The sequence below is a fragment of the Agathobacter sp. genome (genome assembly GCF_977054825.1).
In genome coordinates this window covers 1-57671 of record NZ_CDRTEH010000009.1, presented here as the reverse complement: position 1 = coordinate 57671, position 57671 = coordinate 1, and the positions used below count along the sequence as shown (strand labels likewise).

Here is a 57671-nt window from a genome sequence, read left to right as displayed (position 1 = left end):
TTATGTGACCAGATTCCCCTAAAGGACAATCTAATATTTTCAAGCATCTTTAATCCTCCCTGCTAAACTAATTCATACCATCTTCGGACACCTTGGTTTTCTCGCCCTCCCTGACTCCATACGGGAATGCAATATAGTCATCATTTGTCAGACCTGACTTAATCTCCACATATGAGCCCCAGAGTGACTTGCCTGTTTTGACAGTCTGCTTTTTGAGCTTTCCGTTGTCATCCTTGTATATATATGACTGTCCGTTCTCTGTTCTGATATATGACTTGTCGATATAAAGTCCACTGTCAGAGCCCTCTGATGATGTATCTATAGTCAGCTCCAGCGAATCACCCTTTTTGAGATTCTGCGGATTCTCAATGTATGCAGTGTACTCATAGAATGATGAGTTCGGATTGCTGTCCCCATAGTAATTGACACTGTCTGACGGCACATTGCTTATCTCAGATATTGTACCCTCATAGGTATCACCTGTCATGTAGTTGACTGCTGATACGCTCTGTCCTACCTTTACCGTATCCAAATCCAGCTCACCGATTGTTCCGCTGATATATAGGCCTGCCGCTCCTGAAAGCTGTAAGAAAGGTGTGCCGTCCTGTGGTGGGTTTGCAGGATCGCAAACTGTTGTCACGATTCCGTCCTTCTTTGCATATACCACGCCATCCTCAAGCTCACTCTGCAGCTCCTTTAAATCAGCCTGTGCAATTCTCTTTTGTAAATCAACATCGGCAACACTTCTGGTCTGCTCCTTTATGGCATCCTTAAGCTCATCTGCTGTGTATGTCTTTTCTTCTGAAGCGGTATCAGCATCAGGCTGTGTGGTCTGTTCTGTGGCACTGTCTGACGGCTCATTTCCTGCTGTATCATCAGAAGCAGCTCCTGCTGTAATTGTGCCTGCAAGGAAAAGCTTTATCTCATCGCTGTCATCATAGCTGCCAAGCTTATCTCCTCTTACGGTAAGCTCCATATCAGGTGCGTTAGCATCTCCAATCACAAACCGTGCTACAGCGCTCTTATCAGCGAGTGTATTCAAAAGCGCTCCCGATACATATGAAGCCTCTGTGCATGTAAATACATAAGGATCGTCCTCTGTACCGCTTCCTTCAGCCACTGACAGATCAGATATCACATCATGCTCTTCATCAGGCTTTTGCTCAGATGCAGCCGGCTGTGTGTCAGGCTGTGGCTCAGGTGTAACAGGACTCTCAGGCTGCTTTGCAACCGGCTTAGTGTTCTTTAGCTTGTCAAGCTTCTGCTTTTCCGATGTAAGCTGATTCTCAAGACTCTGTATCTCAAGCTGCTTCATCTCAACCGAGAGGGAAAGGCTCGTCACATCATATGCAAGGAGCTTATCTCCGGCCTTTACCTGCTGATCCTTTGTGACATAAACCTCTGTCACCTTCTGTCCATCCTTTAAATTGATTGTCTGACATGCATCATCGCACACCATTCCCTCACTGGTCATGGATGTGTAGTCGTTTGTCGTGCTGATCATTGAAACGCTCATAACGGAAGCAAGCCCCTTGGAATTCTTATAATAAACAACTCCTGTGATGCTTCCCGCTGCAACCGCAACTACAAGGACAGCTATTATAATGATCTTAATTTTCTTTTTCTTTTTCATTACCTGCCTCCTGTCCTTCCTCTGTTATCTCACCATCTATGATGTGAACAATGCGCTTTGCCTGCTCTGCGACCTTTCTGTCGTGTGTGATCATGACAACCGTCACACCGGACTCATTAAGGCTCTCAAAGAGCTCAAGCACCTGCTTGCCGGACTTTGAATCGAGTGCTCCCGTAGGCTCATCCGCAAGCAGAAGCTTTGGATGATTGACCATTGCTCTCGCTATCGCCACTCTCTGCTTCTGTCCTCCCGAAAGCTGCGTAGGCTTGAAATCAGCCCTGTCTGAAAGTCCAACACGCTCTAAGGCCTCCATACCCATCTGCCTTCTGTCCTTTTTGCTCACACCTGCGTATATGAGTGGCAGGCATACATTGTCAAGTGCACTCTCACGTGGCATGAGCTGGAAATTCTGGAATACAAATCCAATTGTATCGCGCCTTACCCTCGTAAGCTCCTTTTCCTTCAGCTCACTGACAGGTCTGCCGTCAAGTATATATGTGCCCGAGGTTGGCAGATCAAGACATCCCACTATATTCATGAGAGTGGTCTTGCCGGAGCCAGACGGACCCATGATTGCCACGTACTCTCCCTCCTCAATCTGGAGTGAGACATCCTTTAAAACCGGCACCACGAGCTTATCCTGGTCATAGTTTTTGTAAATATGCTGGAGTTCTAGAATCATCTACTGTACCTCCGCGTCACCTGAACCGGTGGCATCTGCACCGTCAGTGGCAGCACCTTCGTCCATTGTGCCCTCATCCATCATTCCATCATCAACAGGACCGCCCTCAGTGCCCTCGAGCATCTGCTCATCAATGGCTTCTGTACCCATATCGTCATAGACTGAATCTTCACCGCCGCCATTTTCAATGTACTCTTCCCAGGTCTGTGCCGGCTCGCCCTCATAAAGGTCATCAGATGCCCATACTATGTAGTCATCCTTCTTAAGTCCTGATTTAATTTCATACATCATGAGGTTCTCATCATAGTCTCCAAGCTCAACCTTTGTCTTCTCAAGCTTATCCTTTTTATTGAGTGTCCAGACATATGCATCATCGCCATCCTTTACGACATAGCTCTCATCAATCCATATGCCCTCCTTCACCTGCGTCTGTCCGAAATCCGGCTCTACATATACATGCTGTCCTAAAAGCATATCACCTGTGCCTGTAAGCTGCACATAAAAGTTGTACTTTGAAGCCTTCTGCTCGCTGCTTCCATCGTCATACATGCCTGAATTGCTGTTATCCGTCTGTGTATTTTCTGTATCAACCTTGCTGATGGTACCCTGCCAGGTCTTTGACTCATCAACTCTTGAGCGCACGATAACCGCCTGTCCCTCTGACAGTCCACTGTTTAAAAAGCTCTGCTCATCGATTGTGCCCTTTACCCTGTAATCACCGGTGGCAACGATTGTCATAAATGCAGAATCTGCTGTGTCTGCACTCTGATTCTCATTGATTTTCTTAACAACACCGACCATTGTGCTGTTTACAGTCGCATTTTTGATGCTCTCATCGTACTTTTCTATCTCTGCCTTCTTCGTTGCAACATCGTACTGAGTCTGCTTCTGCTGTGTCTGTGCCTGCTGAATCTGCAGTGTATAGTCAAGCTGCTGATCCTTTGACGCTTCCTTCTTTTCCTTGGTGAGCTGCTCTATCTGTGCGTCATAGCCTGAAAGCGTATTGTTTAAGCTCTCAAGCTCAAGAGTGGCGCTTTCCTTTTTTGCGGCAAGCTCCTTTGTATCATAGGTAAAAAGAGGTGTACCCACCTGTACCTCATCACCCTCCGATACGAGAATATCCTTTACTGTTTTCTCACTGTCAGCCTTGATATCCATGGTATCAGCTGCTTCCACGACACCGCTGTACTTGTCAGTGCTTCCCGCCTGATACATGACATCAGAAACCTTGTTTGCATACACGCCCGATGCCTTTGCTGCGTTCTTTCCCTTTGTCATTGCAATGACAACAGCTGACACAATAACTGCTATGATAAGCACAGCTGCAATCACTGAAATGATAATCTTTTTCTTTTTACTCATTTCGACCTCCCGGTTTTTATAATATATTGATTATAAGTAACTATTCAGAACCACTGAGAACAAAAAAGCTGATGCGTCATGCTTGCATGTAAGCAGCAGGTTTTCTTGTTCTCAAGGTGGCTCGAATAGAGCCACCCCCCCCACACATATGAGTAAAATTAGCTGCGTAGCAGCGGGAAAGCACGAGTATCGTGCGATTTTGCGAATGTGCGTGGGGTGGTCATGAATAATTACGATTATAACCTAATCATACCAAATGTATATTGCTTTTGTCTTTTAAGATTTTTTTAATATTTTACTAATAAAAAATGGAGGTTATCATGGAAATAACTTTTAGTGAGAAAATTTCTCCACAGCTGTCCGCCGCCCTGCTTTCCACCCCTTATGAGCTCGGGAAGGAGGGTGGGCTTTCAAGCGGCTATCTGCCTGAGAGTGACAGCTGGGAAGTGATAGTGAAATATGTCGGTGACATCGAAAAAATTAAAGAAAAATTTCCCTCTGTCCTTATCACGAGGCTGCTCGGAAACTATGCGGTGCTTGTAATTGAGAAATCCCTCGTAAATACCGTCGCACTGTGCGATGAAATCATATATATGGAAAAGCCAAAGCAATTTAACTACGATGTATACGAGGGCTCGCAGGCCTCATGCATCACTCCCGTACACACCAATCCATACAATCTGACCGGAAAAGGCGTGCTCGTAGGCATTATCGACTCCGGCATTTACTATGCCCATCCGGCTTTTATACAGGATGGCATAAGCAGAATCGCCTATCTGTGGGACCAGACTGTTTCTGATGATTCCTCAAACACTGATGCCATCCCTTTTGGCACCTTATATGACCGCGACACAATCACAAAAGCCATAAATGCAGGAAACAGCTTAGAGATGCAGCGCATCTGTCCAAGCATCGACCTATCCGGTCACGGCACGCATGTGGCAGGAATTGCTGCCGGAAACGGAAATGATAATAGTAATGAACAAAATACGAAGTATCGCGGTGTCGCTTATGAGAGCACTCTTATAGTCGTAAAGCTTAAAACCTCAGGTGGTGCCAGCTTTCCCACAACCACACAGATCATGCTGGCAGTGGACTTTTGCATAAGAAAATCTATCGATATGAATATGCCTATCGCCATAAACCTAAGCTTTGGCACAAGTAACGGCTCACACAGCGGCACCTCACTGCTTGAAGCATACCTGGACTATATAGCAGGAAACTACCGCTGCGCTGTCTCAGTCGGCTCAGGTAATGATGGAGCCGGCTTTGGCCATGCAAACGGCAGCTCATACCCTGCCGATGCGGAGCTTGCAATAGGCTACCCTGAGCCGTCTCTTTCTATAGATTTATGGAAAAAATACTGGGATGAAATACAAATACGCATTACCGCACCAAATAATGATATGCTGCAGATTCCCGATACAATTACCAATCAGGCAAAAGGCTTTACCTACAGATACCGGCTCGATGGGACAGACATATATACAACAGGCGGCGGTCCCTCTCCCTACTCTCCATTTCAGGAAATATTCATTGAACTCATGGGATCAGAATATATATCCTCAGGCATCTGGAAAATATCACTTGCGCCCATATCTGTAAAGGACGGCTCATGGGATATATGGCTGCCATCAGGTGCTCTGCGCAATGCACAGACCTCATTTATCCACGCATCCCCCGATATCACCCTGACCATCCCCTCAACCGCCCAAAATGTCATCTCCGTCGGAGCCTATGACAGCCGCACAAACCGCGCAGCCGCCTTTTCCGGCCGCGGCTATACATGGGCCTTTAACAGCATAAAGCCTGATATCATAGCGCCCGGCGTGGACATTATCTCTTGCTCAAACACCGGAGGCTACACTTCAAAAACAGGCACCTCCATGGCTGCGCCGTTTGTGACCGGTGCGGCTGCGCTTCTGATGGAATGGGGTGTTGTGCGTGGAAATGACCCCTATATGTATGGCGACAAGCTAAAGGCCTCTCTGATAAAAGGTGCGGGAGAAAATGTATTTACATCTGCCTCAGGAAAAGTCTCTGAAAATACTGCCAAAAACGCAAAATACCCCAACCCTGTAACGGGCTGGGGTACATTGTGCTTACTGGATAGTATTCCTTAACGGAAGCTGCTATTCGTATACATGCTTCTGATGCTTCTTTGCATCTGCCTTATTCTTTTTCTTCAATGGATGCTTTGGGTTTTTATCCATTATAATCGCTTCCTTCCGTTCGTTCTGACTACGTTATACACCTGCAATTAGCACTTGTCAAGTGAGAGTGCTATTTTTAATCAATTGTTTATATTTATTGCAAAATCACTATCATTTTGATATTAAATCACTAATTTGTATGCACAATTATTGACTGTTTGCTAGATTTAAATATTGTCTCTTCATCCCACTCTTTTTTTACTACAGTCATCACAATTCCGAAAAATACATCATTACATAACTGCCAAATATACAAAATACGCCGCATAGCAAAGCAGCATCACCACTCCGCATGGCTTTCTAAGCTCTTTGTATCTTATCGTGCCGCCCCACAGGAGCACACCACACAGGATTGCCACAACTGTATCAATCACAAACCTGCTCTCAAACGGTACCGGACAAATGAGAGCTACCGTTCCGATTACAAATAGTATATTGAAAATATTGCTGCCGACTATATTTCCTATTGCAATTCCTGCATTTCCCTTGCGTGCTGCTGAAACAGATGTCACAAGCTCCGGCAGCGATGTACCGAATGCTACGATTGTCAGTCCGATAAAGCGCTCACTCATGCCACAGGCTCTCGCTATAGTCGTGGCACCGTTTACGACAAGCTGGCTTCCAATCACGACGCACACACCGCCCAGCACAATAAAGAGCAGGCATTTCCATACAGGATATAACTTTACAGACTGCTCATCGCCGCTGTCATTGCCTTTTTTGGCAAGGAGATACAGATAAAACAGATATGCAATAAATAAAATCCACAGTATAACTCCCTCCATGAATGTGATTTCATTACCTGTCATTCCCATCACGAGAAGCACTGCTGTGATAAGAAGCATGTACGGTATCTCGTATTTGAAGGTGGTTTTTTGTATGGCTACATTTGTGATAAGTGCCGTCACTCCCAGGATTATAAGGATATTTAGTATATTGCTGCCGACTATATTACCGACTGTGATACCCGCATTACCCTTTATTCCTGCTGTGATGCTGACTGCCGCCTCCGGCAGCGACGTGCCCATCGCCACAATCGTAAGTCCAATCACAAGCTGCGGAATACCAAATTTCCCGGCGAGCGCCGCAGCTCCATCCACAAACACATCCGCGCCCTTCACCAGTGCTACAAAGCCTGCTACAAGCAGTAAAATTGCTACAAAAATCATAATTTTCCTCCTTCTGCTGTCCTTTTTAAGGATGCCTGATTAATTGATAGTTACAGCTATGTCCTATCAGCAGAAGGCTTTTATATACAAAAAAGGCGACACTTCTGCTGTATAAAACAACAAAAGTCTCGCCATTTAATCACTCTCCGGATTGCTGTCATATATATGATATGTATGAGCAATCGTACTGACGGATAAGTAAGCACTTTCGCGCCGGCTACTCCCTTTCACTTATATATTATGATATGCCAACGCAGGATATTCGTCAATAGGGAAATGTGCTTATTTTTCATATTCCTCTATGACGCAGGTATGATGCTTTTTCTGCCCATTTTGACTATCATAATTGATTCCAACCAAAAGAAGCTTTCCCTTATAGCCTGCCAGGGCTCCCTCATAGTGCCTGTCCTTAATCTGTTTAACTGCAGCCTCGGCAGTCTTATCACACTTTAATTCAATTATAATTGCCGGGCGTTTTCCGGCATTTTTTCTTGGTATAAATACCATATCTGCATATCCTTTGCCCGCCGGCATTTCTCTGACAATATTGTAATATGCCGGTGCCGTAAAATAGGCCATTGTAAGAACGCAGCTTAATGAGTTTTCATCATTATATCTCAAAACAGATGTATATGATTCATGTGCAAGCTCAATTATTTCTGCCACTTTATCACTTTCACAATTAATTGTAGCCCTTAACAATTCATCACATCTGGCAATTGATTTTCCAATTTTTCCCCAATCTCCTGTGCAAAGAGCTGCCTGATATGCCTTTTTCACTTCATAATTTGGAATAAATGCACTTTCTTCCTCTCTGTCATATCCCAGATATCCCAAATGAATCAGAGCTGTCAAAGCTTCATCCTTTGAAGAAACAGTAGAAAAATCATTCTGAAAAGTTTCGGTGTTTACATATAATTTTTTTCCTGACAGCATATTGACAATATCATCCCTCAAGCCCTCATAATTCATGTTTATAAATGTATTGATTGACTCAAATGATGATGTGTTTTTCCAATAAGAATCAAAATCCCTGTAATTAAGTGCCATCGACACAGAATTCGGATTATACATATGCATACCATCTAGCAGATAGCCATTGTACCAGGCTTTCATGCTCTCATAATCCATGTTGTATCGCCTGCACAGCATCATGACTTCTTCTTCTGTAAAACCATAATATTGTGTAATCGGCCTGGATTTAAGCATTGTAAACTCCTGAAAATTATTCAATGCCGATTCGTCCTTTATTTTTTTAATCGGAAGTATCCCGGTTATATATGCCAAAGCAAGGAAATACTTTGATTCCTCTGATTTAAACAATGAATGAAGAAACTGTAAATAATTATGAATCAGATTCTGGTCATCACTATTTCTGATTAAACAATCCCATTCATCTATAATAATTACAAACTGTATCCCGGTAAGCTTATAAACAGACATCAGTATAACACTGAATTTCTTTGAGAAATCAACCTTTTCTTCAAATTCATCCCTCAAATCCGACACAACGTATTCCTTGATTTTTTCAATGATATTTGCCTTATAATCATCCCAAAATGATGAAATATCAAGATGTATGACATTGTATTTGTTCATATGTTTTTTATATGCCGGATTTGTTGCAAGCTTAGTGTCTTCAAACAACTCTGCTGAATCACAGCCCCTACTATAATATGCATCTATCATTCCGGCAGCATGAGATTTTCCAAATCTCCTTGCATGGCTTACTGCAATACATTTATCATCTGTCGACAATCTGCTATTTAACTCATTGAGCAGTTCTGTCTTATCCACATATATTCTACTGTTTTTTGACTGTAAAAAACTCTCATTTCCAGGATTAAAGTATATTCCCATCCCGTCTTCACCCCTTTGACATATAAAAATCAGCTATACTTTTTTATAGTATAGCTGATTATCTATACAATTACAAATATTAAATGAATCTCAAGATAAGTTTAAATACACATATAATAATTTCCTAACGGTTGCCTTTTATCTCCGGCTGGAATTTCTTTATATCACTTGCTATCTCACCACTTAAAAGAAGCATACAGATGAGGTTTGGAATAGCCATAAGTGCGTTTGCGATATCTGAGAAGTTCCACACCAGGCTCAGAGTCTGTGTACAGCCTATGTATGCCACGAGTGAGAAAATCACCCTGTAAATCATGTTGAACCTGTGTGTGCCGAGCAGATACTCAAAGGCCTTCTCTCCGTGATACTCCCAGCCAAGTATTGTTGAAAAAGCAAACAGAGTGATACCAATTGTCACAAGCCAGCCACCGCCTGTTCCAAGCACTGTCTTAAAGGCCGCTATGGTGATATCAGAGCCTGTCAGGTAGTCTCCGGCAGCATCTGTCATGCCAAGCACTCCTGATGATGCGATTGCAAGTCCTGTGATTGTACAAACAACTATTGTATCCCAGAAGGTTCCTGTCATATTGATATAGCCCTGGCGTACCGGATTGTCGGTTGTGGCTGCCGCTGCTGTGATTGCAGCTGAGCCCATGCCTGCCTCATTTGAGAATACGCCTCTTGCTACACCATAACGCATAGCATTCATCATTGACGCCACGATTGTTCCACACATTCCGCCGCCCACTGCCTTGATAGAAAATGCCATCTTGAAAATCATTGCAAGACCAGCCGGAAGGTTAGAGATATTTCCTATTATTACTATAAGTCCGCAGATTACATAGAAGATAGCCATGACAGGCACAACAACCGATGAAACCTTTGATATTGACTTGATACCACCTACGATGATAAGAAGTGCAAGCACTGTAATAATTATTCCGGACAGCCAGGTTGGCACATTGAAGGTAGCCTTTAATGCACCTGATATAGAGTTGCCCTGTGTACTGTTTCCGATGCCAAACGAAGCTACCACTGCAAAAAATGCAAAAAGCCATGCTAAAACAGCTCCAAGCTTCTTATTCTTTATTCCCTTTTTCATCGTATACATCGGGCCACCGCTCATCTCGCCCTTTTCGTTTACCTCACGGTATTTGATGGCAAGCATACACTCGGAAAATTTTGATGTAAGTCCAAATGCTGCTGAAATCCACATCCACACCAATGCTCCCGGTCCTCCGGAAACCATAGCTGTAGCGACACCTACTATATTGCCTGTGCCGATTGTAGCCGCAAGCGCCGTGGTCAGTGCCGAGAACGGTGATACATCGCCCTCGCCTCTGCTCTTTGTGCGCGCCTCCTTGCTGAGTGTGCTCTTTAGCGCATATCCCAGGTTCCTCCATGTCAGAAATCGCGTCCGAAATGTCAGATAAATTCCTGTTCCAACCAAGAGCACCAACATAACCGGTCCCCAGACGAAGTCATCAATTGCTGAAATAACATTACTCAATTCTTTCATAATACATCCTCGCTTTCCTCCAACCATGCATAAAAATGCAAAAAGAGCGATGTATGAACAACATCGCTCTTTTGTTGGATTAGTTATTAAATTAAGCCCTATTTTAAACTTTTTTCAGGATATGTCAAGAGAAAGTTTTTCTTAACTGTAAACTAAATCATTTACCTATATTATTTACGGTTTGGCTTTTTCGCAAAAAGTGCTGCTCCCACCAGACTGATTGATGCAAACGCCAAAGCGAGCATGCCCATAAGAGGATTTGTATCACCTGTCTTTGAAGCCTTCTTTACTGTTGCTTTTTTAGCTGCACTACCTGTTGTGTTAATAGTAGTAGAATTTGACTTATTTCCTGTTGCTACAGTTGTATTCGTACCGGCACCATTAGAGCTTCCTGCAGCTCCTGATATCGCACCTGTGCTTCCTGTACCGGTTCCAGATGTTCCCGGATTTACAGCTTCCTTCTTCTTTAAGCCTTCAATAGCCTTATTGAGTGACGCAACTGCATTGTCAACCTTTGTCTGGTCATCCTTCTGCTCAAGTACTGCTTTTGCACTTGAAAGCATCTGTGAGAATGTTTTCCAGCTGTCTGCTGTATAATCAGCCTCTTTGAGTGTATCTGCTTTTGCAATTGCACTCTCAAGTGCTTTAGTATCAATGACTACAGGCTTCTCATATGTAAACGAAAGCACATCCTTATATCCTGTTGCTGATACCTTGATTTCAAAGCTTGAGCCCTCAGCAAACGGAGCCTGAGTAGTATCAATTGTACCATCTTCCTTGATAAGCTTTACAGCGCCCTTGCCTGTTGCCGGATAATCCTTACCATTTACATTTACAGACTTGATTTTTCCAATAAAATCTGCAAACTGTGCTGCTGTTGCGCCATCTGCCATTTCAAGCTTCGGTGCTGTTGCATCATTATTGTATGCTGCAGAAACTGCCTCTGCATAGAGCTCGAATGTGGTAGTGATTGGTGCATATTTTTTGCTCTTATCGGATACTGTCAGCGTATACTCTGTATTCTCTGCATCCTTAGGATATGTAATTACAAGCTTATTAGTCTGAGTATAGCTTGCTGCATATGTTGACACTGCTGATGCTAATTTTTCCTCTGTAACGTTAAATCCCGTTACTTTATTTCCTTTTGCATCTGTAACTGCATATTCTGCGTTAAAATCATCCGGAAGTGCAACGTCAAGATTAGTCTGTCCTGCTGATACAGCTGCATTTTCTGCTTCAACAGCTGCATCCTTAGCGTGCTCAAGCACCTTGTAATATACAGGTAAAGTGAAGATTCCCTTACTTGTATAGTATGTCACATTTTTAATCGTCTTTCCAACCATAGACTTGTAGTGCTCAGATGAAAGTGTACATCCGTGTGAATCTGTAACAATTCCCACACTCCATGCAAGCTCCTCTGTTTTCCAGATATTTTCCACATGACGCATAGCATAATCTGTGTTGTCATCGGTGCTAACAATAACACCGTAAACCACATCATCAGCTTCAAAGCCCATAGCGTCCTTTATGCCATCAAGATTGAGCTGATAGTCTCCATACTTTGTTTTTGTCTTGAACTTTGTAGTTACCTTGTCAGAAGCTATCTGCGTCTTAGTTCCATTTACAGCGCCAAATGACAGCTTTTCATCTGTGCCTACTGTTGCAGTCTTGTAATATGAAGGCACCTCACTAAGTACATAGTATGAATAGTCAGCACTCTCAAAAAGAGCCTTCTTTCCCTCATATGTTGTTGTAGAAGTCTTGCCCTTCATATTGGTTGTGATATCTACCTTACTGTCATCTGTAATCTTTGTATAACCCTTATTGTTATCATAGAAATCATCTGAGACCTTTACCGGGAAGGTTACACCGTTTATGTGCTCTCCTTCTGCATCCGCATGATATGAGCCGGCTGCCAGAGTATTTCTGGTCTTCTGCTTTGTGGCAGATGTTGTGGCATCTACTGCGACTGAATTGTTATTAAGATCAGCCTTGTAAAACTCATCATATGGGATATTCATGAGTACATACTGTGATTTCAGATTATTTACAGCGTCTGTGAGGTGTGATAATGCTTCCTCTGCTTCCGATTGCATGAGGTCAGTCTTTGCTAAAGCCTCCTTTGCTTCCTTAAGCTCGGTCTGCATATTTGACCATGTTTTATCAGTATAGAGCTCATTGTTCAGCTTATCAGCCTCCGAAACCTTATCGGAAAGTGCCTTCTTTGAAGTCTCATCTGCCGGCACCTGTGGTGTAACTATATTTGCAGCTGTTGCCTCAAAATTATATGTATAGTCCTCATATCCCAATGCATAGATTGTTACAGACCAGTATCCTGTTCCATCATATCCACTTGGCAGGCTGCATCTGAGTGAATCTGTAAGACCAAGCTGGATTCCCATAGACTTATGCATCCAGTTGTCTGATGCAAACTTTGTGCCATATGTGGCAAGTGCTTTGGTTCTTGTGCTGTCATTGCCATAATATGTCCACTTAACTGCCTGCATATTGGCTCCAAGATCACCATAGTTACCGTTAAAATCAACTCTTAAAAACTCTCCGTATGATCCGCTTGCAGCCTTAACTGTACCTGTAACATCGGCTTTTTTAAGAGAAGTAGCTTTCACACCGGAGTCAGTTCCCGTTGCTCTGGCAGAAAAGCTGAAGCTTCCGTCTGCGTTCTTCGTAACAGTCTTAAGACCGTTTGTGTTTTCTGTAACGTCTGCTGTCTCGTCTATTGTTTTAAGATTGCCCTCTCCGAAACCGCCTTTTAAATCAGAACCGTTCTCGTAAACTGTATATTTTGCCTTAAATGCCTCGTAATCTGACACTTTTACCTTTACAGGTACAAACTTAAGTCCTGTTACTTTGTAGTCCTTTAGCTTAAGAGTTGTTCCATCTTTGGTAAATACACCCCTATTGTAATTATATTCAGTACCATCTGTCATGACAGCAATTTGCTGATTGTTTTCGCCTGTCTTCCAATATGAAAGATTGAGTGTCGTACCTTCTTTAGTCTCGACAATAGCATTACACTGGAAGCTTCCTCTGTGAAGACCGTGATTTGCAGTAGCACGGGTTACTGTATCAAAAGCTCCTTTATCTGATTCATCATGTGAATCCATTTCACTTGAAGCCGCTGTACTTCCCGCAGCCTGAACTCCCTCAGCAGCCCAGTACTCAGCCCATGTAAGCCCTGCATAGCAGTATACATATTTTTCTTCTGCCGGCTTTGACTCCTCCTTAGCTGATGCCGACTGGATTGCTTTAAGAGCTGCTTTTTTTACCGCGCTTGATGTACGTGTTGCTCCTGAAACAGTATCCCAGCTGCTTATTGTCTCTTCTGTTGCAGCCTGACCTATCAATGACTCATATCCTGGCTGATTTTTCTTTTTGTTGCCTGTTTTAGCCTTATTAAAATATGAATCGCTTTCTTTATCATATGTACTTCCAGGTGTTACAGATATGCTGCTTATCTTTCCATCCTGTACTCCTACCGATACTGAAATGTCATATTCATTCCATTCGTTGTCATCATCTTCTGCTGCTTTGACGATTCCTGCACCAGTATACGTTCCGTCAGCCGCCACCTGGCTGCCTGTCACTGCAAATGCACTTGTCGGAAACATAGTGGCTGTCACCGATGCTGTCAGTGCAAATGTAAGAAATTTCTGTGCTAAAATCTTTCTCTTCATTTTTTCCTCCTTAAGATTTTAATGCTTTATAGTTATATTTAAAAAATTTTTCCCGCTTATTCCTACTGCGGGGAAAACCTTTTGTGCGATAATTCCTATCAAAAGTCCTGTCACCGTGCCAGCCACAAGAAGCGGTGGCAGATAATACACCACCGCAGTGCTTTTAAGCACTATCGCGGCGGCCAAAAGCTGTCCTATATTGTGGCTTATTCCACCGGCCACACTCACACTGACCATCGAAAACCTGTCAGTTTTCCTTATAATAAGCATCACCGTAAGACTTAACAGACCACCTGCCAGACTGTATATGATGGAAACACCGTTTCCAAACATAAAGCCCACGAGAAATATCCTCATTATCACTACAGCAAGCACCTCACAAGGCCCAAGGAAAAATATTCCAAGAACCGTGACCAGATTTGCCACACCAAGCTTAATACCCGGAATACCTATACTTATAGGAATAAGGCTCTCCACATAGCTGAATATCATCGCAAGCGCCACAAGCATGGCGCCGTATGCTATTTTTCCTGATTTAGTCATATTTCTTTTCATTTAGTTTAGTTCTCCATAATACCTGCACGCTACACACCAAGCCATACACATATAGCTATAAGTATCGCAGCTCTTATGCCTGTAAACCACAGCTCATTTCCACGAAGCTGCTTTATACCTGTATGAATATTGCTCTTTGGACATATTCCATTGCATTTCTGACACTGGAAGCAGTCACCTGATATCCTGCCTGAGCTATCATCCGGTAAACCTATGTCACACGGACATATCTTCTCACAGGCTCCACAGCCCTTTATGCAGCCTGCCCTGTCTCTGTGCAGGGTAAAAGTAGATGCTATAGGGAGTATTGAAAAAACAGCTCCCATCGGACACATAAAGCGACAGAAAAACCTCTCCTGAACACACATACCGATGATTATAAGCACAAGCAATACTGCACCTATAATATATGAACCAAGACCTAAATTTCCTGCCCGAAGCATTGAGAAAACATCCCACGGACTTGTACCCTTCAATGAGCTGTATGCTCCCGGATAACATAGAAACAATATAATTGCAAGTATCACATATTTCATATAGGTTAGCTTTTCTGCAGCCTTCGCCGGTATACTCACCGGCTTTTTCTTAAGCTTACGGCAGCATGATACATATATTGCATGCACCGCGTCGCCAAAGCTGCCGAATGCACAGGCAAAGCCACAGAAGAATCTGCCGAATATCATTGTGTACACGCAAAGCATCAGAAGCACAGCTACAAATGCTGTAAGCTCAATTCTGTTTCCTGAGCCAATCTGTGTAAAAATATACTTGACGCCATTGAACGCTGCCGTGAACATTGACGGAAAAAGTATGAAAAATAAAAGCTGTACCCCTGCACGAAACCAGGTCTGTATCTTTCTCTTTCTAAGCTTTGAATTCATGGCTTTAAATTTCATCTAATTCACCGCCTTTTCAAGTGCCTGCTTAGTGGCATTTTTTATTGCGGTTGAGCTGAATGTCGCACCGCTTACCGTGTCCACATCCGCAGACTGTGCCGAAACGATGGACGGTATGATATTCTCTGCCATCGCCAGATATGCACCATCTTCCTTCTCTGCCGATGTGATGTCAACCGATGATATTTTTCCTGCCTCGATTGTCACCTTAACATCTACATTTCCACCAAAGCCCTCTGCACTGCCTGTGTATGTACCATCCTTATACGCACCCTGACTGTCTGCTCCTTCAGTTTCTGCAGCAATACGCTGTGTATTTTTATTCTCCATTTCTCTTTTATCTATTGTCATGTTGTATCCCCAGAGAGACGATACAACTATAAACAGGCTTGCCAGTCTGATCCAAAATTCCTGCATATTATCTCCATCCTGTAAACGTCCTTACGGTTTTATTTCTTTTTAGCAGCTTCAAGCGCGCTCTTACAGCCATCAATTATAGCCTTTGATGTGCATGTGGCATGAGAAACAGTATCAATGCTGCTAAAGTCGATGCTGTCTGCATTTGCCTGTGATGTAAGCATAGAAACCATACCCTGCTGATTTTTTGTGCCATCTGCAGCCTTCTTTATATAAGAAGCATTTTGTGAATCTCCGTCTCCCTTTACATCTGTAATGGAAACTATCCTGTCGTTTGCTATAGTCACCTTCATGCTCAGGTTATATGCACTAAAGTCCATGTCATCATCCGGTATGCACAGTGTAGATACTTCATATGTGCCATCCTCGTATACATTTGTGGATGTATCATTTTTTTGAAGTGCATTTATTGCAGCCTGAAGCTTTTCCTGTGCACGGCTTACATCCTTCTTAGTAGACTCTGCCGATTCCAAAACCTCCTGTGCGTCACCCAGACGTATCTGAAGCAGATACCAGCTAAGCTGTGTATACTGTGTGCCATCAAGCGATGCTTGCGACTGCACAAGCTTAGACAGGACTGCCTTGTCCTCATCTAGCGCAATATTGCTGTCAGCCGCATTATTACTGTTGTTATTATTACCACCTGAATTACCGTTACCGGTATTCTCACCTGCTGTTGTTTTTCGTGCTTCCTCAAATGCCTCCTTTACAGCTCCTATGAGTCCCTTAGAGCTGTAGGTTGCTCCTGATACCGTATCCACATCTGCACTCTGCTTTTTCATCATATTTTTTAACACATCCATGGCATTAGTGATAAAAGGCTCATCATCTTGTTTTTCCGTAACAAGAATCGCTTTAAGAGTCTTATCCTGTATGACGACAGCCACCTTTATGTCACCCTTGTAGCCCTCTGACGTGCCGTAGTATATACCGTCAACATATGGAAGTGTACCCTCTGTGCCATGTTCAGATGCACTGCCTGAAGAATTTTCATCAGTCTGTCCATTTCCCGATGTCTCTGCAGCACCCTGTTTATCTGTATTATTGCCAGCTGTATTTTCGCTCACAGCTGCCTGGCTTAATGCGTTTCTTACAGCAGCTATGATTCCACGCGAGCTGAATGTCGCACCTGAAACTGTATCCACGTTGGTGCTCTGCTTTTCGACTATTGTATCAAGCAGCGATGATGCACTCTTCACATAGCTGTCACCATCCTTTGTGCTGACTATACTTATAGCAGATATCTTTCCGCCTGCTATATCAACCTTTACTTTTATATTGCCGGCAAAGCCTTTTCCTGTGCCGTAATATGTGCCATCCTTATATGCTGATGCGTCCTGCACTGCAGCTATCTCTGCCGAAGAGCTGTCAGATTCTGACTCTGATGTGCTTTCCTGTTTTGATTTTCCTGTAACACCATTATCCTTCTCACCTGTCAGAGCATTTTTCACTGCTCCGATTATGCCGTTTGAGCTGTATGTAGCTCCTGATACAACATCCACATCCAAGGACTGTGACGATATAATCCTGTCTATCACACCCTTTGCCCTGTTGAAAAATGCCTCATCATCCGATGCTGAAAGTATATCTATAGAAACTATTTTTTTATCAAGAATGGTGACTGCTACTGTTACCGACCCTCTATAACCTGTCGCACTGCCCTTATATACACCATCTGCAAGGTCGAACGAGCCTGTAGCGGTCTGCGTGTCCTCAGTGGCGTTCTCTGTTTCTGTTTCGGTATCTGCCATACTCTCTGAAACCTGCTGCTTTTTATCCTTTGAAGGCTCACTCGCCTTTGCCTGATATGTGCTCAGCGAAATCACTACACATGCGGCAACCACAAGTGACACTCCCAGAGGAGCGTATACCTTTATCTTTTCCAAAATTTCCTTGAATTTCATATATACCTCTTATATTTCCGATAGCACCGCTATCTGTACATATACTTTTACTCTGTATTATTCTGCACTGATTACTTCATACTCATGGTCAGATGAATAGTCGGCTGCTATACCGGCTGAAATATACATATTGTCATCATCCGTAAGCAGTACAAAATCAAATTCATCACTGTGAGCCTTCCAGAACTCACACGCCTTGTCCTTTCCCATGATAAACAAGGATGTAGACAGTCCATCTGCGAGTGTTCCGTCATCACTCACAATAGTAACTGATTTAAGTCCGCTCTCTGCCGGATAACCTGTAGCAGGATCTATGATATGATGATAAATTTTTCCATCCTGTTCAAAATATCTCTCATATCCCCCGGATGTGATAACCGCCTTGTCGCTCACATCAATCACTCCGATATACTGACTTTCATCCTCAGGACTTTGCACAGCTACTCTCCACTTGCTGCCATCAGTCTTTGTCCGATAAGTCTGGACATTGCCTCCAAGATTCACAAGACCGCTATCCACGTCATACTCCTTGAAAATATCCATGATTCTCGATGAGGTATAGCCCTTTGCTATACCACCAAGGTCTATCTCCATACCGGCATCCTCAAAGGAAATCTCTCTGCTTTCACTGTCGTAATTTATTTTTGAAACATCTGCAAGCTTAAGCAGCTCTTTAAGAGCCGCATCATCCGGCACCTTAAAGTCCTTTGTCGGAAATCCCCACTCTTTCATAACAGGATATATCGCTATATCAAAGGCTCCATCAGTCATGGTACTAAGCTCAATTCCTCTCTGCACGAGATATCCCCCATCCTCCGACAGTGTGGCTGACTTATTCACATTCAGCTTTGCTATTTCACTGTCTTCATCTCCTGTCGAAAGCAATGCATCAAGTCTCTTTATCTCTGCTATAGATGCATCCACAGCTTTTTTTGCATTCTTACCGTATGCAGTCACTGTCATATATGTATCCATTGCAAACACTTCCTGTGAGGACTCATTTACAGACTTTGATTCAGTGTTTATTCCTTCCTGCGAAGCTGTCGTATTCTCTGTCACATCGCTGCCACCCGAGCTACAACCGGTCACTGCCAATGCGACTGTCAGTAATATCGCAGCTACTGTCTTATTTTTCACCTTATTACCTCTTATCTAAAAATATATATTGTCAGCTTACGCACATTAAACTAACTCATGTATTATCTTCCTATCTATGATTAGTTTTTGCTAACTTTGACATTTTATTTTATATCTCGTTTTATGTCAATAACAGTTCACGCAAAAAATGCCTATCGAGTTTTTTTATCATTAAAATTTTCTTGCCTTTATCGCGCTAACGTGGTAGCATGGTTACTAAATAAACTATTAAAGAGGTACTACAAATGAAAACATCAGAAATTATTGTATTTATCGTCTATCTGCTGTGCATGCTGGGTATCGGTATCTTTTTCTTCGTGAAAACCAGAAACGGTGGAGAAAAGACCTACTTCCTCGGCGGACGTGAGATGGGACCATGGGTTGCGGCGCTGTCAGCCGGAGCCTCAGACATGAGTGCATGGGTGCTCATGGGACTTCCTACTTCTATCTATGCACTGGGCTTAGGTCAGGTATGGATTCCTGTTGGACTTGCAATCGGCTACACTATAAGCTGGCTGCTTGAAGCACCGAGACTGAGAAAATTCTCGATTGTAGCCAATGACTCAATCACCATTCCACAGTATCTGACCAACAGATTCCTGTCAAAATCACTTGCACTGCAGGTGATTTGTGCGATTGTATTTTTGGTTGCATACACTATTTATGCAGCATCAAGCGTAAAGGCCTGCGGTACTCTTTTCCACACTGTAATAGGAATGGATCCACAGATTGCCATGTATCTTGCAGCGGTTGTCATCGTAGGCTATACCTTCCTCGGCGGCTTCTCGGCTGTATGCTGGACAGATTTCTTCCAGGGCATGCTCGTGCTCGGCTCTATGTTTATAGCACCGATTTTTGCGGCATTTATGCTTGATACATCATCCATGTCAACTCTCCCGGGCGGTTACTTAAACCCATTCTCAAGCTGGCAGGATATCGTCTCAGGACTGGCATGGGGACTTGGTTACTTTGGTATGCCACATATCATCATCAGATTCATGTCCATCAAATCACAGAAGGATTTAAAGAAATCAGCAAAAATCGGAATCACATGGACCTTGCTTATTGTATTTTTTGCAACCTTAATCGGAGTAATCGGAAGACTTTTCCTTGGCTTTGACGAATCAATCAATGAAAACTCTCTTGTTTTCATCCAGATTGTAAGAAAGATTTTCCCGGGTGTTATCTCAGGTATATTGCTCTCAGCAGTGCTTGCCGCTTCCATGAGTACCGCAGACAGCCAGCTTCTTGCTGCTTCATCTGCTTTCTCGAGTGATGTGTATAAGCCTGTCATCAGAAAAGGTAAGGCAAGTGACAAAGAGATGATGTGGACCGGCCGTATTGTCGTTCTTGGAATCGCTGTTGCAGCACTCATCATCGCATCAAACCCTAATGCCGGCTCTATCATGGCGCTTGTTTCAAATGCATGGGGTATCTTTGGTGCTGCCTTTGGACCAGCCATCATGCTCAGCCTCTTCTGGAAGCGCTTTAACTTCAAGGGTGCTGTTGCAGGAATCGTAACAGGTGCTGCAGTTGATATATTGTGGTATGCATTCCTCACATCAACCGGAATCTACGAGCTGCTGCCGGGATTTGTTTTCGGACTTATCGCAGCCGTTGTTGTGACTCTTTGCACAAAGGAGCCTTCAAAAGAGGTTTATGAGCTTTTCGATAAGGCTCAAAAATTTGATGAGTAATTAAAATAATTAATCAGTTAAGCACATAAGTAAAACCGTCGTACCCTGCCATTTACGGCCCGGTACGACGGTTTTATTTTTAATTTGTCTTATGCGTTATGTTGTTCTTTTAAAACACTTGCTATGCCTGCTCCTTTTTACGGTTCATAAGAGCTGCGATTGATACGCCAAGACCTGACATTGCGATAACAAGCCACATATACATATTGCTGTCATCTGAAGTCTTTGCTGCACTTGCAGGAGCTGCTTTAGTACCTGCATTGGCATTTACCTTTACAAAGGCAAATGTACTGAAATGATCTGTCTCAAATACGAGCTTACCATCTGCTATCCTTGATGTGCATGCTGTGAGCTTGTCTCCATCTACACGGAACACCTTGATTGCCTCATTGTCAGCTAATGCAAACGGCATATCCATAGTTACCTGAACCTTGTCTGCAAGCTGATGAAGCTGTGTGGTGCCATCTGTCAGATTAAGCTCATATATTGAAACATCCTTTACTCCTACAATTTTATCCTTTACTACATCTGCAACCTTTGCCACTTCCTTCTCATCAGTTACCTTCTTTGACTCGAATTTTACTGTATCCGGAAGGATTCCCTTAGTGTCCTTTACAGTTGTTTTGGTGTCGGATGTGCTTGATACAACCGCTCCCGGTGTAAGAGCCTTTGCAGGCTGTGTAGCCGGTGCTGTTGTTGGTGCTGTTGTGCTGCCTTTGTTGGCATCGTCCTTGTCTGCGCCATTATCCTTGTCAGTGGTGGTATCACCGCTACCTGCATTGTCCTTGTTGTTATCGTCAGTAGATGGGGTATCCGGCTTCTTATTTTCATCATCACCGGTATTACCATTGTCGGCATCACTCTTATCTGCTGACTTTGTCTGATATAAGTATAGGTCATCAACTGTTCCCCAGCCACCTTTTGCACTCACGATTCCGACAACAAGAGTAACCTCGGTTTCCTTTTCAAGCTTAAACGAAACACTTGGAGTCTTCCAGTTTTTCCAGCCTGTAAGTGTTACATTGTCCCCCTTTGCAATGACATTACCTTTGGAATCAACAACCTTAGCATAAAGCTGATCTCCGTCGAATCCCTGTCCTACATACTCGAAAGTATACTCTCCTGAATCAAGTGTAATTGCTTTCTTGTATGTAATTTCTGCCTCGGCTAAATCTGTACCGGCATTGTACCAGTGAGCACATGCTGCTCCTGACTTTTTATCATCCTTGGTAGAAGAAACTGAATCAACAATCTTGTTATTGGCTGTAAAATTATCAGCCTTTTCAAAGCCTGCATCATCTGCATCTGTAATAAGATTTTTCTGCTTTATAACTACTGTACATTTTGTTGTACCTGTTGTCTTATCTTTATAAGCACCACGCTCGATTTTTCTGCTGAATTTGACAGTTCCCTCTACAGTGTATGTTCCTGCCTTTGAAAAATCAATCCCCTCTGTATTCCAAACAACGTTCTCTTCAACTTTTTCGGTATTGTATGTCACATTGACTGTTTTTGGAAGCTCTATCTCTTTTCCTGCCTCTGCTGTGACATTTGCTGTTTCTATATCCTCAACTCCGATTTTGGTTACCTTTGCGCCTGTCTTTACGTAATTCCATACCTTAAGACCTGCTGTTGCTGTTCCATCCGGATAAAACATTGCCTGGTTGTCTACAGCGGAACCGCCATACCATTTTCCTGCATCCTTTGGATCATACTCACCGCCGTAGCTTGCTGCCCAGCCTGAGCCTTTTTCTTCCCATATCTTTTTATTTGCTTCATATCTAGCTGTTGCGTCTGTCTCTGAAAGACCTGTGGTATCTCCCACGGTAATCCATGCCGGCTCCCAGTAATATACACCGAGTCCGCCCGCCTCATTTACAGCATTGATGAGGTTTCTGATATATGTAGCCTGTCCCTGCACTGTGAAAGGCTCTGTAGCATCTGCCGAGTCATCATTATTTCCCTCACGGACAGTATTTCCATGACCATCTGAATCATCAAGCGTATATGCATAGCTTGTCTCTACAACCATTGCATCCTTGTTGTGCTTAGTCTGAACATAGCTTATTTCTTTCTTTAAATTGCTCAGTGTTCCATGCCAGTATGGATAATAGCTTGTTCCAAGAATATCATAATTTACATTATTTTTTTCAAGATTATCTGACCATTTAGTAAGTGTATTCTTCTGTGGACTTTCCACGTGGATCACAACCTTTACATCACTGTTGTAATCCTTAACACCTTTTGAGCCTGCGGAAAAGAGCTCGCACATGGCATCTGTTTTTGTTTCTCCTATAAAACCGCCTGTTGTCTCATTTCCAACCTGAACCATATCTACAACATCCTTTGATGCATCAATTGTGTTTAATGATTCATTGATAAACTTTTCTACAGCTACGGCTTTCTCATCAACTGTATAGCCCTTCCATGCCTTAGGCACCATCTGTTTACTCGGATCTGTCCAGAAATCTGAGCAATGGAAATCCACAAGCATTTTTATTCCGGCACTGCGGCATGCATCAGCAATTTTCTTTGCGGTTGCCACATCGTTATTTCCACCGCCATATCCATTTCCGTTTGAATCATATGGATCATTCCATACTCTGACACGGATATGGTTTATGCCGTTTTCTGCCAGGAATTTGCAGAAAGCTGTCACATTGTTGATTTCTTTTCCGCTATAATCCTTGTATACAACACCACTGTTGAACTCTGTTATAACAGATGAAATGTCCATTCCCATTATGAAATCAGAGGACAAATCCTTTACCTTTGCAACAACAATATCGTCATTATCTACTGCAGTATCGATTTCAGGCGCCTTTGATGTAATGGTTGTACATGCAGAACCAAGCTCCTTGCCATCAGCATCTTTAAGCTGGGCTACAACATAATACTTGCCGGCTGACTTTGTAGTGTAAGCTGCCTTAAGAGTTTTTCCGGAATCTTTATCGTTTTCTAATGTTCCGTCCCTCAATCCATCTGTGTGGTCGTTCCATGTGTCAACCCACCACCATAAATTTACTCCCTCAGGAAGTTCACTTACTTCTTTTCCATCATATGTAATCTTAGCTTCAAGATTGACTGTATCACCATTTTCTACTGATACTTCTGTCTGGTTTACTGAGATTGTGTAGCCTTTCTGGTTTTCTTCTGAAGAGTCAGTATCATCCGATTTTGTTTCATTAAGCTTTTGAAGCTTGATATTGTCAATATCGCCCCAATAGCCATTCGTAACCTCTCCTCCAATACATATATCAACATCTTGTACAGCTTCAATTGTAAATTCATCAGTCGTAACTGTTTCCCAATTATCCCAGTCTGTTGTAGCCGGAAGTTCTTTAGCCTGTTCCAAATATTTCACATACAGACCTGATTTAACATCTTTTTGTCCATCCTGATCAATTGAAATCCTATAGGTTCCCGGCTCAACGTTCTTGATTGTTTGAGATAACGAATTGTCCCCAGTTATGTTATTTATCTTTGTAAACTGAGTTGTATTATTTTTCGCATACTGATCTTTTGTAACAAAAAGTCCACTTCCCGTTGACTTAGTCCAACCTGTTATACTTCCATCCTCATTTATAGACGACTCAAAATCTCCATTCACCACATACTCTGTGTCTACCCACTTTGCGGTTTCCTCTGCTGCCTTAACCTGCTCTGTGCCCAAATCCGCCACAGCGCTCTGGCTTAGAAGCATTGCAAACACCAGTCCGGCACTTGTTATAGATGCCATTTTTCTCTTCCTGCTCATATTTTCCTCCTTGTTTTTATGCAGTGATAAATGACTATCGAATTTGTAAATATTAAAGCCATTAAGCCACTGACATGCACATTCACAAATTGCATGTCACACATGATTTCATCTGTTTCATGCGCAACAGCGCAATCGGTTGCAATAACTATATTTACAGTTTATACATTAATCGTTTACGTTTCAATAGACATAAACGCCAACTTATTCCTGCGATATTTGGCAAAAATACATTAATTTAATATTTGTAAATATGGGAAAATATACAAAGATTAGTATGTTCAAACGGTTATTCAAGAAATGATATTCACATTGATTTTGTGGAAATTTCACAATAATTTTTACGCGTTTAGAAGTATAATAATTTTTTATGCAAGCTAAATATATTAATATGCATCAGAATTTTCATTTTTTGCATGGGCAATTTGTCAGAGTCCACGGTACTATATAAAAAAGCCGTACCGCAACTTATGAACTATTTTCAAAAGCTGCCATACGGCATATTTTTATTTTACCTCTACAGATGAAGCACTCTCTCTTTAATCTCCTGGGTCCTTCCCTGATTCCAGAACTGTGTGCCGATATATCCGCATGTACGGCGGGCTACACTCATCTTATTCTGGTCACGGTTGCCACAGTGCGGGCACTCCCAGATGAGCTTTCCTGAGCCCTCTTCCTCCACGATTTTGATTTCTCCGTCGTAGCCGCATACCTGGCAATAATCGCTCTTTGTATTCAGCTCTGCGTACATGATATTGTCGTAGATGTACTGCATAACTGAAAGCACTGCAGGGATATTGTCCTGCATGTTTGGTACCTCAACGTAGCTGATAGCACCACCCGGAGACAGCTTCTGGAACTGTGACTCAAACTTGAGCTTGTCAAATGCATTGATCTGCTCTGTTACGTGCACATGATAGCTGTTTGTGATGTAGTTCTTGTCGGTAACACCCTCGATGATACCAAAGCGCTTCTGTAAGCACTTTGCAAACTTGTAGGTGGTAGACTCAAGCGGTGTGCCATATATACTGAAATCGATGTTTGACTCCTTTTTCCACTGCTCACATGCATCGTTTAAGCGCTGCATTACCTTAAGCGCAAACGGTGTGCCCTCTTTTGGCTCTGTGTGTGATACATCCTTCATGTAGCGCACACACTCACACAGTCCCGCATAGCCGAGTGAGATTGTTGAGTATCCGTTGAATAATAACGGGTCTATAACCTCTCCCTTTTTCAGGCGTGCAAGCGCTCCGTTCTGCCAGAGAATCGGTGCCACATCGGATTTGGTACCAAGAAGCCTCTTATGTCTGCACATAAGCGCTCTGTGACAGAGCTCAAGTCTCTCATCAAGAATCTTCCAGAATTTTTCCTCATTCTTTTCTGATGAGCATGCCACATCAACTAGATTTAATGTGACTACACCCTGGTTGAAACGTCCATAGTATTTACGCTTGTTTGGATCAAAGTTCTTTGCTTTTGCCACATTGCCCGCTGTCTGTGAGCATCTGTCCACTGTGAGGAAGGAACGGCAGCCCATGCATGTATACACATCTCCGTCCTTAAGCTCCTTCATGACCTTCTCTGAAATATAGTCAGGCACCATTCTCTTTGCAGAGCACTGTGCGGCAAGCACTGTGAGATCCCAGTACTTTGAATCCTCTGTGATATTGTCATCCTCAAGCACATATATGAGCTTCGGGAATGCCGGTGTGATATATACACCCTTTTCGTTCTTTACGCCCTTTATCCTCTGGTGCAGCATCTCCTCAATGATTGCAGCAAGATCTGCCTTTGTCTGAGGGTCTGATACCTCATTCAGGTACATGAATACTGTGATAAACGGTGCCTGTCCGTTTGTAGTCATGAGTGTGATGACCTGATACTGAATCATCTGCACACCGCGGTTGATTTCTTCCTTGACACGAAGCTCTGCGACCTCGTTGATTTTTTCCTCATCCAAATCAAGTCCAACGCTCTCGAACTCCTTTAGTACCTGCTTTCTGAACTTCTCACGGCTGACCTGTACAAATGGTGCCAGATGTGCAAGCGAGATACTCTGTCCACCATACTGTGAGCTGGCAATCTGTGCGATAGCCTGGGTAGCAATGTTGCAGGCTGTAGAAAAGCTCTTTGGTGTATCAATCATAGTCTCACTGATTACCGTGCCGTTCTGAAGCATGTCCTCAAGGTTTACCAGACAGCAGTTGTGCATATGCTGTGCAAAATAATCCGCATCATGGAAATGGATAAGTCCCTTCTCATGTGCCTCAACTATATCCTCCGGAAGCAGGAAACGGCGTGTGATATCCTTGCTCACCTCACCTGCCATGTAGTCACGCTGTACACTGTTTACAGTAGGATTCTTGTTGGAATTCTCCTGCTTTACCTCCTCGTTATTGCACTCAAGAAGGCTAAGAATCTGCTGGTCCGTAGAGTTTGACTTACGCACGATTGCTCTCTTGTATCTGTAAGTGATGTAGTTTCTTGCTACGGTAAAGGCACGCTTGTTCATAAGCTGGTTCTCTACCATATCCTGTATCTCCTCAACGCTTGGAGAACGCTTCATGTTCTCACATGCAGTCTCCACATTGCTTGCTATTTCCTCAATCTGATCAGCAGTAAGCTTCTCATAGTCCAGCACCGAATCGTTTGCCTTTCTAATGGCAGCTACAATTTTAGCTGCATCAAATATGTCCTCACTGCCGCTTCGCTTGATGATTTTCATGTAAATTTCTCCTCTCTGTATATTATATGCCATAAAATCTGTCATCCTATATATAGTGCTGCCACTTAACCCGCATACTATATATATGTATTTTATCATGTGTAATGGCACAAAATATGCAGCTATAAATGAGATGTAATCATTAATTAATGTCACAGCCCGTCAATGTAAAGCAGGCGTTTCATCAAACAATTACGATATAGCTACATATAAAATGCCATATTATTTAATACAAATCTGTGCATCTGTCTTTTGATGACAATCTAAATTATACAAGATATTGTTGCTATGTCAATACGCTCAACAATATTTTGTAGCATTTTGGCTTATTGCACAAAAAAAGCCACAATATTTATGCTACTTTTTCAACTCTATAGTCATTTTGTTCCCGGTAGTTTCGAATAGTTACTCACCGGTTACATGTTGAGCTCTTCCATATTGTCAATCACCCTGTCCAAAAAACCAAGCATCGTGTCAAACTCTTCCTTAGAAAAGCCTTTGTGCATGGCTTCCTCTATTACCCTTATATTTTCTCTCACCCTGTTTTCGTGGTCAAGCGCTTTTTGCGTCAGCTCAATCCTCTTAAGTCTGGCATCATTTTCCATAGGTGTGCGCACGATATAGCCGTTTTTTTCAAGACTTTTAAGCATATTGGTCACGGTTGCCCCCGACAGGTGAAACTTAGCCTCGATATCCTTTTGAAATATATTTTGGCCCGGATTGTCCATAATATATCCAATCATCATGCCCTGGCTTCGCGGTATACATTCGGTTTTGCTGCACCTTTTTCTGTCAAAATATCTGTCTATGCTCCTGCTGATACGCCCTATCTTGTGTCCTAAATATTTATCCGGTGTAAACTCCTTCATAACTGAAATCCTTTCATAAATTTTTCTTGACAATAAAAAATGTATATCTATAATATAGTTAGCACACTAACTAATTAAATGCAAGCATTTTTTTTTAGTCTGTTTTAATCAAATTAAAATATAATAAGAAAGGACAAAACATATGTTAAAAACATTAGGTGCCCAAATAAAGGAATACAAATGGGCTTCAATTGCGACACCTGTTTTCATGCTGCTTGAGGTGGCTGTGGATACCATAATCCCCCTTCTAATGGCATCAATCATAGACAATGGTGTCAATAAGGGCGACACAAGGCATATCTATATCATGGGTGTGTGGATGATTGTCGCAGCACTGTTTGGTCTTTTGACAGGATGTCTCGGTGCAAAATATGGTGCAAAGGCCGCCATGGGCTTTGGAAAGAATCTGCGTGCTGCAATGTTTCGCAATATCCAGACCTTTTCCTTTGCAAATATCGACAGATTCTCATCTGCGAGCCTTGTCACACGTATGACAACCGATGTGACCAACATCCAGAATGCTTACATGATGATGCTTCGCATGGCTATGAGAGCCCCTGCATCCATAATATGTGCGATGGCTATGTCATTTTTCATCAGCCCTCGCCTTGCGACAATATACTTAATCGCCGTCATCGTGCTCGGAGCTTTGCTGCTTTTCATCAGTAAAGCAGCCATGAAATACTTTGACAGAGCCTTCAAGCGCTATGATGACCTGAATGAAAGCGTACAGGAAAATGTATCCGCTATCCGTGTTGTAAAGGCATACGTCCGTGAGGATTATGAGAAGAAACGTTTTTCAAAGGCAGCAGAAAATATTTACGATGTATTTGTGAAGGCTGAGAGCCTTGTGGTATACAACTCTCCGCTCATGCAGTTTACAGTGTATGCCTGCATCCTGCTAATCAGCTGGCTCGGAGCTCATATGGTGGTAAGCAGCACTCTCACTACAGGTGATCTGATGGCGCTTCTTACCTATTGTATGAATATTCTGATGAATCTCATGATGCTCTCCATGGTTTTTGTAATGATTTCTCTCTCGCTCGCATCCGCAAGACGAATCAGCGAGGTATTAAATGAGCAGAGCACACTGCACAATCCAAAGGAACCGCTTTACGACGTGCCTGACGGAAGCATAAGCTTTAAGCATGTGACCTTCAGATATTCAGACACCGCTGAGACTCCGGTTCTGTCAGATATAAATCTCGACATAAAATCCGGTGAAACCATCGGCATCATCGGAGGCACGGGAAGCTCGAAATCCTCCCTCGTAAACCTGATAAGCCGTCTCTATGACACAGACACAGGCTCCGTAACCGTCGGAGGCCACGATGTGCGTGAGTACGACATGGACACTCTCCGAAACAAGGTAGCCGTTGTGCTCCAGCAGAATGTGCTTTTCTCAGGAACCATACTCGAAAATCTGCGCTGGGGTGACAAAAATGCTACCACGGATGAGTGTATCAATGCCTGCAAAATGGCATGCGCCGATGACTTTATCGAGTCATTCCCTGACAAGTACAACACCTACATAGAGCAGGGCGGAACCAACGTGTCCGGAGGTCAGAAGCAGCGTCTGTGTATCGCAAGAGCTCTGCTTAAAAAGCCAAGGATACTCATACTCGACGACAGCACATCCGCTGTAGATACAGCAACAGATTCAAAAATCCGTGCTGCCCTTGCAAAAACAATTCCGGGAACCACTAAGCTCATCATCGCACAGCGTATCTCATCTGTCATGGATGCTGACCGTATCATCGTGATGAATGACGGAAAAGTGGACGGCTTTGACACTCACGAAAATCTGCTGAAAAATAATGAAATCTACCGCGATGTCTACGATTCACAGACAAACGGCGGAGGAGACTTTGATGAAGGAGGTGCTGCCTGATGCCAGGACCAGGAGGACCAAGGGGTCCAAAACCCAAAATCAAAAATCCCGGTAAGCTTTTTGCACGCCTCATGGGATTTATTTTCAAGAAATATTTACCAGCCTGCATAATTGTTGTGATATGTATCTTTGTAAGTGTACTTGCAAATGTGCAGGGAACCATGTTTACCAAGAACCTGATTGATGACTATATAGTACCGCTGCTTAAGACAGGAACTCCCGACTATGGACCGCTCCTTGCAGCAATGGGAAGGGTTGCCGTATTCTACGGCATCGGAGTCATCAGCACGTTTGCCTACAGCAAAATAATGATCTACGTATCACAGGGTACGATTAAGAACCTGCGTGTTGAGCTCTTTTCCCACATGCAGGATCTGCCAATCCGATACTTTGACTCACATGCGCACGGCGATATCATGTCGATTTATACAAACGATATCGATACACTCCGCCAGCTAATCAGCCAGAGTCTTCCGCAGATACTTAACAGTGCAATCACTGTTGTGAGCGTTTTTGTTTCAATGGTCATATTAAATATTCCGCTCACCGTGCTCACTATTGTGATGGTAATAGTAACAACAGTCGTGACAAAGAAATTTGCAGGCTTCTCGAGCCGCTATTTCCTTGCACAGCAGCGCGACCTCGGAAAGGTTAACGGCTTCATCGAGGAGATGCTCAACGGCCAGAAGGTGGTCAAGGTATTTACCCACGAGCAGGAAAATATCGAGGCCTTCGACAAGATAAACGATGAGCTCTTTGAAAGCGCCTACAATGCCAACATGTACTCCAACATGCTCGGTCCTGTAAACGCACAGATTGGAAATCTTAGCTACGTGCTCTGCGCTCTTGCCGGCGGTGTCATGGCTCTTTCAGTCTTTGGTGGTCTGACACTTGGTAAGCTTGCGAGCTTTCTGACCTTTAACAAGAGCTTTAACATGCCTATCTCGCAGGTCAGCCAGCAGTTCAACAGTATCATCATGGCGCTTGCCGGATGTGACCGTATCTTCTCACTGCTCGACGAATCGCCTGAAACTGACGAGGGCTATGTCACACTGGTAAATGCTAAGGAGGAAAACGGAAAACTTACTGAAACACCTGAGCGTACCGGCTTATGGGCATGGAAGCACACCCATCAGGCAGACGGCTCTGTGGACTACAAAAAGCTCGAGGGCGATGTGGTATTTGACGATGTGGATTTCGGATATGTGCCTGAGAAAATTGTGCTGCATGATGTGGACCTTTTTGCAACACCCGGTCAGAAAATTGCCTTTGTAGGCACCACCGGAGCAGGAAAGACTACTATCACCAACCTTATCAACCGCTTCTACGATATAGCAGACGGCAAGATAAGATATGACGGCATCAATATAAACAAGATTAAAAAGGCTGATCTGCGCCACTCTCTTGGCATTGTTTTGCAGGATACACACCTTTTCACGGCTACTGTCATGGAAAACATCCGCTACGGCAAGCTCGATGCCACAGATGACGAGGTATACGCTGCTGCCCGCCTGGCAAATGCTGACACGTTTATCCGCCAGCTTCCTGACGGCTACAATACCGTGCTGACAGGTGACGGTGCAAACCTAAGCCAGGGCCAGCGCCAGCTTCTTGCCATCGCACGTGCCGCTATCGCCGATCCGCCTGTGCTCATCCTCGATGAGGCTACAAGCTCAATTGATACACGTACCGAGCGTATTGTTCAGGACGGCATGGATAAGCTCATGCATGGCCGTACTACATTTGTTATTGCACACAGGCTTTCTACTGTCAGAAACAGCGACTGCATTATGGTTTTGGAGCAGGGACGCATTATTGAAAGGGGAAGTCATGATGAGCTGATTGCAAAGAAGGGAAAGTATTATCAGCTTTATACCGGAAAGACTGCTTAATTCAGTGTCATGGCATGACTACGAAAACCGGGAGACCGGGAATGCAGTAAGGGGCACACCCTCATGTGCGCTAACGCTTTGCTGTTAAGATTCTGTACGAATTATGCTTTATAGTGTTTCTATGCTTGACGAAACCGGCTTTTATGCGCCGTCCATGGCGCATAACACCTTGCCCAGCCATCCATGGCTGGGCATTTCTGTGTTTCATGTGCATAATTCTACAGTATCTAACCAGCTTCGCTAGTCGCTTACATGAGGGTGTGCCCCCCTGCCGCATTCCCGGTCTCCCGGTTTTCTTACGCTGTGACTGAATTTTCACCTGGCCAGTTTTTAGTAATTCAAAAGATTACATTTTTGATACAAATTCTGCAATTTGACCATCAACATATAGGATGTGATTAACTAACCACTCTGTGAGATACTTTAAAATACCCATAATCTGTTCATCCTGATCTTTTATTTCATCATTGTGATGTTCAATAAATTCATCAAGTTTGTGTATAAATTCCTGATGCTGAATTTTTTGAGTAAATAATTTTTTATAATTGATAGACTCCATATACTGCTCTTCATCAGTAAAATGTTTCGCTGTATAATCACGAAGGTCTTCCAGTATCATATCAATTCTATCATATTTATCAGGTGTATTCTCGTCATGAAGCAGTTCATATGCCTCATCTGCATATTTAAACAACTGCTTATGCTCTTCGTCTATCATATCTATGCCGATATAATATTCTGGTTTCATTTCATACATATATTCATCCTTCTTTCATTATTATTTTGCTTTGAAAATCCATGCCCTTCCAGTATATAACTGAAAATGCTATTGTCTGAAACATCTCCTGTTTTCATATATGGCATCAGGTTTTTCCAAAACATTCTCTAATCGTTTTTGAAATATCTGAATCAATAAAATCTTTACTTGCCATGTCATCAAGGATATCACATGTTTTTTCATGGGATAATCCTTTTTTATAAGGTCTATCTTCCGTAAGAGCCTGATAAATATCAACACATGCCATCATACGTTCCGGCTCATTTAATTCATCAGCGGTTTTTCCAAAAGGATACCCTTTTCCATTTAATTTTTCATGATGGAAAGCTGCCCAGTCTCGTATTTCTTCAAAATCATTAACCTCTGATAATATAAGATATGTATAACCGGCATGATTTTTCATTTTAGAAAATTCATCATCCGTAAGCTTATCCGGTTTTTCCAGAATTTCATTGCCTACCGCCATTTTTCCTATATCATGCAGTGCACCTGCTAAATACATTTTCTGTACAGTGATTGAATCATATCCCATATATTTTGCAAGCTGGGAGGCTTTTTCAGCTACTCCTATAGAATGCCTGCTTGTAAAAGAGGATTTATAATCTACAATCTTTGCAAAGAAATCCGCAACATCTTTACACATTTCCCAATCAAAAAACAGCTTTTCTCTTGGGATAGCTTCCCATAGCTTCGTTTCAAAAGAATCATCGCTTAAACACATAAAGGATTCTTTTGTGAATACATGATAAAAAGCATTAACACATTCCGAATCAAATAGACTATCCTTATTTTTGGAAAGATATTGACATATAAAATCCCAGCTATTATCATCAAAATCAATACTATTTCTTATAATATCAATGATATCCGCAAGGTGAATAATCCTTGCGAACAATGGAATTTCATTCCACTTTTTTTGAAAAGGGCCGGTTCCATCGGCATGTTCATGATGATACAAAATCACATTTGAAACATCTGTTTTAAAAGGAAGTTTAGTAACATTCTTTTCACCATATATACAATGGAGATTTGTTTTTTCCTCGGATAAATCTTTTTTAAGGTCAATAACAGAATCCTTTTTAAGCTCCTCAGAAATATATTGTGTCAGAGCATTGTCATGCAGTAAAGCACACATGGCTAAATCTTGTAACGCATCACCTTGAATTGCCCAATATTCAGCCATGCATACGCTTATATAAGCCACTCTTTTTCCATGTTTGTTTGTGATATTTACCAGCTCTGCTTCTATGCAGTCCAAAGCATAGGAACAGGCTCCTATAAGTCCAACAATATCTATACTTAGCATTTCCATAATCCATGCAGATTGCAATATGCATATATTGCTTTCCTATCCATATTTTCCTCCCTTTAGCTTCTCCATGTATTTGAATGGTATTCTCCAAATAGCCATTAATTCATATTATTTAGGATTAATTGACTATAAATATTATATAGTATTATAGTACTTTAGTCAATACAAAACAGTAATAATTCCTATTTTTAATAATTTAATATTATCCTTTATGTTCTAAGAACCGCCAAAAAATCAGTTTTAAAATTCATTAATTATCTAGTATTTATGTATCATAAAAAGTACAGCCGATTTATTGAGACTGCTTATTTTATCTGATACAATAAGGAAAATTGAGATTTTATTTTATAAGGAGGAATCAATAATGAGAGGTGTCGAAACCCGAATTCAGGAAATCAGACATAAAATCTTTACAGAGGTTGCACGTATGGCTTATCATACAGAATGGCCTGTTAAAGAACGTATGGAAGCTCTTCCATATAAGATTATTCCCGGTGAAAAAGGGAATTTCAGAAACGATGTATTTTTGGAGCGTGCTATAGTTGGAGAGAGACTTCGTCTGGCAATGGGACTGCCTAACCGCAGTGCGGCAGAGCATTCACCTATATCAGATGGCATCGAGGCTGCCGATAAAGATGAAACCTACTATACGCCGCCTCTTATCAATGTTATAAAATTTGCCTGTAATGCATGTCCGGAAAAAAGAGTACATGTGACAGACGGCTGTCAGGGATGTCTGGCTCATCCATGCATGGAGGTATGTCCAAAAGATGCTATATCTTTGGACCGCACAACCGGAAAATCTGTAATTGACCAGGAAAAATGCATCAAGTGCGGACGCTGTGCAAGCGTATGTTCATATAATGCAATTATTGTTCAGGAACGTCCATGTGCAAAGGCCTGTGGCATGGATGCCATTTCTTCTGACGAAAACGGCAAAGCAAATATCGATTATGATAAGTGTGTTTCGTGCGGACAATGCCTTGTCAACTGTCCTTTTGGTGCGATTGCTGATAAATCCCAGATTTTCCAGACTATCAGAGCAATACAGTCCGGTGAAAAGGTATATGCTGCAGTTGCTCCTGCATTTGTTGGACAGTTTGGTCCAAAGGTTACTCCCGGAAAGCTACGTGCTGCCATGAAAGCTCTTGGTTTTGCAGATGTATTTGAAGTAGCTATAGGAGCAGACCTATGTGCCAAGCAGGAGGCCGAGGACTTCCTAAAAGAAGTACCGGATGAGCTTCCTTTCATGGCAACCTCATGCTGTCCGGCATGGTCAGTCATGGCTAAAAAGCTCTTCCCTGAGCATGCAAAATGTATCTCAATGGCACTTACACCTATGACACTCACTGCACGTCTTATAAAGCAGCATAATCCAGATGCACGCGTGGTATTTATCGGACCATGTGCTGCCAAAAAGCTCGAGGCTATGCGACGCAGTGTACGAAGCGAAGTGGACTTTGTACTCACCTTTGAAGAGATGACCGGTATTTTTTCCGCAAAGCATGTGGACCTTGAAAATATCGAGGAAGACCCTGCAGGTGTCAGCGATGCTTCAACAGACGGAAGAAACTTCGCAGTCGCAGGAGGTGTGGCACAGGCTGTTGTTAATGTCATAAAGCGTGATCATCCGGATCATGAAGTAAAGGTAGCAAATGCAGAAGGTTTAAAAGAATGCCGTCAGCTTCTTAAACTTGCAACTTTAGGCAAGTATCCCGGATATCTTCTTGAGGGTATGGCATGTCCCGGAGGCTGTGTTGCCGGTGCTGGAACCATGCAGGCAATTAAGAAATCACAGACTTCTGTCGGATTGTATGCAAAACAGTCTACTCATAAAACATCAAGCGAAACTGAGTATATCAAGGAACTTGACAAGCTTGTAGATTAATATCAATAAAAAAGAGGATATATGGATATGTATAAATCCATATGTCCTCTTTTTATTACCGGTTATCATATAATATTAAATTAGTAATAGTTATTATTTTTGATTAATAATAATAACTATTATTGTTATTAAAATTATATTCTCTTGATAACTTAAAATAATTATGTTTTTTTGCGTTCAAAAATATATTTACTATCTGATGATAAATCAGACCTGAATATATAACCAAGCCTATTAAACTTTTTTATATCATCAGGATTTTCAATATCATTTTCCGCCATGAATCGAACCATCTCACCGCGAGCCATCTTAGCATAAGTTCCTTTTGTTACCAGTTTATTGCCTGCTTGCTCGCAGAATGAAATTGTAATATATTTATCCTGCGGTGTAAGATACTTTTCTATGCACTTAGAATACTCCTTTGATGCAAGATTAATTATAATTCTGCTTTTATCAATTATTGAACGATACAAAATATCATGCCAGTACTCATACAGATTTTTTGCATCTTCTATTTCGACCTTTGCCTGCATTTACAAGCGGTATGGTGTTACTCCATCCATGGGTTTTAAAACACCATAAAAAGCGGATAGTATTCTCAAGTGATTTTGTACATACTCAAACTGGCTATTTTCAAACACAGATGGTGCCATATATTGAAATGCAATTCCTTCGTATGATAAAACAGCCGGTGTAAGCATATGGTATATATCCATATTTTGCAATCTGTTAAAGTTCAGTTCTGCAATTTTTTCATTACATTTCCAGATAGTCTTCAGTTCTTCTTTTGACTTACCCTTCAGCCATCTTTGTATCTCTGATGTTTTATCAATAAATTCTGGCAATCCATCCGGTGCTATGCTGTCAGTATCTGTAATCATCTTTTTAGCAGGTGATAATATTATCTTCATTAATCTAATTCCTTAAGCATATTTTCAGGATCATTTGCTGCTTTGACCTTATCATTGGCTTTAATGATAACTCCCTGTTCATTGATAAGATACGTGGTTCTTACAACACCCATAGAGACTTTTCCATAGTTTTTCTTTTCTTTCCATACATCATATGCTTCAATGACTTTGCGCTCCGGATCTGCTAAAAGAGTAAATGCCAGTCCGTATTTTTCCTCAAATTTCTTGTGAGAGGCTACAGAATCCTTGCTTACCCCAAGAATAACTGCTCCTTTTTCTGTAAATTGAGGATATCTCTCTGAAAAGCCACATGCCTGCTTAGTGCATCCGGCTGTATTATCTTTGGGATAAAAATATAAAATTACTTTTTTTCCTGCATAATCACTTAACTTATGCATTTCTCCATTCTGATCCGGTAATTCAAAATCCGGTGCCTTTGTTCCTGCCTCTAACATCGATTATTCCTCCACTTCCGTAAAATCAGTTTGTTTTATTGTCTTTTTATTTCCAGCACTTTCTATATAATATTGACCTGAATCATCTTCATTGCTTCAATTGCTGTCTTATGGCTTTCAGGTGTTACGCAGGCGCAGGCATTTTCTATTACAAACACCTCTGCGTCGTTACAGAACGTCTTTGCAATCGCTACGTTGCTTATTACGCATATTCCTGTGCAGAATCCGCAGAAATAAATCTCTGTATCGCTGTTGTCATATCTCGCAAGCAGTTCGCCAAGCTCTTTGCTGCCAAAAGTCGGCTTGTCAATATAAGTCATATCGTCACAATTAACTCCACGCTCATTCATTGCATCTTTAAGACGGCTGTCTACTTCCCATCCGTTTGTCCCTTTAATGCAATGCGCTACCGGAAGCTTCTTTCCTTCCTGAGTATTCAGATAGTTTTCATCATGTGTATCTCTTGTGAATATCACGTCATCATATTTGCCTGACCTGATTTCCTCTGCAATAGCATTTGTTGCCACGTCGCACTCTTTGTTTCCAAGAACTCCTGTAATAAAATCATTCTGTGCGTCCACTACTACTAAAATTTTCTTTGCCATAATTATTTTCTCCTACATATATATCACTATAATATTTTTAGTCGAAATATTCAATTTTGTCTTGTTTTCAGAACATATGTTTGTTATAATATATTTGGTGCTACCCAACACGGTAGGCGGTTGGCCTCCACCAGAGAGTTATAGCTCTGTTTACATTGAAATCCTATATGGAAATCTATCAAGGAGGTTTGTGCTTATGCTGACCATTAGTGACCTTATTGCAGTGCTTGCATTGTGTGCGACTTTTTACAGTCTTGGTTACATGCATGGAAAGCATGATTCCAAGACACAAAAATAACCGCCCTGGTCTGGTAAACTGTGGCGGTTATTTTTAATCAATACATATATCAGGCTAACCGTCTATCGGTAGCACTTCTTTTATACTATATTAACATCTAATCGCCTTTGTGTCAAACATATATTCTATTTATCCAAAATCCCGTCAAACACAAATTGAGCAAAATGCCAAATCAATATTACTTCATTTATTCTTCCTCTTTAATCACCTTTAGGAAACGCTTGACCTCCGCCCATGCACGCTTGGACTCCGGGAAATTGAGGTATCCCATCTGGAACACATGAAACATGCCCTCGTACACTGACAGGCGTACCTTAACGCCCTGGTTTCTTGCCTTTGCAGCGGCATCGACTGAGTCAGATAAGAGCATCTCTATTGAACCAGCCTGTATGAGCATTGGTGGAAAGCCTCTGAAGTCACCAAACAGCGGCGATATGTATGGATCCATTTTATCGTGGTCACCGGGATAGTCATTCACGTAGATGAGACTGTCCCTTGTGTTTCCAAACAGAGGGTCCTTTTCATAGTTTGTCTCGTAGGATTCTCCGCCCGCTGTGAGGTCGGTCCATGGTGACATAGCTACTATTCCTGCCGGAAGCGGCATGTCGTGGTCGCGAAGATACATGGTAAGGCACATTGCAAGGCCTCCGCCTGCTGAGTCTCCTGCCAGCACAATCTGTGAGCCAAACCAGCCCTGTGACAAAAGCCATTTATAGCAGGCTATGGCATCCTCCAGTGCTGCCGGATACGGATGCTCCGGTGCCACGCGATAGTCAGGCGTGAGCACTGAGCAGCCATCACTTACCTCATTATAAAGGCCTGCAAACACATAGTATGCATTGCGCACCGCACCCATGTAACCACCACCGTGCAGCTGCAGTATCACACGCTCTGTATTTGGATTTTCCTTTGAGGATAAGAGCTTCATAGTGAAACCGCCCATGTCTATATCCTCTGTCACAAAGCAGTCCGGAACAAGCCATGCAGGTTCCCTCATTCGCTTCCTGAGCTCTCCGGATTTTATTTTTTTGCCGATTGCAAGGTCATTTGTGATATGACCCATCAGATTAGCAAGGATTTTGCCCTGTATACTGACTTCTTCATCTGCCACGGCTGCATCGCTATGAGCTTTTTCCTCGTGCTCATTTTTCATGGCAGATAAGGGATTCTTAAACGTCTTTTCAAGCTTATTTCCTAATGTTTCTATTAATCCAGCTTCATTATCACCATTTCTGTCAGCGTTTTCAATTTCCGGATGGTAGCTTCCCATCTCCTCATCCTCAAACATATGCGAATTTCCTATTCCATGAAAGCCTATCATATATGAAATCTCCGTTTCAGCTCTGTTCTGGCTCTTTTGTCACCGATAATCAGTGTTCCGAGGAACAAAAACAGCGATGCTCCCATCGCTCCCATTGCCAGATATGGGAACCAGATGACCTTGACTGCCACAAGTATCATCGCAATCATGCTCATCAGCACAAGAAAAAGCTGCATCATCATGTAGCTCTGCCAGTTTCTTATGTTTACTATCATAAGTATTATTGTGGCAAGAACCATCGCCAGTATGGCACTTGGGAACACAAATGTAAGTGCCCAGCCCCTGGCTCCTGTGAGCAGGTCTATGCCCTCGAGAAACAGCACCGTGAATACAAATGTGCTTACAATTTTAAATATATATCCATTTCTTCCGACTATTGCCAGGCGAAGTGTCACATTCGCATAGATTACAACAAGAAGAACTATAATGCTCCAGTTTATCTCCCGGTCTGTCATGTAATCAGCGGTTGTCATCACAATCTGTCCTACTATAGACACAAACAATATGATATTTTCCAGTAATCTGTACTTTCTTGATGCACCCTTGACGTCCGGGTATCTCGTACCGTTGTCATGACTTGCTGTACTTTTTTCAAATTTCGCCGTGCCATCTGTCGGTTTTTCTGCGCTGTCAGTGTCGTTAGTGCCATTTATCAGCTTTGCTGCACTATCTGTATCGCCGGTGCTCTCATCCGACACATTATTATGCTGTCCAAAAGCTCCTGCTATGTTCTTATGGTCCGATGACATGTCAACCGGTGCCACAACCTGCTGGCAGAGCGGGCATTTATCGGTATTATCGGTTATATAAACACCGCATTTCATGCATTTAGTCATAATACTCTCCATTTGTTTCAATTGTCACATCCACTCCGTCATTTACAAGCTTCCTGAAAAAGCTTCTCTGAATCATCGTATCTGCCAGAATAGATGAAAAAGTAAACACCAGTGTGTCCTTGTAGGAGCAGATGGTGCCCTTCATCGGCTGTCCCTTTGACATAGGTATAAAGGAATAAAAGCCTGTTATATACGGCTCGTATTCCGGCTCCACCTTTATATTTCCAATATTAGTGATAGTGGTGGTGTTTGCCAGTGCCGACTGCGTATAGACCGCCTTCATTGCCAGATTTTTTATAAAAAGAGGCACCGGTCTCATCAGGATATTTTTCTGATTTGATACACTGTATGAGAAAAGGTCCTCCAGATGCTCCTTTGAAATCTGTGAATTGATGGAATCCGTTACTATTTTAAGCACCTCCTCAAATGTGTAGGTGCTGTTTTGCGGCCTGAACTCAGCTGATATCATGACGAAAAAGTTCTTTGTGGTCACTGAGTCAAAATAAGGACGAAGATTCACCGGAACCGCAACCCTGACAGGCATATCGTTTGGCATGCCGTGAAAACACTCCTGATACACACTCCACACAAAGCATGCCACCAGGTAATCATTTATGGAAACTCCATACCTGTGGCAGACCTGCTTCAGCTGCGATACAGGCATCATGCCATGTATCAGTCCAAACTCTCCATCCGGTACCTTTTCCAGCTTTAAAAGATAAGCCTTCTGCCTGTTAAAGCCGCTTGGCTTACTTGATTTATAGTTCTTTACAAAGCTGTCCTCTCTATTTAGGGATGTGCCCTGCGTCAGCGAATCGCCCTTTAGCTTTGCAAGCGTGGGATGTGTGAGACGCAGATACTGGTAGGTTAGCTCCCTAAGGAAATTGATGCCGCCCATGCCGTCTGTAAGCACATGGAATACCTCAAGATTTATTCTGTTCTTATAATATGTCACTCTGAAAAGATAACTGTGATTCTTGTTCGGTCTTATGAATCTGCACGGAAATGTATTTTCCTCATGCACCTTTGGTGCCTTTTTTCCATTTTCCTCAAAATAGTTCCAGAACACTCCCATCCTGAGTCTTACATTAAACAGACCAAACTTCGGAAGCACTATATCCAGCGCCTCCTGCAGCTTTTCACTGTCAATATCATCACTTAATGTGACTGAAATCCTATATACATTTGTCATGCTCTCCCCCGCTATACTAGGGAACAGATTTGCTGTGTTGTCCAGCTTGTCCCAGCGGATTGAACGCGTTTTCGACATTTTAAATTCCTCGCTTATTATAATGATATAGCGAAGCAGTGCTCTAATCGAGCCTGCCGTACACCTCCATCGGCACATATGCCTTTATCTGTATCCCATCGGTCACATATTCCTCAGTCACAAGCTCGCCCTGTTTTCTGATGAGCTGTATCACGCCTGCCTTATCATATGGGATAATTCTCTCGATATATATCTTGTTTTCTCTTAGTATCTCCTCTAAAAGAGATTTTACCTCATCTAATCCCAGATCCTTTGCTGCTGAAATATTAAGAGTATAGTCCGCCCTGAAATCATGCAGTGGTTCGCTGTCTATGCGGGCATCCTGCTTATTAAAAAGTGTGACAAATTTCTTGTCTTTTACACCTAAATCGTCCAATGTCTGATAGGTTATGAACATCTGCTTTTCGCGCTGCATGTTTGATGCGTCCACCACATGGAAAATGATGTCAGCGTACTTTGCCTCCTCGAGCGTACTCTTGAAGGCTTCTATCAGATGATGCGGCAGCTTCCTGATAAAACCGACCGTATCAGTTAAAAGCACCTGCTGCTTTCCATCAAGCGCAAGAATACGCGTTGTAGGGTCAAGCGTTGCAAAGAGCTTATCCTCCTCAAGCACATCTGCCTCTGTCAGGTGATTTAACAGCGTAGACTTACCTGCGTTAGTATATCCTACTATCGCAACAACCGGTACCTTGTTTTTCTCACGCTTTGCCCTCGTGATATCTCTGTGCTTCTGCACCTCTTTCAGCTCTCTTCGAAGCTGTGCTATCCTGTCATTTATGAGACGGCGGTCCACCTCGAGCTTTTTCTCTCCGGGACCTCTTGTTCCTATTCCACCGCCAAGCCTCGACATGGACTTTCCAAGCCCAGACAAACGGCTTAATCTGTACTTGAGCTGAGCCAGCTCAACCTGTATCTTGCCCTCACTTGTTGTGGCTCTTGATGCGAAAATATCAAGGATGACAAGTGTCCTGTCCATGACCTTTGTGTCAAGGTACGTCTCCAGATTTTTCTGCTGTGCCGGACTCAGCTCATCATCGCACACAATGCCTGTTGCCCCTGTACTCTCCACAAGCTCTGCTATCTCTGCCACCTTGCCGGTGCCGACATACGTGCCCGGATGAATTTTTTCTCTTCTTTGGATAAGTGTGCCTACAACTGTCGCGCCGGCTGTCTTTACCAGCTCCGCAAGCTCTGAAAGTGAATCATCCGCATCATCACCATCCTGCTCGCTCACTCCGACGAGCACTACTCTCTCCTCAATATCCTCTATCTTAATAGTATCTGCCATAATCTATCTGGTCTCCAAAAACTGATATTCTCTTGCTGCATCCTCATCATCAGGATAATCCTTCATGTATTCCTCCATCTGGCTCTTTGCAGTGGCAAAATCACCGGAATACTCATACGCTATGATCATAGCCTTTGTTATCTGCTGCTTGTTCGGCACACTTTCAAGTTCAAGTGCGTTCTGAAAATAAGTAATCGCAGTGTCATAATTGCCATTGTCCATCTGCGCCTGCCCCATGTTCATCAGATCATACGAATCAGCCTCGCCGCTGTCTAAGTATTTCTTAAAATACTTCTGTGAGCTGTCATTGTCGCCCTGCTTCTGATATGCCTCACCCATATAGTAGTTTGCCTTGACAAGCTTCTCATCAATAGCCTTTTGCAGACTCTTTATTGCTGAATCATAATCTCCAAGCATGGTGTATATACGGCCTCTCTGCATATAGTCGTCAGCAGTTTTTGCCTTAAGCTTTAAGGCCTTATCCAGGTATTCCTTTCCCTGGTCGTTCATGCCATACTTTGACAGCGTCTCATAAACACCAAGATAGAGCTCATAATTATCATCATTCTCACTGAGCGCCGTCTTAAAATCCTTCATGCCCTTGTCTGAATCATTCTTGGCAAAATATATACAGCCCCTCAGATAGTATGCATCAGAATCCTTATTATAATCGATGATGGCCGTATATGTATCAATCGCTCCATCGACGTCACCGCTTAAATACTGTGCCTTGGCCTTATAATAGCATATGTCAAGCTCCTCTGCGCCTACTGAGCCAACCGACTGGTCCAGTGCCTTCTGAAATGCATCGACCGCATCATCATAGCTGCCGTTTTCTATACAGTTGATGCCATACTGTCTGTACGCATCCTTGTCCTTTGCCTTGTCGCCGGAGCCACAGCCGGAAAGCATGCCTGCTGTGAGCGCCACGGTGAGCGTAAGTGCCATAAATTTATTCTTTATCATAATAGTTCTCCATGTGTATAGTCTTCCCCTTATTATATATGTATTTGCCAAACTTGTAAATCCCGCCCTTACATTTCTACCAATGTGGGTTCACGGTGGGACAGGGCCGGTGACGTATACACTCTTGTGATTGCTACGCTACGCTGCCAAGATACTGTAAGAATTATGCCTTATAGGCTTTCTATACTCGACGAAACCGTCGAAACTCGCCTTCCATGGCTCGATTTCTCCTTGCCCCGGCGTCCATGCCGGGCCATTTCTGTGTTTCATGGGCATAATTCAACAATATCTAGACAGCTTCGCTATTCGCTCTCACAAGAGTGTATACGTCACCGGCCCTGCCCCACCGCGAACCGCGGATTATAAGATTGTAGGCTGAGATAGTACGATTTATGTGCGTGGTGGGTGATACACACCCACAAACCTCACCTTCCCATAAAAAATATAAGTATCGGTAAGTAGTGCAACACATCATCTCACATCTCTTCACAACATAGTAAGACGTAAGCACCGGCCACCGGTGCGCACACGTCACCCACACATTTTGCCACAGCGTAAGGGACGTAAGCGCCGGGGACGGCGTGCACATGTACTCCTGTGGGAGCGCATAGCGAAGCTGCTTAGTATCTGTAGGATTATGCTTAGAATAGCAGAAATGCACCGCCATGGACGGCGGGGCAAGGCGTTATGCGCCACGGACGGCGCATAAAAGCCGGTTTCGTCAGCCTGCGAAACACTCCGGGCATAATCCGTACAGACACTTGGCAGCGTAGCGTAGCGAACACAAGAGTATGTGTGCACGCCGTCCCCGGCGCTTACGTCCCGACCTACAAAAAAGAACCCCCGCGGGATGCACCCGCAGGAGTTCTTAAGCCCAATTTGTATTTAAAGGAGGAAGAAAAATTCTATGCCTCTAAATGCCAGATTTCATCATTGTACTGCTTGATTGTTCTGTCAGAAGAGAAGAAACCAGCCTTGCTGATGTTAACAAGCATCTTCTTAGCCCAAGCCTTCTTATCATCATAATCAGCGTAAGCCTTCTCTTTTGTCTTGCAGTAATCCTCAAAGTCTGGGAATGTCATGAACCAGTCTTTGTTGAGGAGCTCGTTGTAAAGTCTCTCTAAGTTCTCCTTAGAACCAACCTTCATCATCTCATCACTTACAAGGAAGTCAACAGCCTTCTTTAAGTCTGCATCCTTGTCATAGTAATCCTTAGAGCAGTAGTCGCCTCTCTCGTATCTGTCGATAACAGTCTGTGAATCCTCACCGAATACATAGATGTTCTCATCACCGACAAGCTCTGCTATCTCTACGTTTGCTCCGTCACTTGTTCCAAGTGTAACAGCACCGTTGAGCATGAACTTCATGTTTCCTGTTCCTGATGCCTCCTTAGAAGCAAGAGAGATCTGCTCTGAAATATTTGCAGCCGGGAATAATTTCTCAGCTAATGTTACGTTGTAGTTCTCAACCATGAATACCTTAAGGTATGGACTTACCTCTGGATCATTGTTGATAATCTGCTGTAAGCAGAGGATTGCATGGATGATATCCTTTGCAATGATATATGCAGGAGCTGCCTTTGCACCGAAGAAGCATGTGATTGGTGTAGATGGCTTCTTGCCTGCCTTGATCTCAAAGTACTTACGGATGATGTAAAGCACGTTGAGCTGCTGTCTCTTGTACTCGTGAAGTCTCTTAACCTGGATATCAAAGATTGAATTGTCAGGTACATCGAGATTCTGAGTCTTCTTTAAGTAAGAAGCAAGCTCTGTCTTCTTTGCATTCTTGATGTCAACGATCTTTGTGAGAACGGCGTCATCATTGATGAAATTTCCAAGCTTCTCTAACTCGTTTGCATCCTTCTTCCAGCCGTCACCGATAAGCTCTGTGATGTATGCTGAAAGCTCAGGGTTACAAGACATTAACCAACGACGGAATGTGATACCGTTTGTCTTGTTGTTGAACTTCTCAGGATATAACTTGTAGAAGTTATTGAGCTCTGTATTCTTTAAAATCTCTGTGTGGAGGTATGCAACACCGTTTACAGAATATCCGAAATGAATATCCATGTGTGCCATGTGTACAAGACCGTCCTTGATGATGTATGTGCTCTCGTCAGCTACCTTTGCGCGAACCTTGTTGTCAAGCTCACGGATGATTGGCATAAGCTGTGGAACCGCCTTCTCCAAGAAGCTGATTGGCCATTTCTCAAGAGCCTCTGCAAGGATTGTGTGGTTAGTGTATGCACAAACCTTTGATACAATCTCAATAGCCTCATCCATCAGGATGCCCTTCTCCTGAAGGAGACGGATAAGCTCTGGAATAACCATTGATGGATGTGTATCGTTAATCTGAACTGCTGCATAATCAGCAAGGTCATGTAAATTAGAGCCCTTTGCCTCTGCCTCTGCAAGGATAAGTCTTGCTGCGTTTGATACCATGAAATACTGCTGGTATACACGAAGGAGACGTCCCTTATCATCTGAATCATCAGGATATAAGAATAATGTAAGGTTCTTCTTGATATCATCCTTGTCGAAATCAATTGTGTCGCCTACGATTGACTCATCAACTGACTCGATGTCGAATAAGTGAAGCTTTGTTGTACGGTTGTTGTATCCAACTACGTCGATATCGTAAAGTCTTGACTGTACTGTGAATCCGCCAAAGCTTACAGGATATGTGATATCTGTCTTTGTAAGCCAGCTCTCCTTTGTAATCCATGGATTTGGAGTCTCCTTCTGGAGATTGTTCTCAAATACCTGCTTGAATAATCCGTAGTGGTAGTTGAGGCCTACACCGTCTCCGTTGAGCCCGAGTGTTGCGATTGAATCTATGAAGCATGCTGCAAGACGTCCAAGTCCGCCATTTCCAAGTGAAGGCTCAAGCTCGATTTCCTCGATTTCAGCAAGTGACTTTCCGTTCTTCTCAAGAGTCTCTTTAACTTCATCGTAGATGCCTAAGTTGATAAGGTTGTTTGATAAAAGCTTTCCGATAAGGAACTCTGCTGAGATGTAGTAGAGCTTTTTCTTTCCTTTGTTTGAAACCTTTTTCTCTGCCTTGTCTTTTACAAGCTCAAGTAATGCGTAGTATACTTCCTCGTCTGTACTAACGCTGATTCCCTTCTGAAGCTTTGTTTCGATTTCCTGCATGATTGCCATTTTGATTTCCTCCCAAATCTGTTATCATGTGTACACGCCAATGTGTCAAATTAACTAATTTTCATTTAGCGTGCTTAACTTCTTTGTGTCATTTGATGAATCAAGTATAATCCATTACACTGCACAATTCTTGCAGTATACAGTCGAAAACTTGCACAATCCTATCATTTTTCGGTATTTTTAGTGGCTTTTTAAGAAATAATATGCTAAAATATCATCATGAATATATTAGAATATGAAAATTATCACGAAGACAAAACACATGTGGAGCTTACGTTCCCATACAATACCTACCTGTGCTCTATTCCTCTTGATTTTTCCGGAGTTCCGCTGCACTGGCACGACGACATGGAGCTTATCTATATAAAGAAGGGCTGCGGTCATATATCTGTGGATTTTAAGGAGTACCATGTCACAGCGCCAAGCCTTGTGCTGATTCTGCCGGGACAGCTTCACTCTATAGACCAGTATATGGATGAATCGATGGAGTACGAAAACATTATATTTTCCCTGTCGATGCTGCTTCCCGGAAAGTACGATTACACCAAGGAGGATTTTCTTGCGCCTCTCGTAGCCGGCAAATTCACAGTTCCGACGGTTTTCACCCCGGTATACCCATACTACGAGGATGTCGTGGCTCCGATAGATGCCTGCGATGAGATTTGCAAGACGATGCCGCAGGGCTATCAGCTTTATATAAAGAGCAAGCTCTACGAGTTCTTTTTTGTGCTTGATAACCGCTGCCGCAATCTGACAAAGCCTCTAAAAAGCAAAAAGACTCTCGATAAGATGAAGGTTGTGCTCAAATATGTGGAAAATAATTATGCCGACAAAATCTCTATCGCTGATATCGCTGATGTAGCCGGTTTTTCCGAGTCCCATTTTATGAGGTATTTTAAAGAGACCATGGGCACATCATTTGTTGACTATTTAAAGGACTACCGCCTGACCATGGCTGCGAGGCTTTTGCAAAGTTCAGACAGCTCAGTGCTTTCTATTTCCGGTGAGGTGGGGTTTGAGAGCCTGTCTTATTTTAACAGAGCTTTCAAAAAGCACTATGGCATGACACCGCTGCAGTACCGCAAGGGCATTTAACATCACTCTGGGTAATTACGATACAATATTTCTTAAATAAACGATGGTAAATAATCATGAAAAAAAATACTTACATAAAAATGACTGCCCCATTCCGTGAAAATAACAGGGCAGCCCGAAAGCTTGAATTAATCAATAAAATATGCACTTATTTAGTTTTTATCACATACCCTGTGTACGTGCTGTATCTGTGCGTTTCGGCAGGAACCATGCTTGCACTCTCAATCATTGTTCCGCTTGTCGGCTTTACTTCTGTATCTGTTTTCAGATATATCGTAAACAGGCCACGCCCATACGAATGGTTTGATATGCCGCCTGTCATTCCAAAGGATACACACGGCAGATCTTTTCCAAGCAGGCACGTTTTTTCTGCATTTATAATTGCATTTACCGTTTTAATCTGCTCACCTGTCGCTTCGCCTTTATGGTTCATCGGCATTTTGCTTACAGTCCTTGCAACTATCATTGCCTGTGTCCGGGTGATATCAGGTGTGCACTTTATCAGCGATGTTTTAGGTGCCTTTGTTTTTGCAGCCATTGAAGCATATATAGTGACTGTTTTCTTCATATAATGATGAATCATGTATCTACACCATTTATCATCCGCTGATTAAACCGGGTGTTTTATAGATATCTGGTATATATCTACTAGCTATCGGTTGTTGTTTCCACCATCAACACTCTTTTTTATGGCATTTCCGGCATCATCTACGGCATCCTTTGCGCCGTCTATTACATCCTTGCCGGCATCGCCTGCTCCGTCTATCACATCCTTACCGGCATCGCCCGCTCCGTCTATCACATCCTTGCCGGCATTTCCCGCACCATCTATGATATCCTTGCCGGCATTCCCGGCATCGTCGGCGGCAGAGCCACCCCTTTGTGTGTTTTCAACCATTGAGGTGTCAGCCACATTACTATTGTTTCCACATGCCACAAAGGCTCCTACAGCAGCAAGTATCAGGCAAAGTGCCAATAAATATTTTATTTTTTTCATTGTATCAGTCTCCTTTTCGTTTTGGAGATAGTATGGGCAATTTACTGTTAATTATGCATTATTCTGAAATTAAATTATCATTACTGCTTTTGTTTCTCAGTATATCTTAATAATTACAAATAAACTAATTTTCCATAATCAACTCTTTAACTTGGGCTTCGTAATGAGTGCCGCGATATACGAAAAGATAAGTGCTGCCGATACTCCGACCGCACAGGCCTTAAAGCCGCCCTTAAACAGGCCTATAAAGCCCTCGCTGTCCACAGCCTCCTTCACACCCTTCCACAGTACATTGCCAAAGCCCAAAAGAGGTACATTTGCACCGGCACCTGCCCACTTTGAAAATGGCCCGTATATGCCGACAGCGCCAAGCAGCGCGCCTGTGCACACGAGCATTACCATAATTCTGCCCGGCATGAGCTTTGTTTTTTCCATTAAAATCTGTACGATGGCGCAGATGATCCCGCCCACGACAAATGCTTTTACATAATCCATTATATCCTTACGCCTTTCTTCTATTTTTGAACGTGTTATATATGTGAAGCCATCAGCTTCAAATTACAGCTTCAAGCACCACACCGTGTGCAATTCCCGGTACTGACTCGCCCTCATTGAAGCTGACAGGCGAAAGAAGTGCTCCTGTCGGCACAAAAAGTATGCGCTTCAATTCACCGCTTCTAAGCTTTGGCAGATAATATGCTGACAAAACAGTTGCCGAGCATGCACAGCCCGAACCGCCTGAGCCCGTGTTCTGGTTCGTCGCATCAAACATCTTCATGCCACAGTCCTCGTGATTTTGGCTTATGTCCACGCCTTTTTGCCTGCACAGGTCAATCAGTATCTTCTGTCCGACGCTTCCAAGATCTCCTGTCACTATCCTGTCGTAATAGGAGGCCTCTCTGCAGAAATCACTCAGATGATTTACTATCAGCTCACAGGCCGCAGGAGCCATGGCAGCGCCCATGTTCATGGCATCCTTTATGCCATAGTCCACCACAACTCCTGTTGTGATTCCTTCAATCTGCACCCTCCTTGATATCCCATTCGCCTTGCCACACCCAGTCCTTTCATTGTCGCACCCGGCTATTTCATTGCCACACCCGGCCGGTGCCTCATTACCACCTGCTCCACTGCCCACAATAAATGCTGCACTTCCTGTGACGGTCCACGTCGCTGACACCGGTCTTTGATTGGCATACTGATTAGGGAAGCGAAACTGCTTTTCGGCACTGCCGAAGTGACTTGATGTCACTGACACCGCATGCTTTGCATACCCTGCTGCCACAAATGCCGCGGCAAGCGAGAGCGACTCCCCACAGGTGGAGCATGCTCCATACACTCCAAACCACGGAATGCGGAAGTTTTCCACACCAAAGGTTGTGGCCATAGACTGTCCGAGCAGATCTCCTGCAAATACATAGTCCATGTCAGACGCATCCAGATGCGCTTTTCCAAGTGCCATTGTGAGAGCATCGCGCTGCATGGAGCTTTCTGCCTTTTCCCACGTATTCTGCCCAAATCTGTCATCCTTACCTACGATATCAAACAGACCTCCAAGCGGTCCCTCCGCCTCCTTTGTTCCAACAACCGAGCTGCTTTCCAATATAAAAGGAGCCTCCGCAAAACGGAGACTCCACTTTCCCAATTTTTGCTGCATACCGACTCTCCTTACTCTTAATCTCATCAAATCATAGATTCAATTAATGTCAGTATGCACAAACATATAAAATATATTCGTAACTATAATTCAAATATAACAGCTCTACTTGCCATCATATGACACAACTGCGTCCACATCATACTTGCTTAGAAGCTTTCTGCCATTAAGACCTGCAAGCTCAATAAGGAAAAGCATCTTCACGACCTCTCCTCCAAGCTCCTCCACAAGCTCTGCTGCAGCCTGCATTGTGCCACCTGTAGCGATGAGATCATCCACGAGAACCACCTTCTGACCAGGCTTTATTGAGTCCTTGTGCATCTCAATTGTTGCTGTACCATACTCGAGGTCATAGGTCTTTGATACAGTCTCACAAGGCAGCTTGCCTGCTTTTCTTACCATGACAAACGGCTTATGAAGCGCATATGCTATCGGCATGCCAAATACAAAGCCCCTTGATTCAGCTCCCGCTATCACATCAAAATCAAGTCCGTCAAGCCTCTTTATCATCTCGTCAATTGCAAGCTTTAATCCATCCGCATCCTGGATAACACTCGTCACATCGCGGAACATGATGCCCTTCTCCGGAAAATCCGGGATAGTTCTGATATAGTCCTTTACTGTTTTCATTGTATGTACCTTCCTTATGTGTATTTAATATGTATTTGTCCTTTTATATGCATTACCATTTTACTCTCTTCGGGCAGCATATGCAAATCAAAATCACTTCACCTTATGATATCCGTCTATGCACTCCACGACATCCACTATCTCTATCGTGCCGGCATGCGAATCAGCCACAAAGCGTATATCAAAGCTGCCGTATCTCATGCCATAGATATAGTCCTTTGCCTTATTGTATGCTGCTCTTGGGTCCTGTGCCAAAATATGCTCCACCGCAATGCGGGTGTCTTCATCCATACGGCTTTTTAGTGCCTCGTCACGCCAGATAACATGCACCGTATCCCATCTGTGCTCTGCGGCAAAGCCATCTGATGCCTGAGGATGTGAGTCTGCATATGCCAGATACGGCTTTATGTCATAGATTGGCGTGCCGTCAAGCATATCTACACCCGACACATGAATCACGGGACCCTTGCTGCTTTTGTACTCAACCCTGTCAAGCCTTACGGAGGACAAGCCCATGCCGTTTGGGCGAAAGGGCGAACGTGTGGCAAAAACGCCTCGCTTTTCCCTGCCTCCAAGTCTTGGTGGTGTGACGAGCGGTGTGAATTTCTCCACCCTGTTTTCGGAAAAGCCCCATATAATCCACAAATGCGTAAATTCCTCTATTCCACGAAGCGCATCGGGATTTTGGTATTTTGGTTCAAATACTATCTGCCCTGTCGCCTCAGGCACGAGGCCGCTCTGCCTCGGAATGCCAAATTTCTCTCCAAATCCGGTATGCATAATCGCAACCGGCTCTATAGTCTTCTCATACATATCTCTATACCAGTATTTTATTCAGTATATCATCCTCGAGCACAAGCTTCTTTGCCGCGTCGCGGTACTCCTTCTCATGCAGATATGTGTGCCTGAACGGCTTCATGGATGGTGCCATATCTATCGCATCCAGAAAATCCTGCTTTCTCATGCCAAGAGTGGCCGCATAGTCGAAAAAGCCTGTTCTTTTGAGCACTGTACACACTCTTACATATCTGTGGTTCTGCACTACACTCATGATGTAGGTTGCTATGCCGACCTGTATGCCATGAAGCTGCGGATGCTCAAGAATTTTATCAAGCGCATGTGAAATAAGATGCTCGCTGCCGCTGGTCGGTGCACTGCTTCCCGCTATCTCGTTTGCAATACCGCTCATGGCAAGCGAATCCACAAGCTCCTTTAGGAAAAGCTCATCCTTTATGCTCTCATAGGGTGTGCGCACAAAGCTGTTGACCGCCTTTTTTGCGACCATCACAGCGAAGTCATTGACCACACCCGCACCGTGCGCTTCCTCAAAAATCCAGTCATAGAGTGCTGTAATCTTTGACACCATATCACCGATGCCCGAATATATAAACTTCTCCGGCGCTGTGCGGATGACCTGCGTGTCAACTATGATGCCGTGTGCAAGCTTTGCCGGAACCGATGTGCGCTTGCCGTGAACCAAAAGTGATGCACTGGCGCTAGAAAAACCATCGCTTGAGCTTGAGGTCGGCACGCTGATAAATGGCAGATTTCTCAAAAATGCTGCATATTTTCCTGCATCTATCACCTTTCCGCCGCCCACTGACACGACTGCCTTTGCCTTGTTTGGTATGTCAAAGGCAAGGGTAATGATATCGTCTATCTCAACTGTATCGAGCTCGCTGTACTCAAGCACTGTGATGCCCGCATCCGAAAGGGACTTCATTATAGTGTCACCAAACATATCTATGAGACCGTTTCCCATAAAAATGACTACGCTCGTGAGCTCCTCACTCTTTAAATACTCTCCGATTTTGTTTAAGGTTCCTTTTCCCACCTTGAGAATTGATGGGATGGATATTGCTTTTCCTGTCTGCATTTTCATTCTCCTCTTTTTATTTCAATCTTTTAATTTAATATGATGGACAATCATTGCTTTTCATCAAAAATTGTCGCACTGTAGCCCTGCTTTTTCTTGCTGTCATACATGGCGGTGTCTGCCCTTCTGTAGAGCTGGTCAAACGTGATGCATTCTATTCCGTCATAAAAGCATGCGCCAAGGCTGAGCAGTATGCGCTTTCCATCCATCTCTGCTATATCAATATGCTCTATGTTTGAAAAAAGCCTGTCAAAGAAAGCTTCCGCGCTCTCTTTATCAAGCATCCCCGGTATAAACACCGCAAACTCATCACCGCCCAGGCGAAGCACGACATCATCATCACGACATGATTTGCGCAGAGTATCAGCAATTGCTATTATCACCTTGTCACCTACCGCATGTCCATAGGTATCGTTTATTGCCTTAAACTTGTCACAGTCTAAAAGGCATAACAGACCGCACTGTTTGCGGACGAGATACTCTGTTATCTTATTCTCTCCACTTCCGCGGTTGCGTATACCTGTCATCAAATCAATCTGTGCCAGATACATAAGCCTGTTTTCACGTCGCTTTTCCTCGTCAATATTCTCCACGCAGTAAAGCACATGCCACAGCCTGCCATCCGCATCATAGTCTACAGGAATAAACCTTTCACGGCACCAGCCTGATACCTTACCGATAAACTCGTGCACTATGGTATTTTTTCCACGAAGTCTGTCCTCCAGCGTACTGATATCCACAAATTCAAGTGTCTCTTTGCGCTGTGCCTTAGTACAGAACTCATTCATCACACTGTTTATATGCCCCGGGAAATCCTCATCTATCCTATACTCTCCCTCTTTCTGTGGCTTCACGCCCAAAAAGTGTGTAACCTCATCCAAAGTCTTTACTATATGGTATCTGCGTGTCTGCACATTTACCAGTTCCATGGATATATAGATGCTTGAAAGCGATGAATAGCTGCTAAGCTTCGCTTCCTTATTCGACTTTGTGAAGGAATTGCGCAGCTTAAGCAATGATATAAGCAGGGTTCCTATCATATCCAGGAATGTGGTCAGTCCGAGAGTATCACTTTCCGGTGGATTATCCACACCGAAAAAGCCCTTTATCTCATCCTTGTAACGGATTGGACATACCACCAGGTTTTTTACATTTTGTGCCTTTAACAGATTGTAAGAGCCCCTGTGCTCATCCTTTATCTGCTCTATATCTGTAATAATGATATTTTTTTCATTGTCAAAGGCCTGATACCACCAGCCTATTATGTCCATATCAACATTCTGCAATTCATGTATCTCCGGCACTATTCCATCCGCACACCACTCATATGTATTTCTTGTGATATGCTTCTCATCACAATCCTCAAATATATATATGCGGTCAGAACCGATATGTTTTCCGAAAAATCTGATAAACTCATTAATCTGCTCATCCGGTGTATCATAGTTGAGTGCAGATCTGAGTGCCTCATTTATGACAAGCTCGTATTTTATAATTGTCTTCATACCTGCTTCCTCGTATTGTTGCTTGAATTATTCAGAACCACCCCACGCATATTCGCAAAACCGCACGATGTCCGCGCTTAACAACATTATACCAAATTATTACAAAAATGCACATAAATCATGGTATTCTTAGCATTATTTTTTTCTGATTTTTTTCAATCATCGTAAGTACCGGAATGTGCTTCTTTCTGAGCGCACGTATGACCGGATATGTCTCAAATGCATTTCCTTCCACATATACTGCCTCCGGTCTGTACTTTACAATCTGCTTTACCTGCTCCTTTACATATGCCTTCCACTGTGGCTTCTCCATCATTACCTCTGCATATGCTGTCTCACTGTCAAGCTCTGTCAATTCAAGCTGCGGAACAGGCATTGCATCCACATGACAGATATGCACGCCCTTTATGCCTCGTGCTTTTGCAACATTCATAAGCTGCTCGTTGGTCTGACTGTCACATGCCTTCGCTGTAGTATCACCCTTACCACCGTACCATACTATCACAGAGCTGTCTTTATGAAGAGAAAGCGCCTTTTCGCATGCCTTTACCGCTTCATCCTGCTCCTTAACAGTCATGATAAAGCCGCCCTTGTGACAGAATATCGCACCAGAAATTCCTGTAGCATTCACAAGCTCCTCACCTTCAAGCCCCAGCCACTCTGCAGGAAAAGAACACTTGTAATTCATCGAATACTCTCTTTTCTGCGGCTGTATACAAAAGCCGCCTCTGTTTGACGGAAAAATAACAAACGCAATATCAGTCTCACTCAGTGCCTTCTGACATGGGATAAACTCGGGAAGCACAAGTATCCTGCTTGCCGAATCGTGCTTTGCAAGCACCTCCTCCACTCTCTTATCAGCTCTCTCATTGCCACGGTATCTCTCAAATTTGTTTTCCAGTATCATGCCTGCCACGCTTACCGCCTGAAAGAAAGCTTCATCGCTGCCGCCCTCATAATCCCATGACGGATTGAAATTGCCTATAAGTGTTGCGAGCTCGTTTTTCTCTCCTGTATTGTCATTGTTGTCGAGAGGCTGGACAAATGATTCATCAAATTTTACCGCAAGCTCCTCACCTAGAATATCCGCTCCAACAGCCTCCCACAGCAGGCCAAATGCCGCATACGGCACACCGTTTTCCCTGATTCTGCTGTCCTTCTGGTGATGGTCAAACTCACCACGCCCTATATCAAAAACTATTCCTGTGAAATCATCAGGCACACTGTTGCCCCTTGTTATGCTGATCTCAGGGTTTATATACAAAAGCAGGGCTGATGAGAACACATCATCTGCGTGAAATTTGCCGCCATGTGTGAAGGCACAGGCATCCTTTTGTTTTATCTGCTCTATTAATCTGCTCATTTTTTAACCTCATATGTATTCTTTTACGTTGTGATATCCTATAACTCTTTAATCATAATTATAATATTCAAAATGTCAATATAAAAGCTACTACGGTTGCCTTTACATAGTTTTAACTTTCAAAAAATAAAAAAAATTGTTTTTTTGAAAGTGACATCTTGCATATACTATTAGCAAACAGTATACTAAGTACAACGAAGCAGTTTCGAGAAATGAAAAAAATTCAATTTTTGAAAGTGGGTGACTATATGAAAACAATCACGAGAACTAAATATCTCGATAGAATCATTGAACTGAATGGCACTCCTGACATCAAGATCATCACGGGTATTCGTCGATCCGGTAAGTCCAAGCTGATGCAGGCGTATATTGAGTATCTGAAAAGCAACTTTGAAAACATCAATATTATCTTCATTGACTTCATGGATTTAGCATATGAAGAAATCAAGGAATACCATGCCTTACACGCATATGTGGAAGAACATTATCAGGAAGGTAAAACGAACTACCTGTTTGTAGACGAGGTTCAAATGTGCCCTAGGTTTGAGCTGGCAATCAATAGCCTGTACTCTAAGGGAAAATACGACATCTATGTAACAGGCTCCAACGCTTTCCTGTTAAGTGCAGATCTGGCAACTCTGTTTACCGGACGCTATATTGAAATTCATGTGTTTCCTTTCAGTTTTCAGGAATATTGCCAATATTATGATAACGTCAGTGATAAAGATAAACTCTTTGATGATTACGCTATCAAGGGCGGTTTAGCAGGTTCTTACGCTTACAGAACTGAAAAAGACAGAACAAACTATATCAAAGAGGTCTACGAAACGATTGTTACAAGGGATTTTGTGCAGAAATATGCTCTCCCGGACACTTTGGTTTTACAACGTCTTAGCGAATTCCTTATGGATAATATCAGCAACCTGACTTCTCCGAATAAGGTCAGTCAGCTACTGACAGCAAATGAGACTCCAACCAATCATGTAACCGTCGGCAAGTACATTAAGTATTTGTGCAACGCTTTTGTATTTTATGATATTAAGAGATACGACATCCGAGGTAAGAAATACCTTGAAAGCTCTGAAAAGTTCTATTTATGTGACAGCGGTATTCGATATGCAATACTGGGAAGCAGAAATATGGATTATGGCAGAGTATATGAAAACATCGTTTGCATCGAGCTTCTTCGCCGTGGATACGATGTCTATGTCGGCAAGCTCTATCAAAAGGAGATCGACTTTGTTGCTCAGAGGGGCAGCGAGAAGTTTTATATTCAGGTCAGCGACAACATTTCCGGGCAGGAAACATTTGAGAGAGAATGCTCTCCTCTCCTTCAGATTCGAGATGCTTATCCGAAAATGATCATTGCCAGAACCAAACATCCCCAATATAGCTATGAAGGAATCGAAATTCACGATATAGCCGATTGGTTATTACAAGAATAAGCAAGGCAAAAGGGGCTGTAAAATAAGTCCCTAATTAAGAAACGCCAACTCCGGCAAATGTCGGTTTTGGCGTTTCTTTGTATGAATTTTTCTATTTTTGATCACGTTTGCATCTTTGGGTATAAAAAATGGTGCATT

The 57671-nt window shown here is 43.0% G+C and carries 42 protein-coding genes and 1 pseudogene (1 of these 43 running past the window's edge); 8 read left to right on the top strand and 35 right to left on the bottom strand.

Translation table 11 applies throughout. The features are described 5' to 3' along the window. The 4 genes in view from ACW6PM_RS08885 to ACW6PM_RS08870 are tightly spaced (at most 20 nt apart) and all read right to left on the bottom strand, a layout consistent with a single transcriptional unit that may run on beyond the window. On the bottom strand, window positions 1–47 hold the start of the coding sequence (locus tag ACW6PM_RS08885; RefSeq protein ID WP_308655603.1) for an ABC transporter permease. It extends 1213 nt beyond the left edge of the window; 47 of the gene's 1260 nt are visible here — the first part of the coding sequence; it begins with the start codon at window positions 45–47; its stop codon lies beyond the left edge, outside the window. A gap of 20 nt (window positions 48–67) precedes the next feature. Next, entirely contained in the window at window positions 68–1633 is a 1566-nt protein-coding gene (locus ACW6PM_RS08880) for a biotin/lipoyl-binding protein (protein WP_456056921.1), read from the bottom strand. Then, window positions 1611–2315 (bottom strand): ABC transporter ATP-binding protein, encoded by a 705-nt coding sequence (locus tag ACW6PM_RS08875; protein ID WP_148885149.1) that lies wholly within the window; start codon window positions 2313–2315, stop codon window positions 1611–1613. Before ACW6PM_RS08875 ends, ACW6PM_RS08880 begins: the two co-directional genes overlap by 23 nt. After that, window positions 2316–3677, bottom strand: coding sequence for an efflux RND transporter periplasmic adaptor subunit (locus ACW6PM_RS08870; RefSeq protein WP_456056920.1), 1362 nt, complete (start codon window positions 3675–3677; stop codon window positions 2316–2318). It lies immediately after the preceding gene. A gap of 320 nt (window positions 3678–3997) precedes the next feature. On the opposite strand from ACW6PM_RS08870, the gene ACW6PM_RS08865 reads away from it, so the two are divergent. Beyond that, the gene (locus ACW6PM_RS08865; protein WP_456056919.1) at window positions 3998–5800 is read left to right on the top strand and encodes a S8 family peptidase; all 1803 of its coding nucleotides are present in this window, start codon (window positions 3998–4000) and stop codon (window positions 5798–5800) included. 323 nt (window positions 5801–6123) lie between these two features. Here the strand turns inward: ACW6PM_RS08865 and ACW6PM_RS08860 are convergent, their stop codons facing one another. The 9 genes from ACW6PM_RS08860 to ACW6PM_RS08820 form a co-directional block, all read right to left on the bottom strand. Continuing rightward, entirely contained in the window at window positions 6124–7059 is a 936-nt protein-coding gene (locus ACW6PM_RS08860; RefSeq protein WP_456056918.1) for a calcium/sodium antiporter, read from the bottom strand. A gap of 282 nt (window positions 7060–7341) precedes the next feature. Further along, a complete protein-coding gene (locus ACW6PM_RS08855) occupies window positions 7342–8856 on the bottom strand; it encodes an AAA family ATPase (RefSeq protein ID WP_456056917.1) in 1515 nt (504 codons plus the stop codon). A 187-nt stretch (window positions 8857–9043) separates the two neighbouring features. Continuing rightward, window positions 9044–10438 (bottom strand): alanine/glycine:cation symporter family protein, encoded by a 1395-nt coding sequence (locus ACW6PM_RS08850; RefSeq protein WP_456056916.1) that lies wholly within the window; start codon window positions 10436–10438, stop codon window positions 9044–9046. A gap of 170 nt (window positions 10439–10608) precedes the next feature. Continuing rightward, entirely contained in the window at window positions 10609–14133 is a 3525-nt protein-coding gene (locus tag ACW6PM_RS08845; protein ID WP_456056915.1) for a penicillin-binding Tp47 domain C-containing protein, read from the bottom strand. 18 nt (window positions 14134–14151) lie between these two features. Next, window positions 14152–14688 carry a Gx transporter family protein gene (locus ACW6PM_RS08840; protein WP_456056914.1) on the bottom strand — a complete coding sequence of 179 codons (537 nt, stop codon included), beginning with the start codon at window positions 14686–14688 and terminating at the stop codon, window positions 14152–14154. A gap of 29 nt (window positions 14689–14717) precedes the next feature. Then, entirely contained in the window at window positions 14718–15584 is an 867-nt protein-coding gene (locus tag ACW6PM_RS08835) for a 4Fe-4S binding protein (protein ID WP_456056913.1), read from the bottom strand. Then, the gene (locus ACW6PM_RS08830; RefSeq protein WP_456056912.1) at window positions 15585–16001 is read right to left on the bottom strand and encodes an FMN-binding protein; all 417 of its coding nucleotides are present in this window, start codon (window positions 15999–16001) and stop codon (window positions 15585–15587) included. Window positions 16002–16033: 32 nt separating this feature from the next. Beyond that, complete coding sequence (locus ACW6PM_RS08825) at window positions 16034–17905, bottom strand: FMN-binding protein (RefSeq protein ID WP_456056911.1); 1872 nt, start codon at window positions 17903–17905, stop codon at window positions 16034–16036. A gap of 57 nt (window positions 17906–17962) precedes the next feature. Next, entirely contained in the window at window positions 17963–19042 is a 1080-nt protein-coding gene (locus tag ACW6PM_RS08820; RefSeq protein ID WP_456056910.1) for an FAD:protein FMN transferase, read from the bottom strand. A 245-nt stretch (window positions 19043–19287) separates the two neighbouring features. Between ACW6PM_RS08820 and ACW6PM_RS08815 the strand changes: the two genes are divergently transcribed. Continuing rightward, complete coding sequence (locus ACW6PM_RS08815) at window positions 19288–20739, top strand: sodium/proline symporter (protein ID WP_456056909.1); 1452 nt, start codon at window positions 19288–19290, stop codon at window positions 20737–20739. A 121-nt stretch (window positions 20740–20860) separates the two neighbouring features. Here the strand turns inward: ACW6PM_RS08815 and ACW6PM_RS08810 are convergent, their stop codons facing one another. The 3 genes from ACW6PM_RS08810 to ACW6PM_RS08800 all read right to left on the bottom strand — a co-directional run bounded on the left by ACW6PM_RS08810 (window position 20861) and on the right by ACW6PM_RS08800 (window position 28090). Further along, entirely contained in the window at window positions 20861–24496 is a 3636-nt protein-coding gene (locus ACW6PM_RS08810; protein WP_456056908.1) for a glycosyl hydrolase 53 family protein, read from the bottom strand. 517 nt (window positions 24497–25013) lie between these two features. Continuing rightward, entirely contained in the window at window positions 25014–27221 is a 2208-nt protein-coding gene (nrdD, locus tag ACW6PM_RS08805; RefSeq protein WP_308650741.1) for an anaerobic ribonucleoside-triphosphate reductase, read from the bottom strand. A gap of 416 nt (window positions 27222–27637) precedes the next feature. Then, on the bottom strand, window positions 27638–28090 hold the full coding sequence (locus ACW6PM_RS08800) for a MarR family winged helix-turn-helix transcriptional regulator (protein WP_308500485.1): 453 nt from the start codon (window positions 28088–28090) through the stop codon (window positions 27638–27640). 142 nt (window positions 28091–28232) lie between these two features. On the opposite strand from ACW6PM_RS08800, the gene ACW6PM_RS08795 reads away from it, so the two are divergent. Both ACW6PM_RS08795 and ACW6PM_RS08790 read left to right on the top strand, forming a co-directional pair. Further along, the gene (locus ACW6PM_RS08795; RefSeq protein ID WP_456056907.1) at window positions 28233–29981 is read left to right on the top strand and encodes an ABC transporter ATP-binding protein; all 1749 of its coding nucleotides are present in this window, start codon (window positions 28233–28235) and stop codon (window positions 29979–29981) included. Beyond that, window positions 29981–31873, top strand: a complete 1893-nt coding sequence (locus tag ACW6PM_RS08790; protein ID WP_456056906.1) for an ABC transporter ATP-binding protein — start codon at window positions 29981–29983, stop codon at window positions 31871–31873. Before ACW6PM_RS08795 ends, ACW6PM_RS08790 begins: the two co-directional genes overlap by 1 nt. 346 nt (window positions 31874–32219) lie before the next feature. Here ACW6PM_RS08790 and ACW6PM_RS08785 read toward each other — a convergent pair whose 3' ends face one another. Both ACW6PM_RS08785 and ACW6PM_RS08780 read right to left on the bottom strand, forming a co-directional pair. Continuing rightward, window positions 32220–32630: a bacteriohemerythrin gene (locus ACW6PM_RS08785; RefSeq protein ID WP_448753904.1), complete on the bottom strand. Its 411-nt coding sequence runs from the start codon at window positions 32628–32630 to the stop codon at window positions 32220–32222. A 106-nt stretch (window positions 32631–32736) separates the two neighbouring features. Beyond that, on the bottom strand, window positions 32737–33957 hold the full coding sequence (locus ACW6PM_RS08780) for an HD-GYP domain-containing protein (protein WP_456056934.1): 1221 nt from the start codon (window positions 33955–33957) through the stop codon (window positions 32737–32739). Between the two features lie 370 nt (window positions 33958–34327). Here ACW6PM_RS08780 and ACW6PM_RS08775 point away from each other — a divergent pair, with 370 nt between their 5' ends. Continuing rightward, the gene (locus ACW6PM_RS08775) at window positions 34328–35851 is read left to right on the top strand and encodes a 4Fe-4S dicluster domain-containing protein (RefSeq protein ID WP_456056905.1); all 1524 of its coding nucleotides are present in this window, start codon (window positions 34328–34330) and stop codon (window positions 35849–35851) included. Window positions 35852–36012: 161 nt separating this feature from the next. Here the strand turns inward: ACW6PM_RS08775 and yaaA are convergent. From yaaA to ACW6PM_RS08730, 9 genes and pseudogenes are all read right to left on the bottom strand, one after another. Continuing rightward, window positions 36013–36762: pseudogene (gene yaaA / locus ACW6PM_RS08770) on the bottom strand (peroxide stress protein YaaA). Continuing rightward, window positions 36762–37217, bottom strand: a complete 456-nt coding sequence (gene bcp, locus ACW6PM_RS08765) for a thioredoxin-dependent thiol peroxidase (protein WP_456056904.1) — start codon at window positions 37215–37217, stop codon at window positions 36762–36764. The pseudogene yaaA and the gene bcp overlap by 1 nt, the downstream one beginning before the upstream one ends. 62 nt (window positions 37218–37279) lie before the next feature. Further along, complete coding sequence (locus ACW6PM_RS08760; RefSeq protein WP_456056903.1) at window positions 37280–37822, bottom strand: cysteine hydrolase family protein; 543 nt, start codon at window positions 37820–37822, stop codon at window positions 37280–37282. A gap of 485 nt (window positions 37823–38307) precedes the next feature. Beyond that, window positions 38308–39441: an alpha/beta hydrolase gene (locus ACW6PM_RS08755; protein WP_456056902.1), complete on the bottom strand. Its 1134-nt coding sequence runs from the start codon at window positions 39439–39441 to the stop codon at window positions 38308–38310. After that, on the bottom strand, window positions 39438–40277 hold the full coding sequence (locus ACW6PM_RS08750; RefSeq protein WP_456056901.1) for a DUF6320 domain-containing protein: 840 nt from the start codon (window positions 40275–40277) through the stop codon (window positions 39438–39440). The genes ACW6PM_RS08755 and ACW6PM_RS08750 overlap by 4 nt, the downstream gene beginning before the upstream one ends. After that, a complete protein-coding gene (locus ACW6PM_RS08745; RefSeq protein ID WP_456056900.1) occupies window positions 40270–41547 on the bottom strand; it encodes a hypothetical protein in 1278 nt (425 codons plus the stop codon). Before ACW6PM_RS08745 ends, ACW6PM_RS08750 begins: the two co-directional genes overlap by 8 nt. Before the next feature lie 43 nt (window positions 41548–41590). Then, entirely contained in the window at window positions 41591–42838 is a 1248-nt protein-coding gene (gene hflX, locus ACW6PM_RS08740; protein WP_456056899.1) for a GTPase HflX, read from the bottom strand. A gap of 3 nt (window positions 42839–42841) precedes the next feature. Then, complete coding sequence (locus ACW6PM_RS08735) at window positions 42842–43804, bottom strand: tetratricopeptide repeat protein (RefSeq protein ID WP_456056898.1); 963 nt, start codon at window positions 43802–43804, stop codon at window positions 42842–42844. Window positions 43805–44709: 905 nt separating this feature from the next. After that, window positions 44710–46965 (bottom strand): glycogen/starch/alpha-glucan phosphorylase, encoded by a 2256-nt coding sequence (locus ACW6PM_RS08730; RefSeq protein ID WP_456056897.1) that lies wholly within the window; start codon window positions 46963–46965, stop codon window positions 44710–44712. Window positions 46966–47184: 219 nt separating this feature from the next. Between ACW6PM_RS08730 and ACW6PM_RS08725 the strand changes: the two genes are divergently transcribed. Together ACW6PM_RS08725 and ACW6PM_RS08720 are read left to right on the top strand one after the other, a co-directional pair. Then, complete coding sequence (locus tag ACW6PM_RS08725) at window positions 47185–48060, top strand: AraC family transcriptional regulator (protein WP_448753895.1); 876 nt, start codon at window positions 47185–47187, stop codon at window positions 48058–48060. A 56-nt stretch (window positions 48061–48116) separates the two neighbouring features. Then, the gene (locus tag ACW6PM_RS08720; protein ID WP_456056896.1) at window positions 48117–48632 is read left to right on the top strand and encodes a phosphatase PAP2 family protein; all 516 of its coding nucleotides are present in this window, start codon (window positions 48117–48119) and stop codon (window positions 48630–48632) included. 80 nt (window positions 48633–48712) lie between these two features. Here ACW6PM_RS08720 and ACW6PM_RS08715 read toward each other — a convergent pair whose 3' ends face one another. The 8 genes from ACW6PM_RS08715 to ACW6PM_RS08680 all read right to left on the bottom strand — a co-directional run bounded on the left by ACW6PM_RS08715 (window position 48713) and on the right by ACW6PM_RS08680 (window position 56088). Next, window positions 48713–49057: a hypothetical protein gene (locus ACW6PM_RS08715; RefSeq protein ID WP_456056895.1), complete on the bottom strand. Its 345-nt coding sequence runs from the start codon at window positions 49055–49057 to the stop codon at window positions 48713–48715. Window positions 49058–49195: 138 nt separating this feature from the next. Further along, entirely contained in the window at window positions 49196–49552 is a 357-nt protein-coding gene (locus ACW6PM_RS08710; protein WP_015517362.1) for a SpoVA/SpoVAEb family sporulation membrane protein, read from the bottom strand. A 58-nt stretch (window positions 49553–49610) separates the two neighbouring features. Beyond that, window positions 49611–50714, bottom strand: a complete 1104-nt coding sequence (locus ACW6PM_RS08705) for a stage V sporulation protein AD (protein ID WP_456056894.1) — start codon at window positions 50712–50714, stop codon at window positions 49611–49613. A 105-nt stretch (window positions 50715–50819) separates the two neighbouring features. Next, on the bottom strand, window positions 50820–51344 hold the full coding sequence (locus ACW6PM_RS08700; protein WP_022293352.1) for an adenine phosphoribosyltransferase: 525 nt from the start codon (window positions 51342–51344) through the stop codon (window positions 50820–50822). A gap of 93 nt (window positions 51345–51437) precedes the next feature. Next, complete coding sequence (gene tsaA, locus ACW6PM_RS08695; protein ID WP_456056893.1) at window positions 51438–52157, bottom strand: tRNA (N6-threonylcarbamoyladenosine(37)-N6)-methyltransferase TrmO; 720 nt, start codon at window positions 52155–52157, stop codon at window positions 51438–51440. Between the two features lie 4 nt (window positions 52158–52161). Then, window positions 52162–53220, bottom strand: coding sequence for an iron-containing alcohol dehydrogenase family protein (locus ACW6PM_RS08690; protein ID WP_308650723.1), 1059 nt, complete (start codon window positions 53218–53220; stop codon window positions 52162–52164). Window positions 53221–53270: 50 nt separating this feature from the next. Beyond that, window positions 53271–54725 (bottom strand): GGDEF domain-containing protein, encoded by a 1455-nt coding sequence (locus ACW6PM_RS08685; RefSeq protein ID WP_456056892.1) that lies wholly within the window; start codon window positions 54723–54725, stop codon window positions 53271–53273. Between the two features lie 118 nt (window positions 54726–54843). Beyond that, window positions 54844–56088 carry an MYG1 family protein gene (locus ACW6PM_RS08680; RefSeq protein WP_456056891.1) on the bottom strand — a complete coding sequence of 415 codons (1245 nt, stop codon included), beginning with the start codon at window positions 56086–56088 and terminating at the stop codon, window positions 54844–54846. A 212-nt stretch (window positions 56089–56300) separates the two neighbouring features. Between ACW6PM_RS08680 and ACW6PM_RS08675 the strand changes: the two genes are divergently transcribed. Then, window positions 56301–57533 (top strand): ATP-binding protein, encoded by a 1233-nt coding sequence (locus ACW6PM_RS08675; RefSeq protein WP_456056890.1) that lies wholly within the window; start codon window positions 56301–56303, stop codon window positions 57531–57533. Window positions 57534–57671: the final 138 nt, after the last annotated feature.

Excerpts from the sequence above, each read along its gene's own strand:
- ACW6PM_RS08880 (WP_456056921.1), bottom strand. The coding sequence starts at position 1,633 with ATGAAAAAGAAAAAGAAAATTAAGATCATTATAATAGCTGTCCTTGTA.
- ACW6PM_RS08875 (WP_148885149.1), bottom strand. The coding sequence starts at position 2,315 with ATGATTCTAGAACTCCAGCATATTTACAAAAACTATGACCAGGATAAG.
- ACW6PM_RS08870 (WP_456056920.1), bottom strand. The coding sequence starts at position 3,677 with ATGAGTAAAAAGAAAAAGATTATCATTTCAGTGATTGCAGCTGTGCTT.
- ACW6PM_RS08865 (WP_456056919.1), top strand. The coding sequence starts at position 3,998 with ATGGAAATAACTTTTAGTGAGAAAATTTCTCCACAGCTGTCCGCCGCC.
- ACW6PM_RS08860 (WP_456056918.1), bottom strand. The coding sequence starts at position 7,059 with ATGATTTTTGTAGCAATTTTACTGCTTGTAGCAGGCTTTGTAGCACTG.
- ACW6PM_RS08850 (WP_456056916.1), bottom strand. The coding sequence starts at position 10,438 with ATGAAAGAATTGAGTAATGTTATTTCAGCAATTGATGACTTCGTCTGG.
- ACW6PM_RS08845 (WP_456056915.1), bottom strand. The coding sequence starts at position 14,133 with ATGAAGAGAAAGATTTTAGCACAGAAATTTCTTACATTTGCACTGACA.
- ACW6PM_RS08840 (WP_456056914.1), bottom strand. The coding sequence starts at position 14,688 with ATGAAAAGAAATATGACTAAATCAGGAAAAATAGCATACGGCGCCATG.
- ACW6PM_RS08835 (WP_456056913.1), bottom strand. The coding sequence starts at position 15,584 with ATGAAATTTAAAGCCATGAATTCAAAGCTTAGAAAGAGAAAGATACAG.
- ACW6PM_RS08830 (WP_456056912.1), bottom strand. The coding sequence starts at position 16,001 with ATGCAGGAATTTTGGATCAGACTGGCAAGCCTGTTTATAGTTGTATCG.
- ACW6PM_RS08825 (WP_456056911.1), bottom strand. The coding sequence starts at position 17,905 with ATGAAATTCAAGGAAATTTTGGAAAAGATAAAGGTATACGCTCCTCTG.
- ACW6PM_RS08815 (WP_456056909.1), top strand. The coding sequence starts at position 19,288 with ATGAAAACATCAGAAATTATTGTATTTATCGTCTATCTGCTGTGCATG.
- ACW6PM_RS08810 (WP_456056908.1), bottom strand. The coding sequence starts at position 24,496 with ATGAGCAGGAAGAGAAAAATGGCATCTATAACAAGTGCCGGACTGGTG.
- nrdD (WP_308650741.1), bottom strand. The coding sequence starts at position 27,221 with ATGAAAATCATCAAGCGAAGCGGCAGTGAGGACATATTTGATGCAGCT.
- ACW6PM_RS08800 (WP_308500485.1), bottom strand. The coding sequence starts at position 28,090 with ATGAAGGAGTTTACACCGGATAAATATTTAGGACACAAGATAGGGCGT.
- ACW6PM_RS08795 (WP_456056907.1), top strand. The coding sequence starts at position 28,233 with ATGTTAAAAACATTAGGTGCCCAAATAAAGGAATACAAATGGGCTTCA.
- ACW6PM_RS08790 (WP_456056906.1), top strand. The coding sequence starts at position 29,981 with ATGCCAGGACCAGGAGGACCAAGGGGTCCAAAACCCAAAATCAAAAAT.
- ACW6PM_RS08785 (WP_448753904.1), bottom strand. The coding sequence starts at position 32,630 with ATGTATGAAATGAAACCAGAATATTATATCGGCATAGATATGATAGAC.
- ACW6PM_RS08780 (WP_456056934.1), bottom strand. The coding sequence starts at position 33,957 with ATGCTAAGTATAGATATTGTTGGACTTATAGGAGCCTGTTCCTATGCT.
- ACW6PM_RS08775 (WP_456056905.1), top strand. The coding sequence starts at position 34,328 with ATGAGAGGTGTCGAAACCCGAATTCAGGAAATCAGACATAAAATCTTT.
- bcp (WP_456056904.1), bottom strand. The coding sequence starts at position 37,217 with ATGTTAGAGGCAGGAACAAAGGCACCGGATTTTGAATTACCGGATCAG.
- ACW6PM_RS08760 (WP_456056903.1), bottom strand. The coding sequence starts at position 37,822 with ATGGCAAAGAAAATTTTAGTAGTAGTGGACGCACAGAATGATTTTATT.
- ACW6PM_RS08755 (WP_456056902.1), bottom strand. The coding sequence starts at position 39,441 with ATGATAGGCTTTCATGGAATAGGAAATTCGCATATGTTTGAGGATGAG.
- ACW6PM_RS08750 (WP_456056901.1), bottom strand. The coding sequence starts at position 40,277 with ATGACTAAATGCATGAAATGCGGTGTTTATATAACCGATAATACCGAT.
- ACW6PM_RS08745 (WP_456056900.1), bottom strand. The coding sequence starts at position 41,547 with ATGTCGAAAACGCGTTCAATCCGCTGGGACAAGCTGGACAACACAGCA.
- hflX (WP_456056899.1), bottom strand. The coding sequence starts at position 42,838 with ATGGCAGATACTATTAAGATAGAGGATATTGAGGAGAGAGTAGTGCTC.
- ACW6PM_RS08735 (WP_456056898.1), bottom strand. The coding sequence starts at position 43,804 with ATGATAAAGAATAAATTTATGGCACTTACGCTCACCGTGGCGCTCACA.
- ACW6PM_RS08730 (WP_456056897.1), bottom strand. The coding sequence starts at position 46,965 with ATGGCAATCATGCAGGAAATCGAAACAAAGCTTCAGAAGGGAATCAGC.
- ACW6PM_RS08725 (WP_448753895.1), top strand. The coding sequence starts at position 47,185 with ATGAATATATTAGAATATGAAAATTATCACGAAGACAAAACACATGTG.
- ACW6PM_RS08720 (WP_456056896.1), top strand. The coding sequence starts at position 48,117 with ATGAAAAAAAATACTTACATAAAAATGACTGCCCCATTCCGTGAAAAT.
- ACW6PM_RS08715 (WP_456056895.1), bottom strand. The coding sequence starts at position 49,057 with ATGAAAAAAATAAAATATTTATTGGCACTTTGCCTGATACTTGCTGCT.
- ACW6PM_RS08710 (WP_015517362.1), bottom strand. The coding sequence starts at position 49,552 with ATGGATTATGTAAAAGCATTTGTCGTGGGCGGGATCATCTGCGCCATC.
- ACW6PM_RS08705 (WP_456056894.1), bottom strand. The coding sequence starts at position 50,714 with ATGCAGCAAAAATTGGGAAAGTGGAGTCTCCGTTTTGCGGAGGCTCCT.
- ACW6PM_RS08700 (WP_022293352.1), bottom strand. The coding sequence starts at position 51,344 with ATGAAAACAGTAAAGGACTATATCAGAACTATCCCGGATTTTCCGGAG.
- tsaA (WP_456056893.1), bottom strand. The coding sequence starts at position 52,157 with ATGTATGAGAAGACTATAGAGCCGGTTGCGATTATGCATACCGGATTT.
- ACW6PM_RS08690 (WP_308650723.1), bottom strand. The coding sequence starts at position 53,220 with ATGCAGACAGGAAAAGCAATATCCATCCCATCAATTCTCAAGGTGGGA.
- ACW6PM_RS08685 (WP_456056892.1), bottom strand. The coding sequence starts at position 54,725 with ATGAAGACAATTATAAAATACGAGCTTGTCATAAATGAGGCACTCAGA.
- ACW6PM_RS08680 (WP_456056891.1), bottom strand. The coding sequence starts at position 56,088 with ATGAGCAGATTAATAGAGCAGATAAAACAAAAGGATGCCTGTGCCTTC.
- ACW6PM_RS08675 (WP_456056890.1), top strand. The coding sequence starts at position 56,301 with ATGAAAAAAATTCAATTTTTGAAAGTGGGTGACTATATGAAAACAATC.